This is a genomic window from Natronomonas aquatica (assembly GCF_024449025.1).
Classification (GTDB): Archaea; Halobacteriota; Halobacteria; order Halobacteriales; family Haloarculaceae; genus Natronomonas; species Natronomonas aquatica.
Genome location: NZ_JAHLKM010000007.1, coordinates 66,909 through 122,796, shown reverse-complemented (window position 1 = coordinate 122,796; position 55,888 = coordinate 66,909). Strand labels below are relative to the sequence as shown.

Annotated in this window: 57 protein-coding genes, 2 tRNA genes and 1 pseudogene (1 of these 60 running past the window's edge); 28 read left to right on the top strand and 32 right to left on the bottom strand. The window is 63.3% G+C overall.

Annotated features, from left to right (window positions below):
• Window positions 1–252: 252 nt before the first annotated feature.
• Window positions 253–327 (bottom strand) — tRNA-Val (locus tag KM295_RS08035).
• 43 nt (window positions 328–370) lie between these two features.
• A complete protein-coding gene (locus tag KM295_RS08030) occupies window positions 371–640 on the bottom strand; it encodes a DUF7553 family protein (RefSeq protein WP_256029430.1) in 270 nt (89 codons plus the stop codon).
• A gap of 152 nt (window positions 641–792) precedes the next feature.
• On the opposite strand from KM295_RS08030, the gene KM295_RS08025 reads away from it, so the two are divergent.
• Window positions 793–1,152, top strand: a complete 360-nt coding sequence (locus KM295_RS08025; RefSeq protein ID WP_256029429.1) for a HesB/IscA family protein — start codon at window positions 793–795, stop codon at window positions 1,150–1,152.
• Window positions 1,153–1,299: 147 nt separating this feature from the next.
• On the opposite strand, the gene KM295_RS08020 is transcribed toward KM295_RS08025, so the two are convergent.
• Together KM295_RS08020 and KM295_RS08015 are read right to left on the bottom strand one after the other, a co-directional pair.
• Window positions 1,300–3,741, bottom strand: a complete 2,442-nt coding sequence (locus KM295_RS08020; protein WP_256029428.1) for a heavy metal translocating P-type ATPase — start codon at window positions 3,739–3,741, stop codon at window positions 1,300–1,302.
• Window positions 3,742–3,827: 86 nt separating this feature from the next.
• The gene (locus tag KM295_RS08015; RefSeq protein ID WP_256029427.1) at window positions 3,828–4,028 is read right to left on the bottom strand and encodes a DUF8131 family protein; all 201 of its coding nucleotides are present in this window, start codon (window positions 4,026–4,028) and stop codon (window positions 3,828–3,830) included.
• A 102-nt stretch (window positions 4,029–4,130) separates the two neighbouring features.
• Between KM295_RS08015 and KM295_RS08010 the strand changes: the two genes are divergently transcribed.
• The 4 genes and pseudogenes from KM295_RS08010 to KM295_RS07995 all read left to right on the top strand — a co-directional run bounded on the left by KM295_RS08010 (window position 4,131) and on the right by KM295_RS07995 (window position 6,743).
• Window positions 4,131–4,295: a cytochrome oxidase gene (locus tag KM295_RS08010; protein ID WP_256029426.1), complete on the top strand. Its 165-nt coding sequence runs from the start codon at window positions 4,131–4,133 to the stop codon at window positions 4,293–4,295.
• Window positions 4,292–4,780, top strand: a pseudogene (locus KM295_RS08005) (cytochrome c oxidase subunit II); the annotation flags it as partial. The gene KM295_RS08010 and the pseudogene KM295_RS08005, both read left to right, overlap by 4 nt.
• A gap of 11 nt (window positions 4,781–4,791) precedes the next feature.
• On the top strand, window positions 4,792–6,543 hold the full coding sequence (locus tag KM295_RS08000) for a b(o/a)3-type cytochrome-c oxidase subunit 1 (protein WP_256029424.1): 1,752 nt from the start codon (window positions 4,792–4,794) through the stop codon (window positions 6,541–6,543).
• On the top strand, window positions 6,543–6,743 hold the full coding sequence (locus tag KM295_RS07995) for a hypothetical protein (protein WP_256029423.1): 201 nt from the start codon (window positions 6,543–6,545) through the stop codon (window positions 6,741–6,743). The genes KM295_RS08000 and KM295_RS07995 overlap by 1 nt, the downstream gene beginning before the upstream one ends.
• A gap of 17 nt (window positions 6,744–6,760) precedes the next feature.
• Here KM295_RS07995 and surE read toward each other — a convergent pair whose 3' ends face one another.
• Both surE and KM295_RS07985 read right to left on the bottom strand, forming a co-directional pair.
• Window positions 6,761–7,534 carry a 5'/3'-nucleotidase SurE gene (gene surE / locus KM295_RS07990; RefSeq protein WP_256029422.1) on the bottom strand — a complete coding sequence of 258 codons (774 nt, stop codon included), beginning with the start codon at window positions 7,532–7,534 and terminating at the stop codon, window positions 6,761–6,763.
• Between the two features lie 94 nt (window positions 7,535–7,628).
• The gene (locus KM295_RS07985) at window positions 7,629–8,297 is read right to left on the bottom strand and encodes a hypothetical protein (protein ID WP_256029421.1); all 669 of its coding nucleotides are present in this window, start codon (window positions 8,295–8,297) and stop codon (window positions 7,629–7,631) included.
• A gap of 148 nt (window positions 8,298–8,445) precedes the next feature.
• Between KM295_RS07985 and KM295_RS07980 the strand changes: the two genes are divergently transcribed.
• Both KM295_RS07980 and KM295_RS07975 read left to right on the top strand, forming a co-directional pair.
• Entirely contained in the window at window positions 8,446–9,102 is a 657-nt protein-coding gene (locus KM295_RS07980; RefSeq protein ID WP_418904766.1) for a twin-arginine translocation signal domain-containing protein, read from the top strand.
• A 91-nt stretch (window positions 9,103–9,193) separates the two neighbouring features.
• Complete coding sequence (locus KM295_RS07975; RefSeq protein ID WP_256029420.1) at window positions 9,194–9,892, top strand: VOC family protein; 699 nt, start codon at window positions 9,194–9,196, stop codon at window positions 9,890–9,892.
• Between the two features lie 5 nt (window positions 9,893–9,897).
• On the opposite strand, the gene KM295_RS07970 is transcribed toward KM295_RS07975, so the two are convergent.
• Complete coding sequence (locus KM295_RS07970) at window positions 9,898–10,188, bottom strand: DUF5779 family protein (protein ID WP_256029419.1); 291 nt, start codon at window positions 10,186–10,188, stop codon at window positions 9,898–9,900.
• Window positions 10,189–10,306: 118 nt separating this feature from the next.
• Between KM295_RS07970 and KM295_RS07965 the strand changes: the two genes are divergently transcribed.
• Window positions 10,307–12,187 (top strand): DEAD/DEAH box helicase, encoded by a 1,881-nt coding sequence (locus KM295_RS07965; protein WP_256029418.1) that lies wholly within the window; start codon window positions 10,307–10,309, stop codon window positions 12,185–12,187.
• A gap of 30 nt (window positions 12,188–12,217) precedes the next feature.
• Window positions 12,218–12,757: an acyltransferase gene (locus KM295_RS07960; protein WP_256029417.1), complete on the top strand. Its 540-nt coding sequence runs from the start codon at window positions 12,218–12,220 to the stop codon at window positions 12,755–12,757.
• Window positions 12,758–12,759: 2 nt separating this feature from the next.
• Here the strand turns inward: KM295_RS07960 and KM295_RS07955 are convergent, their stop codons facing one another.
• From KM295_RS07955 to dacZ, 3 genes are read right to left on the bottom strand one after another with little or no spacing between them, the layout of a single operon-like run.
• Complete coding sequence (locus KM295_RS07955; protein ID WP_256029416.1) at window positions 12,760–13,020, bottom strand: hypothetical protein; 261 nt, start codon at window positions 13,018–13,020, stop codon at window positions 12,760–12,762.
• A 28-nt stretch (window positions 13,021–13,048) separates the two neighbouring features.
• Window positions 13,049–13,849 carry a mechanosensitive ion channel domain-containing protein gene (locus KM295_RS07950; protein WP_256029415.1) on the bottom strand — a complete coding sequence of 267 codons (801 nt, stop codon included), beginning with the start codon at window positions 13,847–13,849 and terminating at the stop codon, window positions 13,049–13,051.
• Window positions 13,849–14,658 carry a diadenylate cyclase DacZ gene (dacZ, locus tag KM295_RS07945; RefSeq protein WP_256029414.1) on the bottom strand — a complete coding sequence of 270 codons (810 nt, stop codon included), beginning with the start codon at window positions 14,656–14,658 and terminating at the stop codon, window positions 13,849–13,851. Before dacZ ends, KM295_RS07950 begins: the two co-directional genes overlap by 1 nt.
• A 137-nt stretch (window positions 14,659–14,795) precedes the next feature.
• On the opposite strand from dacZ, the gene KM295_RS07940 reads away from it, so the two are divergent.
• Window positions 14,796–15,851, top strand: a complete 1,056-nt coding sequence (locus tag KM295_RS07940) for a sensor histidine kinase (RefSeq protein ID WP_256029413.1) — start codon at window positions 14,796–14,798, stop codon at window positions 15,849–15,851.
• 16 nt (window positions 15,852–15,867) lie between these two features.
• Here KM295_RS07940 and nth read toward each other — a convergent pair whose 3' ends face one another.
• The 6 genes from nth to KM295_RS07910 all read right to left on the bottom strand — a co-directional run bounded on the left by nth (window position 15,868) and on the right by KM295_RS07910 (window position 20,283).
• A complete protein-coding gene (nth, locus tag KM295_RS07935) occupies window positions 15,868–16,551 on the bottom strand; it encodes an endonuclease III (RefSeq protein WP_256029412.1) in 684 nt (227 codons plus the stop codon).
• Between the two features lie 47 nt (window positions 16,552–16,598).
• Complete coding sequence (locus tag KM295_RS07930; protein WP_256029411.1) at window positions 16,599–17,063, bottom strand: NUDIX hydrolase; 465 nt, start codon at window positions 17,061–17,063, stop codon at window positions 16,599–16,601.
• A 98-nt stretch (window positions 17,064–17,161) separates the two neighbouring features.
• Window positions 17,162–18,220, bottom strand: coding sequence for an NAD(P)-dependent glycerol-1-phosphate dehydrogenase (locus KM295_RS07925; RefSeq protein ID WP_256029410.1), 1,059 nt, complete (start codon window positions 18,218–18,220; stop codon window positions 17,162–17,164).
• A 73-nt stretch (window positions 18,221–18,293) separates the two neighbouring features.
• A complete protein-coding gene (locus KM295_RS07920; RefSeq protein WP_256029409.1) occupies window positions 18,294–19,286 on the bottom strand; it encodes an NAD-dependent epimerase/dehydratase family protein in 993 nt (330 codons plus the stop codon).
• Between the two features lie 57 nt (window positions 19,287–19,343).
• Entirely contained in the window at window positions 19,344–20,060 is a 717-nt protein-coding gene (locus KM295_RS07915) for an Nmad3 family putative nucleotide modification protein (RefSeq protein ID WP_256029408.1), read from the bottom strand.
• A gap of 4 nt (window positions 20,061–20,064) precedes the next feature.
• On the bottom strand, window positions 20,065–20,283 hold the full coding sequence (locus KM295_RS07910) for a hypothetical protein (RefSeq protein ID WP_256029407.1): 219 nt from the start codon (window positions 20,281–20,283) through the stop codon (window positions 20,065–20,067).
• Window positions 20,284–20,402: 119 nt separating this feature from the next.
• Between KM295_RS07910 and KM295_RS07905 the strand changes: the two genes are divergently transcribed.
• From KM295_RS07905 to KM295_RS07895, 3 genes are all read left to right on the top strand, one after another.
• Window positions 20,403–21,140, top strand: a complete 738-nt coding sequence (locus KM295_RS07905) for a hypothetical protein (protein WP_256029406.1) — start codon at window positions 20,403–20,405, stop codon at window positions 21,138–21,140.
• Between the two features lie 129 nt (window positions 21,141–21,269).
• Complete coding sequence (locus KM295_RS07900) at window positions 21,270–21,419, top strand: hypothetical protein (RefSeq protein WP_256029405.1); 150 nt, start codon at window positions 21,270–21,272, stop codon at window positions 21,417–21,419.
• Window positions 21,420–21,480: 61 nt separating this feature from the next.
• Window positions 21,481–21,565, top strand: a tRNA-Ser gene (locus tag KM295_RS07895).
• A gap of 64 nt (window positions 21,566–21,629) precedes the next feature.
• On the opposite strand, the gene KM295_RS07890 is transcribed toward KM295_RS07895, so the two are convergent.
• Together KM295_RS07890 and KM295_RS07885 are read right to left on the bottom strand one after the other, a co-directional pair.
• Complete coding sequence (locus tag KM295_RS07890) at window positions 21,630–22,613, bottom strand: D-2-hydroxyacid dehydrogenase (RefSeq protein ID WP_256029404.1); 984 nt, start codon at window positions 22,611–22,613, stop codon at window positions 21,630–21,632.
• 402 nt (window positions 22,614–23,015) lie between these two features.
• Entirely contained in the window at window positions 23,016–23,210 is a 195-nt protein-coding gene (locus KM295_RS07885; protein WP_256029403.1) for a universal stress protein, read from the bottom strand.
• Between the two features lie 185 nt (window positions 23,211–23,395).
• Between KM295_RS07885 and KM295_RS07880 the strand changes: the two genes are divergently transcribed.
• Complete coding sequence (locus tag KM295_RS07880; protein WP_256029402.1) at window positions 23,396–23,731, top strand: DUF7577 domain-containing protein; 336 nt, start codon at window positions 23,396–23,398, stop codon at window positions 23,729–23,731.
• A 23-nt stretch (window positions 23,732–23,754) separates the two neighbouring features.
• Here KM295_RS07880 and KM295_RS07875 read toward each other — a convergent pair whose 3' ends face one another.
• The 5 genes from KM295_RS07875 to KM295_RS07855 all read right to left on the bottom strand — a co-directional run bounded on the left by KM295_RS07875 (window position 23,755) and on the right by KM295_RS07855 (window position 27,854).
• Window positions 23,755–23,991 carry a hypothetical protein gene (locus tag KM295_RS07875; RefSeq protein ID WP_256029401.1) on the bottom strand — a complete coding sequence of 79 codons (237 nt, stop codon included), beginning with the start codon at window positions 23,989–23,991 and terminating at the stop codon, window positions 23,755–23,757.
• A complete protein-coding gene (locus KM295_RS07870; RefSeq protein ID WP_256029400.1) occupies window positions 23,991–24,113 on the bottom strand; it encodes a hypothetical protein in 123 nt (40 codons plus the stop codon). The genes KM295_RS07875 and KM295_RS07870 overlap by 1 nt, the downstream gene beginning before the upstream one ends.
• 55 nt (window positions 24,114–24,168) lie before the next feature.
• Window positions 24,169–25,563 (bottom strand): small ribosomal subunit Rsm22 family protein, encoded by a 1,395-nt coding sequence (locus KM295_RS07865; RefSeq protein ID WP_256029399.1) that lies wholly within the window; start codon window positions 25,561–25,563, stop codon window positions 24,169–24,171.
• Complete coding sequence (locus tag KM295_RS07860) at window positions 25,560–26,291, bottom strand: prephenate dehydrogenase/arogenate dehydrogenase family protein (protein ID WP_256029398.1); 732 nt, start codon at window positions 26,289–26,291, stop codon at window positions 25,560–25,562. Before KM295_RS07860 ends, KM295_RS07865 begins: the two co-directional genes overlap by 4 nt.
• 387 nt (window positions 26,292–26,678) lie before the next feature.
• Window positions 26,679–27,854 (bottom strand): M24 family metallopeptidase, encoded by a 1,176-nt coding sequence (locus KM295_RS07855; protein WP_256029397.1) that lies wholly within the window; start codon window positions 27,852–27,854, stop codon window positions 26,679–26,681.
• Window positions 27,855–27,950: 96 nt separating this feature from the next.
• Between KM295_RS07855 and aroA the strand changes: the two genes are divergently transcribed.
• On the top strand, window positions 27,951–29,264 hold the full coding sequence (gene aroA, locus KM295_RS07850) for a 3-phosphoshikimate 1-carboxyvinyltransferase (protein WP_256029396.1): 1,314 nt from the start codon (window positions 27,951–27,953) through the stop codon (window positions 29,262–29,264).
• Between the two features lie 215 nt (window positions 29,265–29,479).
• On the opposite strand, the gene KM295_RS07845 is transcribed toward aroA, so the two are convergent.
• Window positions 29,480–29,980: a helix-turn-helix transcriptional regulator gene (locus tag KM295_RS07845; RefSeq protein WP_256029395.1), complete on the bottom strand. Its 501-nt coding sequence runs from the start codon at window positions 29,978–29,980 to the stop codon at window positions 29,480–29,482.
• Window positions 29,981–30,173: 193 nt separating this feature from the next.
• The gene (locus tag KM295_RS07840) at window positions 30,174–31,037 is read right to left on the bottom strand and encodes an SDR family oxidoreductase (protein ID WP_256029394.1); all 864 of its coding nucleotides are present in this window, start codon (window positions 31,035–31,037) and stop codon (window positions 30,174–30,176) included.
• 266 nt (window positions 31,038–31,303) lie between these two features.
• Here KM295_RS07840 and KM295_RS07835 point away from each other — a divergent pair, with 266 nt between their 5' ends.
• On the top strand, window positions 31,304–31,660 hold the full coding sequence (locus KM295_RS07835) for a hypothetical protein (RefSeq protein WP_256029393.1): 357 nt from the start codon (window positions 31,304–31,306) through the stop codon (window positions 31,658–31,660).
• A 125-nt stretch (window positions 31,661–31,785) separates the two neighbouring features.
• On the top strand, window positions 31,786–32,934 hold the full coding sequence (locus tag KM295_RS07830; RefSeq protein WP_256029392.1) for an alpha/beta fold hydrolase: 1,149 nt from the start codon (window positions 31,786–31,788) through the stop codon (window positions 32,932–32,934).
• A 965-nt stretch (window positions 32,935–33,899) separates the two neighbouring features.
• Here KM295_RS07830 and aceB read toward each other — a convergent pair.
• The gene (gene aceB, locus KM295_RS07825) at window positions 33,900–35,210 is read right to left on the bottom strand and encodes a malate synthase AceB (RefSeq protein WP_272494346.1); all 1,311 of its coding nucleotides are present in this window, start codon (window positions 35,208–35,210) and stop codon (window positions 33,900–33,902) included.
• An 81-nt stretch (window positions 35,211–35,291) separates the two neighbouring features.
• On the bottom strand, window positions 35,292–36,224 hold the full coding sequence (gene ddh, locus KM295_RS07820) for a D-2-hydroxyacid dehydrogenase (protein ID WP_256029391.1): 933 nt from the start codon (window positions 36,222–36,224) through the stop codon (window positions 35,292–35,294).
• Window positions 36,225–36,360: 136 nt separating this feature from the next.
• On the opposite strand from ddh, the gene KM295_RS07815 reads away from it, so the two are divergent.
• The 6 genes from KM295_RS07815 (at window position 36,361) to KM295_RS07790 (ending at window position 45,657) form a co-directional block, all read left to right on the top strand.
• Complete coding sequence (locus KM295_RS07815; protein ID WP_256029390.1) at window positions 36,361–37,092, top strand: DUF7260 family protein; 732 nt, start codon at window positions 36,361–36,363, stop codon at window positions 37,090–37,092.
• A 531-nt stretch (window positions 37,093–37,623) separates the two neighbouring features.
• Window positions 37,624–38,757: a mandelate racemase/muconate lactonizing enzyme family protein gene (locus KM295_RS07810; RefSeq protein ID WP_256029389.1), complete on the top strand. Its 1,134-nt coding sequence runs from the start codon at window positions 37,624–37,626 to the stop codon at window positions 38,755–38,757.
• A gap of 256 nt (window positions 38,758–39,013) precedes the next feature.
• Window positions 39,014–40,159, top strand: coding sequence for a tripartite tricarboxylate transporter substrate-binding protein (locus KM295_RS07805; RefSeq protein WP_256029388.1), 1,146 nt, complete (start codon window positions 39,014–39,016; stop codon window positions 40,157–40,159).
• A gap of 172 nt (window positions 40,160–40,331) precedes the next feature.
• Window positions 40,332–41,882 (top strand): tripartite tricarboxylate transporter permease, encoded by a 1,551-nt coding sequence (locus KM295_RS07800; RefSeq protein ID WP_256029387.1) that lies wholly within the window; start codon window positions 40,332–40,334, stop codon window positions 41,880–41,882.
• Window positions 41,879–42,496 (top strand): tripartite tricarboxylate transporter TctB family protein, encoded by a 618-nt coding sequence (locus KM295_RS07795; RefSeq protein WP_256029386.1) that lies wholly within the window; start codon window positions 41,879–41,881, stop codon window positions 42,494–42,496. The genes KM295_RS07800 and KM295_RS07795 overlap by 4 nt, the downstream gene beginning before the upstream one ends.
• Before the next feature lie 179 nt (window positions 42,497–42,675).
• Window positions 42,676–45,657: an FAD-binding and (Fe-S)-binding domain-containing protein gene (locus KM295_RS07790; RefSeq protein WP_256029385.1), complete on the top strand. Its 2,982-nt coding sequence runs from the start codon at window positions 42,676–42,678 to the stop codon at window positions 45,655–45,657.
• A 61-nt stretch (window positions 45,658–45,718) separates the two neighbouring features.
• Here KM295_RS07790 and KM295_RS07785 read toward each other — a convergent pair whose 3' ends face one another.
• Window positions 45,719–46,147 (bottom strand): universal stress protein, encoded by a 429-nt coding sequence (locus KM295_RS07785; RefSeq protein ID WP_256029384.1) that lies wholly within the window; start codon window positions 46,145–46,147, stop codon window positions 45,719–45,721.
• Window positions 46,148–46,267: 120 nt separating this feature from the next.
• Window positions 46,268–47,878, bottom strand: coding sequence for a thiamine pyrophosphate-requiring protein (locus KM295_RS07780; protein WP_256029383.1), 1,611 nt, complete (start codon window positions 47,876–47,878; stop codon window positions 46,268–46,270).
• 255 nt (window positions 47,879–48,133) lie between these two features.
• Here KM295_RS07780 and KM295_RS07775 point away from each other — a divergent pair, with 255 nt between their 5' ends.
• Window positions 48,134–48,934: an enoyl-CoA hydratase/isomerase family protein gene (locus KM295_RS07775; RefSeq protein WP_256029382.1), complete on the top strand. Its 801-nt coding sequence runs from the start codon at window positions 48,134–48,136 to the stop codon at window positions 48,932–48,934.
• A 97-nt stretch (window positions 48,935–49,031) separates the two neighbouring features.
• Here the strand turns inward: KM295_RS07775 and KM295_RS07770 are convergent, their stop codons facing one another.
• Complete coding sequence (locus tag KM295_RS07770; RefSeq protein WP_256029381.1) at window positions 49,032–50,228, bottom strand: CaiB/BaiF CoA transferase family protein; 1,197 nt, start codon at window positions 50,226–50,228, stop codon at window positions 49,032–49,034.
• 133 nt (window positions 50,229–50,361) lie between these two features.
• Window positions 50,362–50,862 (bottom strand): gamma carbonic anhydrase family protein, encoded by a 501-nt coding sequence (locus tag KM295_RS07765; protein WP_256029380.1) that lies wholly within the window; start codon window positions 50,860–50,862, stop codon window positions 50,362–50,364.
• A 191-nt stretch (window positions 50,863–51,053) separates the two neighbouring features.
• Here KM295_RS07765 and KM295_RS07760 point away from each other — a divergent pair, with 191 nt between their 5' ends.
• From KM295_RS07760 to rdfA, 4 genes are all read left to right on the top strand, one after another.
• On the top strand, window positions 51,054–52,046 hold the full coding sequence (locus tag KM295_RS07760; protein ID WP_256029379.1) for an aldo/keto reductase: 993 nt from the start codon (window positions 51,054–51,056) through the stop codon (window positions 52,044–52,046).
• Window positions 52,047–52,115: 69 nt separating this feature from the next.
• Window positions 52,116–52,910 (top strand): IclR family transcriptional regulator, encoded by a 795-nt coding sequence (locus KM295_RS07755; protein WP_256029378.1) that lies wholly within the window; start codon window positions 52,116–52,118, stop codon window positions 52,908–52,910.
• A 103-nt stretch (window positions 52,911–53,013) separates the two neighbouring features.
• Window positions 53,014–54,105, top strand: coding sequence for an ADP-ribosylglycohydrolase family protein (locus KM295_RS07750; RefSeq protein ID WP_256029377.1), 1,092 nt, complete (start codon window positions 53,014–53,016; stop codon window positions 54,103–54,105).
• Window positions 54,106–54,360: 255 nt separating this feature from the next.
• On the top strand, window positions 54,361–55,122 hold the full coding sequence (gene rdfA / locus KM295_RS07745) for a rod-determining factor RdfA (protein ID WP_256029376.1): 762 nt from the start codon (window positions 54,361–54,363) through the stop codon (window positions 55,120–55,122).
• 74 nt (window positions 55,123–55,196) lie between these two features.
• On the opposite strand, the gene KM295_RS07740 is transcribed toward rdfA, so the two are convergent.
• Window positions 55,197–55,888, bottom strand: the 3' portion of a protein-coding gene (locus KM295_RS07740) for an AAA family ATPase (protein WP_256029375.1). It continues 1,675 nt past the right edge of the window; 692 of the gene's 2,367 nt are visible here — the last part of the coding sequence; its start codon lies beyond the right edge, outside the window; the stop codon is at window positions 55,197–55,199.

Sequence of the window (55,888 nt, the reverse complement as noted above, 5' to 3'; positions counted from 1 at the left end):
CGCTCAGATCTTCCGGCATCCGTTACGCTACTCTTAGTACAACGTTCAAATCTATCTGGCCTTCGCTACAATACGAGATCTACAAGCTTATCGCTTTGACCACAGCTTTATCAGACTATAGCGGCTACTGCATTATGAATCGCAAGACGTGAACGGTGGCGTGAATCCGCCGTTTCAATCCAATGAGACAATCGGAACATAATCGCATGACTACGCGGGCTTGGACTCCTGAAAAGACCCGAAGGGTCTTCATGGGTCGGGGCGGATTTGAACCGCCGACTTCCGCCGTGTGAAGGCGGTGTCATAACCGGCCTAGACCACCGACCCGCGGTTCGAGGGTATCGCCGCCCCGGACTTAACCCTTTTCAAGCTATTCGTCGGCCCGGTCGCTCCGGTAACGGTCGATCCGTTCGCGGGCGTCCGCAATCGCCTCGTGGGTCTCGCCTTCGGCTTTCTCCTGGAGTGTTTTGAGTTCCTCGCGGACCTCGTCGAACCGGCCGGGTTCGGGTTCCTCTTCCTCCCGGTCGATGAGATCGTCGACTCGCTCCCGAACGGGGGAAAGTTCCTCCGAAACCCCGGCCTTCGCCGTCTCTCCGGCACGTTTCAGGTAGTACTTGGCGTCCTCGAAGTGTTTGTTCATAAGTCAACCGTATATAGGTAAAGAACGGATAAAACGGTTGTGGCACCCCGATCCGCCCGGAACGGACGGAACGGAGGCAAAAACGGAGCGAGCGCGGACGGAACGGTTATGGAGGCGTCAGGGTTATTGAGATGGCCACGGTATAGGTGAGTATGAGCCAGAGCGTCGAAGCGTCCGACAAGCCGGTACAGGTGACCGAGGACGCCGCCGAGCAAGCCCTCTCGCTGATCGAAAACGAGGGATACGACACCGACGAGGCCGGACTCCGGCTGTTCGTCCAGCAGGGCGGCTGTGCCGGACTCTCGTATGGACTCCGGTTCGACGTCGAGCCCGAGGACGACGACGCCGTGACCGAACACCACGGGCTGCGAGTCTTCGTCGATCCGGCGAGCCAGAAATACATCAACGGTTCGGTGCTGCATTTCGAGGGAGGACTCCAGGGCAAGGGGTTCGACGTCGAGAACCCCAACGTCGAAAGCGAGTGCGGCTGTGGTGAGTCCTTCCGGACCTAACGTGCGGTAGACGCCGGTTCCTTCGTTACAACAGCGATCGGAAGCCGATGCACACTCGGTCGCGTGACTGCAGTCCGATCGATGTATAAACAGTTGCGATGGTTACGATAATCCGCCAGCGACGGTTTCGATCCCGGGGGCGCCGCACTATCTCTCGAACGGTCCGAGCGACCGCGCCGAGTTGGCGACGACGAGCGTACTCGAGGTCGCCATCGCGGCGGCGGCGAAAAGCGGGTTCAACAGGCCGGCCGCGGCGGTCGGGATCGCGATCGCGTTGTAGAGGAACGCCCACCCGAGGTTCTGTCGGATGCGGCCGTTGGTCCGATCGGCGATAGTGAACGTCTCGGGGACCGACCGGAGGTCGTCGTCGACGATCACGGCGTCAGCAGCGTCGCTGGCGAGTTGGGTACCGCTTCCGAGCGCGATCCCGAGATCCGCCGCCGCCAGCGCCGGCGCGTCGTTGCTCCCGTCTCCGACCATCGCGACAGCCCCGCGCGTTCGGAGCCGCCGGACCGTCTCTGCTTTCGCCTCCGGCGGAACACCGTCAAAGACCTCCGAGACGCCCTCGACCGACCGGAACCGGTCGGCGGCTGCCCCCTCGTCGCCGGTCAACACGACCACGGCGCGGTCCGCCGAGAGCGTCTCGACGGCGGCGCGCCACTCAGGGCGGGGCGTGTCCCCGACGGCGATGACTCCCTGAACCCGTCCGTCCCAGCCGACCGTGACCGGGACGTCCCCGTTCGCCCTGATTCGAGCGATACGGTTTCGATACCGGTCGTCGATCGCGAACCCCCGCTCCTCGAGCAGGTTCGGATGTCCGACCACTGTTTCCTGGCCGTCGACCGGCGCGCTGACACCCTGGGACGTCCGATCGAACTCCCCGGGATCAACCGGGGTCACGCCCCCGTCAGTCGCCGGCTCTTCGGGACGCGCTATCGAGTCCCGGTCCGCATACTCGACGATCGCGGCCGCGATCGGATGTTCCGAGAGCGATTCGACGGCGGCGGCCCGCCGAAGTACCTCTCCGGATCGGTCGGCGTGGACCGAGACGACGGACATCGAGCCCTCAGTCAGCGTCCCGGTCTTGTCGAGGACGACAGTTTCGATCTCCGGAGCGTCCTCGAAGACAGCCTCCGTCGTCACGATGATCCCGCGCTCGATCGCCGTCCGGATGCCGGCGGCGACCGCAAGCGGCGTCGCGAGCCCGAGCGCACACGGACAGGAGACGATGAGAACGGTCAGACCGATCAGCATGGCGGCCGTCGGGCTACCGCCCGTCAGGAGCGTCCAGCCGGCGACGACGGCCGCGAGGACGATCACGAGCGGGACGAACACCGTCGCCAGCCGGTCGGCGAGCCGCTGGACGCCCGGCGTCGAACTCTGTATCGACCACAGCAACTCGACGAGCCGATCGAGCGTACTCGTCGCCGTTTCGTCGACTTCGATCTCCAGCGGGGCGTCGGTGACGACGGTCCCGCCGGCGACGAGATCGCCCGGTCGCTTGCTCACGGGCGTGGATTCGCCGGTGACAAGTGACTCATCGACAGCTGCACTCCCCGATTGCACCGTTCCGTCGAGCGGGACCCGTTCGCCCGAACGGACGAGCAGTCTCTCGCCCGGCTCGACGGCGTCGACCGGGACGGTCTCGCCCGTCTCCGCGAGCCGGGCGTCCTCGATCCGGCTCTCGGTCAGCTCCGAGAGCCGGCCGACGGCGCGCTGTTTGATCTTGCTCTCGTAGTAGCCGCCGCCTGTTACGACGAGGATTATCGCGACAGTCACGTCGAAATAGAGGTCGGTCCGTCCGACGCCCATCGCCAGGGTGCTGTAGACGTACGCGCTGGTCGCCGCGAGCGCGACGAGTAAGTCCATGTTCGGGACCCCTGCCCGGAGGCTGACGTACGCCCCACGCAGGATCGGCCAGCCGGTGTAAAACAAAACGAAGGAGGTCATGACCCAGATGTTCGCGAAGACGTAGAGCCCGTCGAGTCCCCCGAAGTCCGCGACCGGTTCGTAGCCGAAGTAGGTCGGATACAGAAACAGCGCGTACCATACCATCACCATCATCCCGAAGAGTCCGCCGCCGACGAGGAACTTCGCGGTCTCGCTGGTGTCGCTTGCGGGGGAGCCGTCCGAGCGCCGGCTCGCGGTGTAGCCGTACCCCGAGAGCAACTCGGGGATCTCTCCCTCGTCGAGGCGGTCGGGGTCGTACCGGACGCGGACGGTGTCGGTCGCGTAACTCGCCTCGACGGCGTGGATCCCATCGTCGGTTTCGGCCCGCCCCTCGATGAACGCCTCACAGGTCGTACAGTGCATCCCGTCGACGGCGAAGAAGGCGGATTCGCCCTCGCGGTCGGATCCGTCAGAGCCGGCCGTCCGATCTGTCCCCTGTCCGTCGATCGCCTCCTTAACCGCCGCCGTTTCGCTTTCAGCCAGATCGCCGAGCGAACGCTGGACCTCGAGACAGCCGCGACAGCAAAACGTGCCGTCAACGTCCGGATCGGTGACCGGCGGCCGGGGTGTGGAGAGATCGCAGAGCCGACAGGTCGTCTCGGCGTCCGTCGGACCGTCGGCGTTCTCGGGGGTCGTCATCGGTTTCGGTTACGGTAAGTCGAAAGGCGGAGCCGACAGCCGGATCGGGGCTTTCGAACTGCGTCCGGTAGAACGGCCGCCATCAGTCAGGCCGACGCGGTGCCGTGACCCTCCGACCCTTCCGCCTCGCCCGTGAGCATAGCCATCGACGCGAGGATAATGAGAACGTTTACTGCCGAGACGGCCGCAGCGGTCCCGGAGCTCGCGATCCCGTACCACGCGACCGGGACGAACGCCAGGGCGCCGACCATCGCCGCCGCCCGCGGGGAGAGTGTATCGGATGTCATCACCCGGAGTTAGTCCCACGAAACAAAAAATCATCGCCCGAATCCCGTGGGGCAGGAACCGTAGGAAAAGTAGATAACTGGAGACACTCTACGGTCGTACATATGAGCTCAGAGCTAGAACGGGAGATCGGACACGACGAGTTCGATCCGGTCGGAACGCTCGGATTAATAACAATATACTTCCTGATACTTGTCGTCCTGTGGATATTCATGTACTTCGTCGAGTTCGCCGGCGGAGACCTGACCGTCGTCGGGGTGGTCGTATGAACATACACACCTACGAGAAGTTCTGGCTCGGCGCCTCGATGGTACTCATCGTCGGGTTCATCCTGACCATCACGTACGGATCGGTCGGGCTCGGGATCGCGATGGTGGACGATTCGGAACCCACGATCAATCCGGAAAACGTCGGCGATCACCCCGACTTCGGGGATCCTGGAGTCGAACAGGTCGGTGAAAACGAGTACGTGGTCCACGTGGTCGCGGTGCAGTTCGCGTACTTCCCGGGCGAGATCGAGGTGCCGGCCGACAGCACCGTGACGTTCAAACTCACGAGCGAGGACGTGATCCACAGCTTCAGCGTCGTCGGCACGAACGCGAACACGATGATCATTCCCGGCGAAATCGCGAGCGTGACCGTCGAGGCGGACGAACCGGGCGAATACGGGATCGTCTGCAGTGAGTACTGTGGGTCCGGACACCACGACATGGAGGGCAAACTCACCGTCGTGCCCCAAGACGAGTTCGAACTGGAGGGAGACGAATGAGCACTGAAAGCGGGACGTTCCTCGATCAGTTCCCGGCGGAAGCGAAGGTGGTCCGAACGGCGTTCTATAGCTCCTTCGTCGCGCTCTTTGTCGGCGCGCTGATGGGCATCCTGCAAGTGCTACATCGGACGGACGTCCTCCGGATCGTCGACTCGGCGGACTACTACTCGCTTCTGACACTCCATGCAGTACTGCTGGTGCTTTCGTTCTCCGTCTTTTTCCTCGTCGGTATATTCACCTGGGCCGTGACGACGAGCCTCGATCGTGGCCTCCAGGATCTCCGGTACACGTGGGCCTGGTACGGGCTGATGGCACTCGGCACGCTTTTGGCCGGCATCGCGGTCCTCGGGGCGTTCATCCCGGGACTCGATATGAGCGCGGCCGTTCTCTATACGTTCTACGCGCCGCTGCAGGCGCACCCGTTCTACTACCTCGGTCTCGCGCTCTTTATCGTCGGGACGTGGCTGGCCGGTCTCGATTGGTTCCGATCGTGGTGGGCCTGGAAGAAGGACAACCCCGACGAGCGGATCCCGCTGCCGACGTTCATGGCGCTGACGACGACGCTGTTTTGGATCCTGTCGAGCGCCGGCGTCGCCGTCTCGGTGCTCGCTTTCCTGTTGCCGTGGTCGCTCGGGATCATCGATCAGGTCAACGCGCTCTTGACCCGGACGCTGTTTTGGTACTTCGGCCACGCGGTCGTGTACTTCTGGCTGATGCCGGCGTACCTCCTGTGGTACACCATGCTTCCGAAGATTTCGGGCGGCAAGTTGTTCAGCGATCCGCTGGCGCGCGTCGTGTTCGTGCTGTTTTTGATCCTTTCGACGCCGACCGGGATCCACCACCAGTATCTCGACCCGGGGATCGCGGAGGGCTTTAAGTTCATCGCGATGGTGAACACGATGTTCCTGCTGTTACCGAGTCTGCTGACGGCCTTTACCGTCGTCGCCAGCATGGAACACGGCGCACGCCAGCGCGGCGGGAGCGGCCTGTTCGGATGGCTCAGAGCGCTCCCCTGGCGTGACCCGGTCTTCACCGGGATGGCGCTCGCGGGGCTGATGTTCGCGGCGGCCGGCTTCTCCGGTATGATCAACGCCGGCATGAACATCAACTACCTCGTGCACAACACGTGGTGGGTCGTCGGTCACTTCCATCTCACCGTCGGAACGGCGGTCGCGCTGACGTTCATGGCGGCCACCTACTGGTTCCTGCCGCAACTGACCGGCAAGGCGATCTGGAGCAAGTCGCTCGGGCTCGTTCAGGTGTTGGTGTGGTTCGTCGGGATGACGTTCATGAGTAACTCGATGCACCGCCAGGGCCTGATCGGCGTCCCGCGCCGGACCGCAGAACCACAGTACAGTGGTTTCGACTACGAGGTCGCCGTCGGCTCGATGGCCGAACTCAACATGCAGGTCATCATCGGCGGAACCCTGCTTTTCATCTCGACGCTCCTGTTCTTGACCGTCGTCGTGATGACCGTCATCGGAGACAAAGTCGACGGGCTTCCGGACAACGGCTACGCCGACACGCTTTCGGGTCCCGAGGACGCCCCGCTCGTCCTCGATAACCTGAAACTCTGGGCCGGTATCGCCGCCCTGCTCGTTATCCTGGCGTACTCGCTGCCGCTGGCGGCGATCATCACCCGTGGCGGTATCCTGGGTCCGGGCGGAAGCCCCTCGCCGCAGTTCGTCGATACGCTGCTGTTCGTCGGACGAGTGGCCGCCGACACCGTGGGCGGGGTGATCGCCTGATGCGGGTCAGCCGGGCAGGGCTCCTCGTGGCCATCGTGATCATGGTCCCGATCATCGTCGAACTCCGGACTGTGGTCGTCCATCTGGGCTTCGACGTCTCACTCGCGGAGACGGCACTTTTCGGCGCCATGATGATCGGCGCGCTCGTCCTGTGGGCGATGGCGCCCGACATTCGGGGTCGGGAACCGAACGGCGAATAAAACAGCGCAGCTGGTTTCTAGTACGCTTCGGCAAGCCCCGAAAGCGCCTCGTGTTCGGTCGTCGTGTGAGGTGCCGTAAGCGGCGAGACGCTGACGCGTCCCTCGAGTACGGCCCGTCGGTCGCTGCCCTCGGGGTCCGGCACGGAACCGCTCGCCATCAGTTCCCAGATCCGGTCGTGGATCGTGACTGTCCCGTTGCCGTCGTGTTCGGCGTCCATCTCGTAGACGTGCGAGGGCCGGGTGATCTCCATCGGCGCGGTTCCCTCCTCGGGCGGCAACGGCGCGTTGACGTTGAGGTAGTCAGCCGTCTCGAAGACGCCGACGTTCGAGGCGTGCTCGATGAGATACCGGACGGCGCGTGCGGCCTCCTCGAAGTGGACCGGATCCGGCGAGACGTTCTTGAAATCAATCCCGCCGACCGGGAAGTACACCGACGCGGCGATCGCCGGCACGTCGAAGAAGGCCGCCTCGACGGCCGCAGAGACGGTCCCGGACCGGCCGAGGACGTACGCCCCGAGGTTCGCCCCGTGGTTGCACCCCGAAACGACAAGGTCGGGGTCGATATCCAGCGCACCCAGTCCCGCGATAACGCAGTCGGCGGGCGTCCCCTCGACGGCGTACCCGAGTTCGTGTTCGGTCAACGCCACGTCGGTCGAGAGCTGTCTGCCGACGGCGCTTTGATCGTCCGCGGGGGCGACCGCGGTCACGTCGGCGATCGGCGAGAGGCGCTCGTAGAGCGTCCGCAGACCGACCTCGTCGATCCCGTCGTCGTTCGTGAGGAGAATTCGCATACGACGAGTGCGTTCGGCCGCCGCAAAAGCCCACCGCTATCTGGGCCGGGCACGGGGGTCCGGACACGAGTTCCGGAGGTGACCAAGACGGGGACTACCGGCTCCCGAGCAGTTCCTTGGCGTTCTTCAGATACATCGGGATCGCCGTTCGGCGGGCCCGGTCGATCGCCCCGCGTACGGCGGTTCCGACCGACTCGAAACAGCCCTCGCCGTGGCCGACGACCAGCCGGTCGGGGTCGTATACCCGGAGCTGTTTCGGGGGGAACGGACGCAACATGGGATGGACGCCGAGCGTCTCGTCGGGGGCACGGAAGTGTGGGGCGGTCCCGAGTGCCTCGGGGACAACGAGTGTTTCGCCGTCGAAGAGGACCGCCTCCTGCCAGAACGGGTTATCGAGCAAGCGGATCACCTCGAACCCCGCGAGCCGGTCGTCGAACCGCTCTATCGGCGCAGCGAGATCGCCGGCGACGCCGCTCATCCATTCGGGAACGTAGACCGGGACGTCGTGCCGTGTCGCGATCGCCGCCGCGTCGCGTTTGTGTCGATCGAGCAGGACGACGACGCCGGCGGGGTCGGCGTACTCCCCGAGCCGTTCGTCCAGTCCCTCGGCGTCGACCGGATCGAGGATCCAGAGCCCGTCGTCGCTCTCGATTGCGTGGGCAGTCCGTCGCATCGTCTCCTCGGGGTAGGCGATCCACCCGACGCCGCCGTCGAACCGATCGACGACGGTCAACTCGCCCGCCCCGGTGCCTTTCATCGGCATACGTTACGGTAGGGCAGAGAGACGTATAAGCGCGCGGCCCGCGGTAGCTTCGACCCGGTCGTCGGCCCGGGCCCTCCGTCCAGTAGGCCACCGTGGACGGTCACGAACGCGGCAAGAATTTTTTCTATCCCCGTCCGTTGAAACGACCGTGGATCCGCCTCGATTTCGAATGCTGACCCGGCGTCGATTCCTTTCCGGCCACGGAAGCGTCGCCGCGCTCGCCGTGGTGGCCGGCTGTACCGACAGCGGGACCGATACCCCGGACGGCACGGAGAGCGAAGAAACGGACGGCTCGGGGGATGTAGACGGCGATACCGACGACTCGAGTCCGGACACCGGAGGCGACGGTGAGGACGGCGATACCGAACCCGACGGAACGGGGACTGATGATGAAGACAGCGACACGGCGAACGAAAGCGGGAACCCGGACGACCCCGATCTCCGGGAGGCAAACGTCGTAGACGTCGCGTTCGAGGGGGGAGACGGGACCTACGAGTTCGAGGTGACACTGCATCACGACGACGACGGCGAGGACGGTTACGCGAACTGGTGGCAGATCGAACGGCTCGACGGAACACAGCTCGGTCGACGGGAGTTGTTGCACGCCCACTCGCGACAGCCGTTCACGCGGTCGGAAACGATCGAAATTCCCGACGGCGTCGACTGCGTCGTCGTGCGTGGACACGACGAGACCCACGGATACGGCGGGCTCGCCGCGACGGTGGATCTGGCGTCGGGGGCGACGCGGACGATCGCCCAGGGATCCGAAAAGCGCCCGTTCGGCGCTGACGAGTGCCCCGAATAGTTCCGTGCCACCGGCGTGTCACCGGCATTTCACCGGCCCCACCGCCGGTTTCCGCCTGTAGGTTTATTCCGGACCGCGCCGAACCGACAGTATGCTCGATTCGTGCCGCTGGCTCGCCCCGGAGGTCAAACGCCCCGACCGGATCGGTTCGTTCTACGAGGAGCATCTCTCGGTCCCCGTAGCCGCCGACTCGGACCGCGAGCGGGTCCTCGATGTCGGCGGCGGCTCCGAACTCCGGTTGCGCCGGCCCGACGGCGTCCCCCGCGGGGGACTCCATACACATTACGCGCTGTCGTGTCCGGCCGACGCCTACGAGCGGTGGTTCGAGCGGCTCTCGGCGGCGTTCGATCTACAGGAGGTCGACTTCGGGAGCATGCGCTCTCTGTACTTTTACGATCCGGCCGGCAACTGCGTCGAGATCGGCGGCACCGACGACGTGCAGGGCGGCGGGGAGCCGACGCTGTCGGGGCTCTTCGAGGTCGTACTCGAGGTGGAATCGCTGCCCGACGCCGAGGAGTTCTACGCCGATCTTGGCTTCGAGGTCGTCGACCGCGGGGAGAACCGCCGCCGGACGCGGCTCACGACGGGGGCGTTCGACATCGAGTTGTGGGAGCCACACCTCGGGCTGGCCGACGCCCGCGGCGGCGTCCACGTCGATATCGGGATCGGAACAGCCGACCCGGAAGCGGTCGCCGGCGCGGTCGCGGGACGGACCACGAAACGCGAGACGGTCGCCGATAGCGTCCGGATCCGGGACCCTGATGGGCATTACCTGACGCTTCTCGGGTAGGCGGCTCAACCGAGGCGATCCGAGTCGATCTCCCGTCCCGGCGGCGAGACGACGAGGAATCCACGGAAGTGCATCAACTCCCCGCCGAGATCGCGGACCTCGCGGGCGAACCCTGCCGCGAGTTCGTTCAACTCGCCCTCGATGTTCAACACGAGCACGTCGTCGTTTTCGACGTGTTCGATCCACGCCTCGGGATCGGTCGTCCCGTCGAGGACGCCGAGAACGACCTGTCCGCCCGGCTCCGGTTCGTCGAGTTCCCCTTCGGCCGTCTGGAGATCGAGGTCGAAATCGCTCATAACGGTCACTCGCTCCGGGGGAGAAAAAGCTTGCCGGCGTCGTTCGGCGTGCGGCGGGCTGTCGATCCCGGACCGTCGAGACGCGTCGCTTTTGTCCGTCGGAGACCAACCCCCGGAAGTGACGGACGATCCTGCGGATCCGAACGGGGACGCCTCCTCGATCGACGCCGGGGCGTTTTACGACCTCCTCGAGGCGCGGCGCCGGCCCGCCGTGACGACCGCCGAGGTCGCGGAATCGATCGGGTGTTCGATCGAAGCGGCGGCGGACGCGCTCGCGGAGCTGGTCGACGGAAGCGAGATCGGGCGGCTGGCGCCCGACGGCGACAACGTGTGGTTCCCCGATCGCGTGGGATCGGCCGAGGAACGTCTCACGGTGTTCGGATCGCGCCGGCGGATCGTCGCCGACCGCCCGGCCCAGTACACCAGGGCACTCCTTACGCAGTTCGCCCACCTCGAGGAGACCAACGGCGAGGGCGGCTACGTCTACACGGTCCGTGAGGAAGACATCTGGAACGCGCCCTACGAGACGCTCCCGGAGCTGACGGCGACGGTCCGGTCGGCACTGGGGGACCGATACGAGGCGCTGGAGGAATGGATCGAAGGACAGTGGGAGCGGGCCCACAAGTTCCGGCTGACGACTCACGAGGACGGTTACGTGGTCCTCGAGGCGAAAAGCGCCGACCTGCTGGGTAACGTCGCCGAACCGAAACTGGACGACGACGTGTTGCGGGCGAAGATCGGCGACACGACGGCCTGGGTCGCCGACGACCGCACCGCCGAACTCAAGCGGACGCTCTACGAGGCGGGCTACCCGGTCGAGGATCACCGGGATCTGGAGACCGGCGACGAGTTGGCCTTCGATCTCACCCTCGAGTTGCGACCCTATCAGGCCGATTGGATCGTTCGCTTTGCCGATGCCGGATCGGGCGTCCTCGTCGGCCCGCCCGGATCGGGAAAGACGGTCGCCGCCCTCGGTATCATGGCCGACGTCGGCGGCGAGACGCTCGTGTTGGTGCCCTCCCGGGAGCTGGCTACCCAGTGGCACGACGTCCTCCTCGAGGAGACGACCCTGTCGCCGGAGCAGATCGGCGAGTACCACGGCGGGCGAAAGGAGATCCGGCCCGTCACGATCGCCACCTACCGGACGGCCGGGATGGACCGTCACCGCCGGCTCTTCGACTCCCGGAAGTGGGGGTTGATCGTCTACGACGAGGTCCATCACATCCCGAGCCCGATCCACCGCCGGAGCGCCAGCCTCCAGACCAAACACCGGCTCGGACTGACCGCGACGCCGGTGCGGGAGACCGAAGACCAAGAGCAGATCTACACGCTCGTCGGCCGCCCGATCGGCACCGACTGGGAGGCGCTCTTCGATGCCGGCTACGTGGCCGAACCCGAGGTCGAGATCCGGTTTCTGCCGTGGGGGTCGGAGCTACACCGAAACGAGTACGACGCGGCCGTCGGCCACGAGAAACGACAGCTCGCGGCGACCAATCCGGCGAAAATCCGCGAGATCGCCGCGATCCTCCACGAACACCGCGGTTCGAAGGCGATCGTCTTCGTCGAGTTCCTCGAACAGGGCGAGGCGATCGCCGAGGAACTCTCCGCCCCCTTTATCAGCGGCGAGACGCCGCATGCACGCCGGAGTCGGCTGTTCGATCGGTTCCGGAGCGGTCGGCTGGATACGATCGTCGTCTCCCGGGTCGGCGACGAGGGGATCGATCTGCCGGACACGGAGGTCGCGATCGCGGCCTCGGGGCTCGGCGGCTCCAGACGGCAGGGCACCCAGCGGGCCGGCCGGACGATGCGTCCCGTCGGGAAGGCGCGGATGTACGTCCTGGCGACACGCGGGAGCCGGGAGGAAGACTTCGCCAGAAAGCGGACGAAACACCTGGCGGCCCGCGGCGTTCGGGTCCGGGAGGCCGAACCGGTCACGGCGGGACCGGAGGCGAGGACCGACCGATCCGGCGAGGGGACGACCCCGATCGGCGAGGAATGAATTAAGACGGCTCGCCGCGAGGGGGCGCACGTGACCAACGGGGACGGAGACAGCGGGGACGTCGGACGGCGCCACGAGCGATTGACCCGCCATCCGACGCCCGGCCCGCACAACTCGCTTTGGTCGTGGCCCGACGCCAAACACCCGCTCCGGGTCGTCTTCAACTACGTCTGTATCGTCCTCGCGCGGCACGCCCCGAGTCTCCGACTGAAGAACTGGCTTCTCAGGCGGATCGGCGTGACGGTCGGATCGGGCGTCTCATGGGGGCTGGAGTCGACGCCGGACGTGTTCTGGCCGGAACTCGTCACCGTCGACGACGACGCGATCATCGGCTACGACGCGACGCTTCTGTGCCACGAGTTCCTCCAGGGGGAATACCGAACGGGCGAGATCCGGGTCGGCGAGCGGGCGATGATCGGCGCCGGCGCCGTCGTCCTGCCAGGCGTCGAGATCGGGAGCGATGCCCAGATCGCCGCGAACTCGCTGATCGCCGAGGACGTCCCCGAAGACGAAACGTGGGCCGGAGTACCCGCCCGACCGGTCGATCGCGACGATCGCGACGATCGATAACCCTACTCGAAGACCGGGCCTTCCTGGAGCGATTCGATGTCCTCCAGTACCGTCTCGGCCTGTCGGGGATCGAGCGCGATCTGGACCTCGTTGCCCGAGCTGTCCGAGGCGACGACCTTGATCCGGCTCCCGCCAAAGGCACGGGCCTCGACCGATTCGACGTCGAAGAGCTTCGAGCTCGCCGCCTTGTTCGTCGGGCCGACGTTCTTGATACTGCCGTCTTTCAGCTCCATCGAAAACGACTCGAGGTTTAGGTTCAGCACGGCGACGGTTGGTCCTGGGGCCCCCTAACTATTCGCCCCGGATCCGGATCGCGCCCTCCCGGAACACCTTCCGGTTGGGGAGGATGTACTCCTCGCCGTCGCGTTCGATATGCGTCACGAAGACGCCCATCTCCTGGACGATGCCGCGGTGACCGTCGATCTCGATCTCGTCGCCGATCGCGTACGGCTCGCTCAACAGGAGATAGATCCCGGCAGCGGCCGACGAAAGGAGATCCTTGAACGCCAGCCCGCCCAGAAAGAAGACGCCGAAGGCGTAGGCGGCGAGCAGAATCAAAAGCGCCCCGGTCGCGACGCCGAGCTGTGACAGCGCGACGAGGGCGGCGACATAGAGGATCGAGACCTTGAGAAGCGTCGAGACGATCGTCACCTCGGGGAGCTTGATGCTCTTGAGCCGCTCGTCGACGACGAGTTCGGCCTTGTCGGCGACGACGAGGCCGATCAACACGATGAAGATGGCGACGAACAGCTGCGGGAGGAACCGGCCGACCGCCTCGACGAGCGCCTCCTCGGGGACGAGACCGATCGTCCGGGCGGCGTACAGCGCCGCGACGACGAACACGAAGAGCCCCGACAGCTGTGCGAGCAGCTGGACCGTCGAACTGCCGAGCTGTCTGGCGGTCCGTTCGAACGGCGTTCCCTCGACGGCCTCGTCGACGCCCGAGGCAAAGAGGATCCGGCGGACGAAAAACGCCGCGAGCGAACCGAGCAAAAGCCCGGCCAAGAGAACCGCGACGGCGATCAGAAGGTTCTGTTCCGGAGTCGAAAGGCTCTGGAACCAACCCCGGACGCCGAACTGACACGGATACATCAGTACTCCTCCGGATCGAGCTCCAGGATGATCTCACCGCCCGAAAAGGCCCGCACGAGCCCGTCGGATTCGGAGAGGACGACCGCGACAGCGTTGGTGTCTTTGGTGATCGCTCCCGCGGCCATGTGGCGCGCGCCGAGTCCCTTCGGGATATCGACGCCCTCGGCGGCCGGTTCGAGATAGCGGTAGGCGGAGACGATCTTCCCCGAGTCGGAGATGACGAAGGCGCCGTCGAGCCGGGAGAACTCCTTGAGCATCACGTCGACGATCGGATCGCCGACGTGGACGTGGCTCTTCTCGAAGGGGTTGTAGCTGAGCGGACGGGATTTGTTCATTACCTTGCCGGCGTCGCCGACGACGAACAGCGCGCCGACGCGTTTGCCCTTCTGGCCCTTCTTCCCGAGTTCGATAGCGACCTCGAGGACGTTCCGGATGACCTCCGGCTCGGCACGGCTGTCGACGAAAAGTCCGTACACCCCCGACCGGTCGAAATCGCCCGCACGGACCCGTGTGACCGTGTCGATGTCGTCGGCGAACAGCCGCAACGCGCAGGCGACCTGATCTCCCTCCTCGATGAATTCGTTTTCGAGTCCTCCCTCGATCCCGAACCGGATCCGCTCACGGACGTCCTCGAACTCGAGGGGGAGTTCGACGAACGCCTCGGCGTCGACGTCGTTTTCCGTCCCGACGACGACGACCGGTTCGTCGGCTTCCTGAAACCGCCCATAGAGCGACCCGCTCGGGGAGAACAGGAACGCACCGTCGACCTCCGACACGACGTCATCTAGCAGGTCACCGAGTTGACTCATCGTTTACCGTTCTGCTCCGACGGAAAAAAGCGTTGTGGGGCGACTGACGGGTGATCGGCGGGCGGAGACCGACAACCCGATGCGGCCTCCCGAACGGGAGGCGAATTTATACCAGGCGGGGACCATGATCCGACCCGATGCGTTACCTCCCGCATACGTCGACGGTACCCGGGGTCGCCTCGGCGGGACTCGTCAGTCTGATCGGTGTTCTGTTGTTCGTTCCGAACGCTCTGTGGCTCGCCTCGGGAAGTGGATCCACTCCGGGGACCGTCCTCGCGGCGGTCGGGACGCTGCTTTCGACCGTGCTGGTCCTCGGCGGATATCTGTTGCTCAGAGACGAGACGACCGCGACACACGTCCCCCGGATCGCCGGCTGGGCGGTGCTCGGAACGGTCCTCCTGGGGTTGATCGTCGTCTTGATCGACCTCACCGGCGTCGGGATCCCGCTTTTCGCCGGCGCGACGCTTCTGTCCGTCAGCACCTTCGCCCACGTCATCATCGGCGTCCGCGACGTCCAGCGAATCCGTGCCGAGGAACTGGCCCAACAGCGGGAGAAGCTGGCTGTCCTCAACCGGCTGGTGCGGCACAACCTCAGACACGAAGCCCAGTACCTGCTCGGGGCGAAAAGCATGCTCACGTCGGCAGATGCCCCCGACGAGCGCGAGACGATCTCGGCCGATGTCGGTGAGGTCGCCGAACAGCTGACCGAGATGCACGATACGCTCGAGCGGACCCAACAGATCATTCGGCGGGGTAGCCGATCGAACTCCGAGGTAGATCTCGGTGAGGCCGCCGCACGGGTCGTCTCGGAGTACCGGCAGGCCCATCCCGAGGCGACGATCACGGTCGACGTTCCCGGGGGTCTCACGGTCAGCGCCGGGCCGGAACTCGGGAACGTCATCGAGGAGTTACTCGAGAACGCCGTCGTATACACCGAAGGCTCGCCCGAAATCGGGGTGACCGCCGGTCGGACGAACGGCGGCGTCCGGCTGACCGTGACCGACAACGGTCCCGGAATCCCCGAACCGGACCGATCAGTCATCACCCGCGAGGCCGATATTGACCAGATGACCCACGCCCAGGGGCTCGGTCTGTGGTTCGTCCGGTGGGCGATGGACGCCTACGGCGGCGGGTTCAGTCTGGAGACGGGCGAAGACGGGACGATAGTCAGTCTCGAATTCGACCGGGCGTAACCGCTTGGGTGCGGTCCTACCACTCGCTCCCGTCGGCCAGATCGACGTCGCTATCGAGCTTCGAGGACGGACAGACGTCCTCGAGGACACACTCGGCACAGTCGGGATTTCTCGCCGTACAGGTGTCGCGGCCGTGGCTTATCAGCAGATGCGTGAACTCCTTCCAGTCCTCTTCGGGGACGATGTCCATGAGATCCGACTCGATCCGCGCCGGCGAATCCGCGTCGGTCAGCCCAAGCCGGCGCGAGAGCCGCTGGACGTGGGTATCGACGGCGATCCCTTCGATCACCTCGTGGCCGTGCTGGAGGACGACGTTGGCGGTCTTCCTGCCGACCCCGGCCAGCTCGGTCAGCTCCGACATCGTGTCGGGGACCTCGCCGTCGTGTTTCTCGAAGATGTCCCGACAGGCCGACTTGATGTAGCCGGCCTTGCTGTTGTAGTAGGTGATCGAGTCGATCGCTCCGGCGAGTTCCGCCTCGTCGGCCTCGGCGTACTCGCGGGGGCCCTCGTACGTCTCGAATAACTCCTCCGTGACGTTGTTTACGCGCTCGTCGGTACACTGGGCCGAAAGGACGACCGCGATGAGCAACTCGAGGCGGTTCGAGAACCGAAGCGATATTTCGGGCTCGGGATACTGTTCGTAAAGCCGATCGAGGACGACGACGACCTGTGACTCTCTGGAGGGACGCGGCGTGCCCATACTCAGAGAGCGGGCGGCCGACCCTTGGCGCTTCGGGTTCGCGCCATTCAGGCGAGCGAAAACGCCAGGGTCGGGGGCGCGATCGGTGGGTCACGCCAGACGGCGCCGCCGCTCGGATCGCCGCCGGTGGCCGTCGCGGCGAAAAGCGTAGACAGCGTCCAGACCTCGTCGTCGCGCCGCCCCCGAAGACAGACGGTCGAGACCCGATCGAGGCCGTCTATCGTACACCGAACCCCGGTCCGTCGTTCGAGGAGGCCGGCGACGGTTTCCGGAACGGGATCGGTATCGAGAACGCCGCCAGGGAGCGTCCAGTCGTCGCCGTCGGGCAACGCCAACACGCCCGCTTCACTTTCGATTCGGGCCCGGACCGCCACCCCGTGCCGACGGTCCTCCAGAGCCGCGAACTCCTCGGGGGTGACGCCGACGGTGGTCTGTCGAAAGTCGAACCGGTCGTACTCCTCATAGAGGACATCGAGATACCGGGACACCCCCTCGGAGAGCGAACAGCTCATGCCAGGCCGAAGGGACAACGGATGGATAAACCCACGGGATCGTCCGCCATCGCCGGCCGCGGTAACGACCGATTAAACGGAACGGATGGACGGACGGGTCAGAGGACGCCGGTCACTGTTGCGGCCTCGATAGCGGCCGGCTCCTCGATCCCGTCGCCGAGGATGGTATACCGGTCGCGGATCTCGTGGGCGGTCGTCATCGCCTCGATGAACTGCTCGTCGCCGATCCCGAGTCCCCCGGCGGTCGTCGGCGCGTCGATGCCGGCCAGAGCGTCCCGGACCCGCTTCCAGTCGCCACCCTCGCCGCTGTGGAGGTACTCGGTGACGATCGAGGCGACGCCGACCTGGTGGCCATGGAGCGCCGCGTCGGTGGCGATCCGATCGAGCTGGTGGGAGATGAGGTGTTCGGCGCCGGAGGCAGGCCGGGAAGAGCCCGCGATCGACATCGCCACACCCGAAGAGACCAACGCCTTGACGACGACCCACGCCGACTCCTCGAGGCCGCGTTTGATCGAGTCGGACCGATCGACGAGCATTTCGGCGGTCATCCGCGAAAGCGCGCCCGCGTACTCGCTGTACTCGACGTTCTTCAGCCGGTGGGCGAGCTGCCAGTCCTTGACGGCGGTGTAGTTCGAGATGATATCGGCACAGCCCGCGGTCGTCAGCCGCCACGGCGCGTTCGCGATGAGTTCGGTGTCGGCGATCACCGCGAGCGGCGGGTGGGCCGCCACCGAGTGGCGGCTGTCGCCGTCGGGAACCGATCCACGCCCGGAGACGATACCGTCGTGGCTCGCCGCCGTCGGGACCGACACGAAACCACAGCCGCGTTCGTCGGCGGCCATCTTTGCGATATCGATCGGCTTGCCGCCCCCGAGGCCGATGAGGTAGCCGGCGTCGATCTCTTCGGCGGCCGCCATGACCTCCTCGACGGCGCCGAAACTCGCCCGTTCGACGATCGTGACCGCGGGCTCGATACCGATCGACTCGAAGGCGGCCCGGAGCCGGTCGGCTGCGAGATCCGCAGGGGTCGGGCTCGTGACGACGAGCGGCTGCCCGTCCAGATAGAGTTCCTCGATCGCCTCGACGACCGAATCGAGGACGCCGTGGCCGACGACGACGTTCCGCGGGAGGCGGATCCACGTCGATTTCTCGAACATGGGCTCTCTACTCCGGCGAAACATTTAGAAGATGAGGGTCGACGTCAGATCAGACCGGAGGAACTGCACTAGGTCACTCGACCGTCCCGAGGACGTCTAGGAGTCGTTCCTCGGTCTCTCTGTCGGGGCCGTCCCGGCCGGTCCGTTCGGACTCGCGGTGTTCCTCGACGGTCGCCGCGAGCGCCTCTTCGTGGGATGTCGGCTCCCATCCGAGCGATCGGAGCCTGCTCGTCTCCAGCAGGTGCGGATAATCGCGATAGAGCGGGAAATCATCGAGCGAGCGCCCGACCGTCCCGAGTTCGCGTTCGCTCGCGAAGGTCGGCTCGACGTCGACCCCACAGGCGTCGGCGATCAACTCGACCCACTCGCCGAGGACGGGAACGTGGCCGTCACCGACGTTGTACGCCTCGCCGGCGGCCCCCTCCTCGGCGACCGTCCGGATCGCGCTCGCGACGTCCGCGACGTAGACCAGATGCCGGAGATTCGTCCCGTCGCCGGGGACGACGATCCGATCGTGGGTTTCGATCCGGTCGATCCAGTAGTCGAACCGTCCGGTGTAATCGTGGGGGCCGTAGACGACCGGCGGCCGGATCGACATCGCGTTGACACCCCGGTCGGCGGCCGCGAAAACTGCCCGATCGCCCTCTGCCTTCCGTTGTCCGTAGGTCTCTGGGGAATCGTCGGTCGCGGCCTCGACCGGACAGTCCTTCAGGGATGTCTCGCCCTCCCGTTTCGGGACCCGTTCGGCGCCGTAGGCGTCACCCGAAGAGATGTAGACGTACGCGTCGGCGTCCGCAAAAATGTCCGTCGCCGCGTGGACGTCCCGTGGCCGATAGGCGATACAGTCGACGACGACGTCCGGCGAGAGATCCAGCCCCGCCCGCCGGAGGTCGGCCTCGGTTTCCCGGTCGCCTTCGACGTGATCGACCCGGTCCTCGTCGGCGAAGGGGTTCTCGTGGTCTCCCCGGTTGAAAACCGTCACCGCGTAGCCGGCCTCGAGAAACTCCCGGACGGTGTGGCGGCCGATAAACCGGGTGCCGCCGATGACGAGTGCGTGTTCGGACATACCCGCCTTCGGAGGGGGACGGCGAAAAAGGATGTGGAGCAACGGGCCGATCCAAGGCTACCCGAAGGCCCGCGTCATCTCGCTGCCCTCCCGTATCCCCAACAGCGTTTCGGTCCCTTCCCGATCGAACCGCATCGGCCGGCGCCACCACGGTCCCTTTCCGGAGTCGCTCGACAGATCGGTGACGAGCCGGTTGGCTTCGGTGCCGGCGGTCGGTGACGAGAGCGGAACTGCGACGTCGTACAGCGCCGACCCCGAACGGGCTCCCTCCAGAAGCACCCGCGCGTCGAAGGGATCGCGCTTGAGGTGGGCGTTGCCCGCAAAGCGCGACCGCTCCCGCGCGGAGAGCCCCTCCGTCGCGTCGACTGGATCGGAGGCAAGCCGGAACTGCCCGATGACGTAGGCACCCCATTCGGGAGCGATCCACTCGGCGGGATCTCCCCCGACCGTCGATAGCGTCGCATAGAAGAAGACGTGATCGCCCGCATCGAGGTCGGAAAGCGGCCGGGCTTTGACGCCGTGTGGATCGCCGTAGGTATAGGACGTACAGCCGTGGACGCCCGCGAAGGTCGGGTCGAGATGGACCGGCGTGTCGGCGACCGATCCGACGTCGGTCTCGAGATCGAGGTCGGCGTAGGTCGGCATGGAAGCTTCCTCGCGGGTCGGCTCGGATTCGGGAATCGGGATGTATTCGAAGGAGCCGTCGGCGTAGATCGGTCCCCGGAACCCCGGCTCGTTCGTGTTCGCACCGACGTTGACGGCGACGCTGCGCATCCTCCTACCAGTACGACCGCGGGTTCTCGAGCCACCGCCTGCTCCGCGCGCCGACGCCGATCGCCACGACCAGCGCGAAAGCGAGGAACGCCACGGCCACGGCGGCGGGGACCACGTTCGGTCCGATCGAGAGCGTCGTCGCGATCAACTCGACGGTCGCCCCGGCGCTCCAGACGATGACGAGGAGCACGATCGCAACCGAGAGGAGTTTAGGCCAGTCCATACCCGGATGTCGTGCGGAAGCATATAAAACACACCGCATCGTGGGACGGGCCGACGGGGGTGTCGGCGACGCCGGTCGCTTCCGGAGGGCCAATAAACGACGGGAGCCAACGTCGGCGCATGACCACCGTCGTCGTCCTCGCCGATCCGCCCCGGCCGGTAACCGCCCTGTCGACGCTCGCCGAGACGACGCCGCTCTCGGCGAGCGAAGCGGCCGACCTCTATACGGCCCTCCTGAAAGATACGGTACTCGCTGCCGACCGGAGCGGCGGCGAGACGCTCGTGAACTACCGGCCGGCCGACGCCCTCGGGATCGACGCTGACGCGGAGGCCGAACTCCGGGAGCTGCTATCGGACGTCCTCGATCCCGAGTCGATCCGTTTCGAACCCCAGGTCGGCGAGACGTTCGCCGGTCGCGTCGGCAACACGGCGACCCACCTGCTGGAGACCGAGGGAGTCGGCTCGGTCGGCATCGCCCGCCCGGAGGCGGCCCTGCTCGCCCGCACCGACATCGACAGCGCGGCGATGAAGCTCCGAAGCGCCCCGGTCGTCCTCGGGTCGGCCCCCGGCGGCCGGGTCGGCTACGCAGCCTTCGGCGAGCCGATCGACTTCACGAACTGTTATGCGCCGCCGGCGATCGGGACGCTGACCGACCGGGCGGTCGATGCGGGGCTCGGTGTCGATTTCCTCGAGACCAAACCGTATCTGGAGACCGCCGCCGATCTGGCCGAGGTCGTCCTCGCGGTCCGGACGCGGCGGCGAGCCGACGCGATCGTGCCGCCGCACCTCGCGGCGTGGATCGACGGGAGCGATCTCGTCGTCTCGGCCGGCGACGGCGGACTGTCGATCGACCGGTAACGGAAGAATCGAACGGGTGGATCGATTTCGGATTCTGGGGAGTCACCGGCCACGGCGTACATGTTAGGAACTGTACTCAGCTCTGAGAACTGTATTTAATCTCCCACGTGACCGATCCACACGGGACTGATGTGGTTCGGCTACGAGTGTGGATCGACACTGTCCGAGCGAACGGTGCCGGGGAGTGAGATCAGTACGACCGTCCGATGCGAGGACTGCGAGCGGACCTACGCGGCGACGATCTCGAACGTGAGTACGTTTGAGGGCCGAACTGAGTAGCACATGCCGTCCAGCACCTAACCGACAGGTCTTATACGCGGCCGAAACTACGTACGACTGTGGTGGGATGGCAGAGCGGCCCATTGCGCCGGTCTTGAAAACCGGTCCCCGTGAGGGGTTCCTGGGTTCGAATCCCAGTCCCACCGTCACCGTCCGTTTCGAACGTCCGGACCGGATCCCGCGAAGACCCTCCTCATCCGTGAGACCACCCTACGTCCCCGGTGCCGAAACGAGATTTTCGAGGGACTCGAGGTCGTCCGTCTCCTCGAGGCGGCGGACGTTTTCGGCCACGATATCGGCGAGCCGGGGCCAGTGTTCGGGTGAGTGGCCGGCGTTATGCGGCGTGATGAAGACGTTCTCGAACGTCCAGAGCGGATGATCGGTCGGCAACGGCTCCGGGTCCGTGACGTCGAGCGCGGCGCCCCGGAGGAACTGTGATCTGATCGCGTCGACGAGCGCCTCCGTTTCGATCAGTCCGCCCCGAGCGATGTTGATGAGAAACGCGTCGGGTCCGAGGATCTCGAGCGCCGTCCCGTCGACGAGTCCGCGTGTCGTCTCGGTCAGCGGGCTCGCGAGGACGAGATAGTCCGTCTCGGCGAGCGCGGCGTGAAAGTCCTCCGGATCGAAGCCGATGACCCGGTCCGCCGGGCCGCCCTTCTCGGGGGTGTAGCGGACGCCGACCGTCTCCACCTCGAACCCCGCCAGCCGGGTGACGATCGCCTGGCCGATCGGCCCCTGACCGACGACCGTCACAGTGCTCCCTTTGAGTTCGTCCATCTGGAAGTGACGCCACTCCCGGCGCTGTTTTCGTTTCCAACCTTCGTGGATGCGCCGGGCAAACACCAGTATGTGGCCGAGGACCGTCTCCGCGATGTTCGGGGCGTGGACCCCCGAGGCGTTGGTGACGGCGACACCGGCCTGCTGTAGTTCCTCCATCGGGACGTGGCCGGTTCCAGCCCACGTGCAGGCAAAGAGCCGCAATCGCGATGCCTCCGCGATCAGTTCTTGCGGGATCGATACGCCGGTAACGACGTCGGCCGTTCGGATCAGCTCCCGTTCCTCGGCGGGCGTCGACGCCTTCCGGACCGAGTAGTTCGGCAGTCGATCGCGGAGCGCGTTCGCATACGTGTCCGTCGAGAGACCGTGTGCCCCTTTCTGACGGACCAAGACGTCGATAGACGCAGACTCGGACATGGGTAGATCGTGGCTACAGACAGAGAACTGATAACTGTTTATACGCTTTCACGGAGCCACCGGACCGCGGGGGTTCCGAAAGAGACCCCGGATCGGTTTTTGGGCTCGCCCCGTCGGGAGGCGCTCGCGAACGCAACCTAAAGCATGAGGCTCTGAATCCCGTATCGGCGTTATCTGACGACCGACAGCGGGACTGTCGCCCTCTCGATGGCGGCTTCGCGACACTCCCGACGGCGGGTTCACGATCCCCCGAGCGGCCGCGGTTGCCCGCGTAGATCCGGGTCACCTTCGTCGATTCGACGTGGTCCGTGATCGCCTCGGGCGGGTAGCCGGACAGGAGCTGCGGTTCGATCTCGATGTCGGCATCGTACACCCGGGCGATCTCGCGTGCGATCTCGTGGCTCAGTTCAGTGTCCGCTTTCCGCGTTGTATTGCTTTCTCTCCGCCGAGACGTTTGAGCCCGACGACCAACTCTGCATTCGGCGTCAGCACGTGGACGATCTCGAGGGGAGTACCCCGGACGCTCGGATCGCTTGCGGCGTGTTCGATCGCGAGTTCGCTGACCGCCGATCCGTCCGTCGCGACGAAGTATTCCATACCGGTCTCTAACCTCCGAAAGGGGGAAGCAAGGACCCGTTGATGTTCAAATATCGCTCGTGGTCGGCGCCACTCGCTGCCCGGGAGAACGCAGCCATCGACGGTCAAAACGGCAGCCGGACGGAACCTGCATCGGGGCACCGGCGGACATTTAAATATTATCGAATCATAGACTAATATTGGGCATGGAAGAACTCGTCACCGCTGGCGCCATCGCCGCCTTGCTCGTGGGGGTTCACGCGGTGTTCGCGGTGTATCTCTACCGGGTCCTGTCTGCCGAGCCGAAGAAGACGGAGTCGACGGCCGACGCGGTCGAGCGGATGGGATCGAAGGCATCCGACGAGACGACTACGATGGGGCCGGGGGGCGATACCGAACAGGGCGGAGACCGATCGACAATACCGTGTCCGGTCTGTGGCGTCCCGAACGATCCGTCGTTTCAGTTCTGCCGTCAGTGTGTCGCCGATCTCTCGGGGGGTTCCATGTCGGTAAACGGTGCAGCCGACGGATCCAGCGGGTGAGTCCCACCGGTCACCGTGTCACGTCACTCCCGGTACCGTCGTTCCGTCGCCGGCGCAATCGCGTCGGCGTCCGGAGCGAGATACCGGACGAGCGTGCCCCCGACGAGCAGGCCGGCCGCGACCGAGACGGCGATCATATCCGGTGAAGCCCCGCCCTGAACCGCGATGAGTCCAGCCGAGAGTCCCACGAGCAGGACAGCCCCGACTTTCACCCACCGGAGCGTCCGGGCACGATCTTCATCGGGGATGGGGTCGACCACTAGCCGCCCGCCTCCGGAACGGAGGCCTGCATGCCGAGGGGCCGCCACGGCGTCGCCGTCTGTTCGGAGAGATCGGTCCGGAACGTCCCGTAGTAGGACCGAACGGTCGACTCGGCGTCCATGCCTTCCGGTTCGAGCCGGGGGGTCTTACCGCTGCTGATAGCCCCGCCGTCGGTTTCAGGCGAGTCGGTCGACGACCGTTCCGTCGTCGACGACGAGGTTGTAGGCTTCCTCGTCGTCGTTCCAGAGGACCAGGACGTTCTCGAAGCGGAGCAACGCACCGTAGGGTGCCGCCTCGAGGTCCTCGTTCAGCGCCGACCGTCGCGTCAGGACGGCGTAGTGGTCCGTCCGCTCGGAGCCGTCGCTGATCTTGAAAAGCGGGTTGCCGTCCTCGGCCAGATCCGGCGACAGTTTCAGCGCGTCGAGGTCGATCCGTTCGGTGACGTGACGCTCCGTCTCGGCCATCTTCGCGACCCGATCGGGGTCCGGTTCGTACTCGATCGCCCGCCGGCCGTCCGTCCGCAAAAGCAGGTACGCGAACTGGACGGTCGTGTTGAGATAGGTTCCGTCGTCGGCCCCGGCGGCGTCGAACCGCTCTTGGAACGCCGGCGGCTCGGTGTCGGGTTTCCGGGTGAACGTCCAGCCGCGATCCCCCGGCGATTCGCCGGGCCACAGACGGATCGTCGGCGCGTAGACGGTCACGTCCGGGCGACGGTCGAGCACGGCCCGTTCGATCTCCCGGAGCCGGGTCGCGGTCCGCTCTTCGGCCGGCGACAGCGCGAGCAACGTCCCGTCCGGTTCCAGGGCCTTCAGGTACCGCGCGGCGACGTCGACCGGCGAATCGAGCTCCGAGAGGACGTTCGCGAAGACGACGAGGTCGTACTCGTTCTCGGGGATGAAGGACTCGGCCGTTTCGCGGCTGACCGTCGCGTCGAACCCGTTTCGGGTCGGTCCGAGCATCCACTCGAGGACGTCGGCGGCCGCGCTCGGCTCGACGGCGTCGTATTCGACGAGAGTCCCCTGAGGAAAGTACTCACAGGTTCCGAGCGCCGGCCCGCCGACCCCGGCACCGATCTCGAGGATCCGAAGCCGCCGGGAGAAGAGCCCCTGGCTCCCGAGTTCGTCGAGGGCGTACTGGATCGCCGCGTAGTAGTCCGGGAGGTGATACAGCGCGTACGCGAGAGCCGTCTCCTCGTCGTAGGTGATGGGCTCGTCGGCGAAATAAGCGGTCTTCAGTTCGTCGATCCGCGCTCGGAGCCGGTCGCCAGCCTCGCTCTCGGCCCAATCCGGGCCGTAGCGGTCGACGAGCAGTTCCTCCAAGCGCCGGGCGTAGGACTCCGGGAACCGCCCGATGCCGTCGAACGCCGGCGTGATCGACCCCTCCTCGACGGGGACGAACGTGCCGTCCTCGCGCTCGCGGAGCCCGATCTCGAATGCGTTCTCCCTGAGCGTCCGTCTGACCACCGCCGGGTGGGGCCGGCCCTCGACGTACTCGTAGATCTCTTCGGGGTCGATCGGCCGGACGCCCCGGAGATACCGGGCGGTGTCGATGATCCCTTCGGTGTCGGTCATTCCCCCGCCTCCTCGTAGAGTTCGACGAAGGTCTCGGCGTCAGCGGCGGCGATCTCGGCGGCGGCGTCGGCGACTGGGGTGCTGCCGTCGAAGCGCGCCTGGATCTCCGCGTACACCTCCGGCGTGTCGCCGGTGAGTCTCTCTACCAGCTCCGAGAGCGGCTCGGAAAACGCCGTCTGGAACCGCGGATCGATCTCCTCGGCAGCGAGCGCGTAGGCAAGGACGGCAGTGTGGGCCTTCGCCTGGACAGTCTCCATCGCCCGGTCGTGCTCCTCGACTGTCGTCTCGAACACCTCGTTGCCGGCCGCCTCGAGGGCCGAACGGAGTCGGCCGATCGCCGGACCGTCGCGGACGACCACGCTCGGCACGTTTCCCGGCGCGTTCGACGCCGAAAACAGCGGGTGAAAGCTCGCACACGCTCGACTCTCGGCGTGGCTCTCCAGCGCCGCAACCGAGTCACGCATCTCTCCGGCGACGTCGACGACCGCCCCGGTCGCCTTTCCGGCGTGCGCCTCGATCGCCGCCGGGGTCGAGGACATAGGCACGGCGTGACAGACGACGTCAAAGGTCTCGTCGGTATCCAGCGGCACGGCCCGAGACCCCGCGATCGCCGCGGCCGCCTCCCGCGCGGTCTCCGGGTCGCGGTCGGCGAAGGCAACCGTACCGGCGCCGCTCTCGCGGGCGAACCACCGGCCCATCTCTCCCGCCCCGACGACCAGCAGTTGCATACCTCCGGTTGCCCCGCGGCGTTCAAAAGAGGTTCGTCTCTTGACAGCACTTTTTATTCGAAGACGCTGGGTCCACCGTACGATGATCGCACTACGCGCAGCCTTTCGGATCGATCCGGAGAGCCGCGGGGGAGGCGCTCGATCTCGTCGGACACTCGTCGAGAAGTCGAACGGAGAGGACGGGATGGTTGGTACCGGGCGGCGACAGATGTCCTGGAGGGGAACACGATTCGATGTTTCGAACAGTATGAAGACGCCGAGGCCTTCGAATCCCACACCTAAACCGACCGTTTCCGGGAATTCGAGGCCGCCTTACCCGATCTCCTCGCCGGCGAGCCCGAAGTCCTCCGGTCCGACATCGAGGAGGCGACCGAACCGGACCTCCGATCACCGATCCGGGTCGACGGGTAGCTCCTTTTCGTAGCTCGTGAGGTTCTCGTGGCCGTCCTCGGTGACGACGACCAGATCCTCGATACGGACGCCGCCGACGGTCGGATCGTACAGCCCCGGCTCGACCGTCACGACGTTGCCGGCTTCGAGTTCGATCTCCTGTTCGGAGAGGCGGGGGTACTCGTGGATATCGAGGCCGATCCCGTGGCCGGTCGTGTGGATGAACCCGGTCTCGGCGTCCCCGTCTGCGCGTAGCGTCGGGAGTCCGGCATCCTCGTAGATGTCACAGACGGCGTCGTGGACCTCGCTCCCGGAAACGCCCGCTTCGATCACCTCGAGGGCGGCCCGCTGGGCTTCGAGGGTGAGATCGTACCACGACTGGACCGTCTCGGAGGGCTCGCCGACACAGAACGTCCGGGTGAGATCGCCGTAATAGCCAGTCTCCTTCGATCTGGGAAAGATATCGACGATGATCGGCTCGCCGGCTTCGAGCGGTCCGGACCCCCGGTCGTGGGGATCGGCCGCGTCGGCGCCGCAGGCGACGATCGTCTCGTCGAGCGCGTAGCCGTTCCGCAACAGGTCGATCTCGATGGCCTCCTTGAGCCGTTCGGAGGTCAGCGGTTCGCCCTCGTAGACGAGCCGCCCGCCGTCGACCGACGCGGCCCCGAGCAGTTCCTCGGCGCGGGCCATCGCGGCCTCGTTTGCGCTCTGGGCCGCCCGGATGTGGTCGATCTCGCGGTCAGTCTTCGTCGCCCGGATCGATTCGACGATGGCGTCAGTATCGGTCTGTACCGCCACGCCGAGTTCCCGGAGGCCGTCGGCGGTCCCGATCGGGAAGTCCTCCGGGACGGCGACGCGTTCGACATCGTGGGCGTCGAGAAACGCCGCGATCGTCCGGTGTTTGCCTTCGGTCGGGCCGTACTCGGCGACGAACGCCTTGTGATCGAACTCGGCGTGGCGCTCGACGCCGTCGGCGCGGGCGGTCCGTTTCGCGCGGCCGTACTCCAACGCCGAGGTCAAAAGCCGTGTCTCGCCGGTGTACAGCGTCACGAACGGGTCGGGGGCGGTAAAGCCCGAGAGGTACCGCTGGGAGGGATCCTCGCCGTCGGCCTCGATCAGGTAGCCGTCGAGGTCGGTCCGATCGAGGAACGAATCGAGTTCGGAGAGATCCATACCGGCATACAGGACGGGGGACACATAGCCCTTACCGCCTGCGACCGTCGGGCTTCGAGCCGGCAGGCATTTGCCGACGGCCCGCGAGCGGCCGGTATGGACGTTCGGATTTCACCGTCCCGCGTCGGCGGTACCGCACGGGCGCCCCCCTCGAAGAGCTATACCCACCGCGCGATCCTCGCGGCCGGTTACGCCGACGGCGCGACTGTTCGGAACCCGCTTTTCAGTGCCGACACCGCGGCGACCGCACGGGCGGTGGAGTCCTACGGCGGCAGGACGGAACGGGTCGGCGACGACCTCGAGGTGACGGGATTTGACGGCGATCCGGGGACGCCAGCCGACGTCATCGACTGTGCCAACAGCGGAACGACGATGCGGCTGACGACCGCGACGGCGGGGCTAGTCGAGGGACTCGCCGTTCTCACCGGCGATTCGTCGCTCCGGTCGCGACCGCAGGGTCCGCTCCTGGACGCCCTCGAAGGGCTTGGCGTTCGGGCCGAATCGACACGGGGGAACGGACAGGCGCCGCTCGTCGTCGGCGGCGGCACCGAGGGTGGAACGACGGCCATCAGGGGCGATGTCTCCTCGCAGTACATCACGGGTCTCCTGATGGCCGGCGCCGTCACCGACAGGGGGATCGAGATCGAACTCACGACCGAACTCAAGTCCGCGCCGTACGTCGATATCACTCTCGAGGTGCTGGAGGCGTTCGGCGTGGAGGCGTCGGTGGTCGGCGGCGACGACACGGCGGTTCGGTCGGCCGGTGCCGAGGGGTTCGCCGTCGACGGCGCCCAGCAGTACGACCCGGCGGACGAGGAGTACCGCGTACCCGGCGATTTCTCCTCGATGTCGTATCTCCTGGCAGCCGGGGCGCTCGCCGCCGACAGGGAACTCGTCGTCGCGGGGGCCCGACCGAGCGCACAGGGCGACGCCGCGATCGTGTCGATCCTCGAATCGATGGGGGCCAACATCGAGTGGGATCGGGAGGCAGGACGGATCGCGGTCGGACGGGCACCGCTTTCGGGTATCGAGGTCGGTGTCGCGGACACGCCGGATCTACTGCCGACGATCGCGGTACTCGGCGCCGCAGCCGAGGGGAGGACCCGGATCACCGATTGCGCACACGTCCGGCTGAAAGAGACCGATCGCGTCGCGGCGATGGCGTCGGAACTCCGAAAGATGGGCGTCGACATCGAGGAGCAAGAAGACGAACTCCGTGTCCACGGCGGCGACCTCGAAGGGGCGACCGTCGCGGGCCACGACGACCACCGGATCATCATGGCGCTTTCCGTCGCCGCCCTCCTCGCGGAGGGCGAGACGACGATCGAGGGCGCCGAGGACGTCGACGTGTCGTTTCCGTCGTTTTTCGAGGTGTTCTCAGATCTCGGTGTCGAACTCGAAAGGCGCTAATCGACCTGAGTCACTACCGCTCGGGAAACCCATCTGGCAGGGACGCGAAAGCCCGGATTACGGCGGTCGGTTTCGATCGTAGCGTCGGGAGACGAGGGTATCGCCGTCGATTCAGAGACGGAGACGGAGACGGAGACGGCAATCGCGATCTCGAGATATTCGTGGCTCGCGCGATAGCTGCACGAAATCATAGCCGACAGAATAGCCCGATCGAGTTACTCGAAGTCGCCCTCTTCGAGGGCGGCCCGGAACACCATCCCGAGCGCGAGGTGCTGGCGGGCCGCGGCCGCGATCTCCGAGCGGGCGTCGTCGGCGTCGTCGAGGATGTACTCTTTCGTCTTGACCAGTTCGCGCTGGTCCAAGACCCCCTCGTCACAGAGTTCGTGTAGGCGCGGGTAGACCGTACCGGGGCTGAGCATGGTGTCGAACTCCTCGCCGAGATCGTCCAGCAGTTGCTTGCCGTGGGTGTCGGAATCCCGAAGCGCGACCAGCGCGACCAGGAGTTCGTCCAGCGATGACTTGATGTGGGCCTCGTCGTAGGAGAACGCCTCCTCGCCGAAAAGCGAGGCCTCGACCTCTGCCACGGTTTCGGAGACGACCGTTCCGGACGCGTCGGACCGTCCCGTCCCCTCCAGTTCCTCGCGGAGCCGCTCGATGGAAATCGACTCACTGCTCGTTTCGGTGCCGATCTCGGTCGGAGACTTCATTTGCTTCATATCTCCCCCAAGGACCCCGTAGAGTATAATAAAGGTTCAGCGGTTTCAGAACGCGAATCGGCTGTTCAGAACGTGAATATCGGCCAGTAAATTTATATAGTATGAACTGACCACGAGACAGTCTTTGAACAGAGACAACCCGATACGGGACGATCAGATACCTACGTTCGGATCGTCTCCGTCGGTTGTATCGTCACTCATAAGTCGTGGTGTATCCGCCGTCCCACAGCAGATCGCCACCGTTGAGGTGTTTGCCGTGCCTGGAGAAGCCGAACACGAAGAGGTTCGCGACCTCGGCGGGCGTCATCATCTCCTTGGTTCGGGCCTGGCCCAGCATCACGTCCTCGACGACCTCGCGTTCGGAGATCCCGCGTTCGGCGGCGGTGTCTTCGATCTGATTCACCATCAGCGGCGTCAGGACGTAGCCGACGCTGACCGAAAAGCCCCGCAGCGTTCCCTCCCCCTCGGCGGCGATCGACCGGGTGAGTCCCGCGAGTCCGTGTTTCGCCGTGATGTAGGCCGGCTTGTCCTGGGTCGCGTAGTGGCCGTGAACCGAAGACATGTTGCCGATAGCGCCGACCCCGTCGTCGGTCGCACGGATGTGGGGCATCGCGAACTTGGCGACGAGAAACGGCGCCCGCAGCATGACGTCCAGGAGAAGGTCGTACTTTTCGGTCGGGAATTCGGGGAGCGAGGCGATGTGCTGCATGCCTGCGATGTTCGCGACATAGCGGAGCTCGCCCGCCTCGGCGGCGGCCTCGATCATCGCCTCGACGTCCCCATCGTCGGTGAGGTCGGTCGGAACCGGCCGAACGTCGCCGGAAGCGTCGACGGCCCCCGCGAGGTCGACCGTCTTCTCGAGGCCCTCCTCGTCGATATCGGCCCCGACGACGGTGAGGCCGTTGGCTGCCAGCGCGATGGCGGTCGCCTGTCCGATCCCTGATGCGGCCCCGGTGACGACGGCGACGCTGTCCGGTTCGAAGTGGGGATCGTCGAGCACGAGCAGGTCCTCGGCTGTCAGCTCCGGTTCAGCGAGATCGAAGGATTCGGAAGACATCGTACTGAACGGAGTGTGCCGGCGAAAGAATAAAAGAGTGTACCCGATGTGTACCTCAGAGACAACCGAAGACACCTGGGGAACGCACACTCCCCTCGATCGGTTCGATATACGACTGCGCGGGCGCGGTACGTTTTTATCCGGTTTGACGGCAGTGGCGGACCCGGTGACCGGGTAGAGTTTGTATATAAACCTTCGCCGTGAGCGCACCCTTACTACACGTCAGCAAACGCGGTATGACCCCGGCTATCCTACGGAGCGACGTAATGGCGAAAGCAGCAGTTGTTATCCTCGCAGGAACCGACGGGCACGAAAACCTCGGCCGGCTCGTGAACGGACTCGAGACCGCAAGGGAGTTCGCCGAAACCGACGGCGACGAGATCGAGTTGATCTTCGACGGGGCCGGAACACAGTGGGTCCCCGAACTCGAAGACGAGGACAGCGACCATCACGAACTCTATCGGACGGTCCGGGAGGACACGTCCGTCTGTGACTACTGTTCGGGGGCGTTCGGAGTCGAGGACGCGGTCGCCGACGCCGGCGTGAGGGTTCTGGACGACCACGATGGACACCCGAGTATCCGCTCGCTAGTCGACGACGGTTACGAGGTCATCACGTTCTAGAGCATCGACCACGTGTCGAGACACGACGGGTCGAGACCGGAGCGGGCGGACTCCTATACCGGGAAGAGTGGGAGACGAACGGAAGGGGCCGAAGGCTTATTGGGTGACTTCCGGTAGGGTGTGTCATGAAACCAGATGCCGGGTACGGAACGGATACGCTGTCGACAGAAATCAGAGCGCGGTTCGTGCCCGACGTGAACGGGTTGCGGATGCACGTCCTGGAAGCGGGGGCTGATCCGGACAGACCATGCGTGGTACTCCTGCATGGGTTCCCGGAGATGGCCTATAGCTGGCGGAAAGTCATCGTACCGTTAGCGGAGGCCGGCTACCACGTCGTTGCCCCGGATCAACGCGGGTTCGGTCGCACGACCGGATGGGACGGATCCTACGATGGGGATCTCGCCTCGTTCCGGATGATGAATCGGGTCCGGGATGTCCTCGGACTCGTCGATGCCCTGGGGCGGGACTCCGTCGCCGCCGTGATCGGCCACGATTCGGGATCTCCCGTTGCCGCCTGGTGTTCGTTGCTCCGGCCCGACGTGTTTCGGGCAGCAGCACTCATGAGCGCGCCGTTCGGCGGCCCCCCCGAGCTGTCGTCCGAGACCGAAACAGATATCGAGAAAATAAACAAGGATCTCGGGCGGCTCTCACGGCCCCGCAAGCACTATCAGTGGTATTACTCGACGCGCACGGCCAACCACGACATGTTGAACTGCCCTCAGGGCGTTCACGATTTCCTGCGGGCGTACTATCATTACAAAAGCGCCGACTGGGAAGGGAACGACCCACGACCGCTAGACGGCTGGAGTGCCGACCAGCTGGCGAACCTGCCGACGTATTACGTCATGGATCGGCACAAAGGGATGGCAGAGACCGTGGCTCCGTATATGCCCTCCGAGGAGCAGATCCAATCGTGTCAGTGGCTCACCGAGGAAGAACTCGGCGTATATAGCACCGAATACAAACGGACGGGCTTTCAGGGCGGACTTCAGTGGTATCGGTGCATGACGAATCCGCGGTATCAACGCGATCTCCAGGTGTTCGCCGATCGGACCCTCGACGTGCCGTCGGTGTTTATCGCGGGCCGAAACGACTGGGGCGTCTATCAGAACCCCGGTGTCTTCGAACGGATGCAAGAGACGGTCTGTACCGACATGCGTCGCTGTATTCTCGTCGAAGGTGCCGGCCACTGGGTACAACAGGAAGCACCGGAACGCGTCCTCGAGCTTCTCCGTGAGTTCCTAGACGACGTCGACGGATCTACGCGGACTTAAGTCACTTGAGACGTTTCTCCCGACTCCCAGGAGAGCGTGCTGATCCCAGATAGATAACTCGGTTCCTTTTGAGTGTTTTATGTTCGAAAGCGACTGCCTCGACGGAAGACGGGAAGTGAGGAGGGGGTCAGAGGTTCCGGTAGGAGTGACATCCGAGCCGAGGACGAATCTCAATATTCAATATCAGATTCGTATAATTACCAATTTTATATAATTTATATATTTTTATAATATATGTATTTATCTAAGTGATATAGTATAACTCCAGTCACGACGCGAACTATCAACGCCGGGCTCGTAACTGACCGCGGTGTGACGAAACAGGAGCGATTCCGGATAACCGTTCCACGAATCCCGTCTCAAGTCTAGACACATCTATAGAAGCCCGAGCACCCAAGCTATCCGAGGATCATCAAATAATTCTCCAATATTTTTGATTTAGCGCCAAATAATATCAACTCTATTTCTCTAAATAAGTATTTACGAACATCTTCTTGAAGAATTTTCCTTTCGGGGAGACGAAACAAGTGCAAACAGCGGGAAGGTGTATCTAGAACAGTGCTGCAGCCCATTATACGTCTGCTAGATACATTTACGCGACACATAGCCGCCGAGAACAGGCCCTATCGTAACCGGTACTCCACCGCTCGGGACGCCACACCGCCATCGGACGACGCCCGACTATCCGAGGAACCGTCGGTCCGTTACCGTTCACGACACCAAGGGTGTCACGACGGTTCTAGCTGTCTAATATATTAATTATATGACTATGTTATAAATTCTATATTATTAGGAAATAACAGAGTATTGATATAACTGCTACCCGTGACATCGTGTTTAGGGCCGGGCGACCGGCGAGTACCGGACTCCCTGAGTCGAGGATAGCAACTACCGGGGAAGATCGGTATCCCTGTCAGCAAGGATTCTCGACCCGCCGCGCGAGAAGAACAGGCGCCGACGGTCTATCAGTTGCCGACGTCCATCGCGCGTTCGAGAACGTTCTCGCCGTACAGGTCCGCGAGGTCGTCGTGTTGATCGGGACGGTTCCCGTAGACGTCCTGGAAAAGCGTGATCGGCGTCTGTAGCGCCTGATACGTCGCCTCGTCCCACATCCGATCGCGGCTGACGTCGACCTCGACGCCGTCGATCGCGACGGTCGCCGATTGGGTCATCGCGATCGCCCCTCGGCCGGCTTCCTTGGCCGCCTCGAACTCCTCCATCGAGTCGACGATGTCGTCGAGGCTCGGCACGTAATCGAGCAGATCAAGCAATTCGTCCTCGAGTTCTGCCTCGTCGACGGCGAGTTCGTCGTTGCCGACCGACAGCACGTACCCGTCGGCGGTCGCCTCGATCGAGACCCGGTCCCCCTCGTAGACCTCGACGCCGTCCTCGTGGTCGAGTTCGACCTCGCGGCCGTCGGCATCGAGAAGCCAGTAGCCCTCCCGGGGCGGAAGCGGGGCCTTGTTCGCCTCGACGACTTGACCGGGAGTCAGAGACCAGATGCCGAGCATTCCCTTCGATCGGTTGTCGGTCATCCGCTCGTGGTAGCCCTCGACGTCCCGGATGTCGTCGTAGGGGCCGTCGACCGCGATGAGGCCGTTGGCGCTGGCCGCCCGGGACGTGTTGTGCCGCAGTTCCGCCCACTCTGGGAGCCCGCCGGTCGGCGTGATCGCGCGCATGTCTTTCGTGTAATCGACCTCGCCGTCGACGAGCAGGAACATCCGCTGGAGGTTGTTGGTCGGTTTGCCCATCTCATCGCGGAGCTTCCCCATCGCGAGTTCGGAAGCGCCGCTCTCGACGATGACCGACATCTTGAGGCTCCCCTCCTCGAGGCCGTGTTCGTGCTCGATGATAGTGAAGAACTCGTCGGCCTTCTTCCAGTCGTCGATGTCGCCCACCTCGGGGATAACGAAGCCATCGAGGTGCTCGACCGCGCCGTTGTCGGGATCGGTGATCTCGAGCATGCGCTGGAAACCCTGATACCGTGTCGAAGGGCTATCGCGGTGCCAGACGACGCGGGGGTGGATCTCGCCGGGGAACTCGGCCCCGTGTTCGGAGACGACGTCGATGATGTTTCGCGCACCCTCCTCGCGCATGTTCGGTGCGGTCGCGTCCTCGTTGTCCGGAACCCAGACGTCCGGGGCCTTCATTCCCCGGAGCCCGGCGGCGCTTTTGAGCATCTTCGCCGAGTCGTCTTCACCCTCGACGGCCGTGGGGGTGGTAAAGAACGTCCGAACGAACTTCCGGTCGTGTGTCCGTTTGTCGATTGCGGTCATCTCGGTCGTCCCTAAACACTCTGCGTGGATGCTTAAATGTGGCTCATCTCGGATATCCGACCCCGTACCCTCGAAGGGCGCTTAGGCGACACGGTTCGTGAGGCTCTCTCCGTGTTTGATCTTCTCGATGTTCTCTTTCACTACCTCGGCGATGTCGAGATGGTAGCGGTTCGTCGCCGATCCCTTGTGTGGGGAGATGATGACGTCCTCGAAGTCCCACAGCGGCGACTCAGCCGGCAACGGTTCCTCCTCGAAAACATCGAGTGCGGCCCCCGCGATGTTTTCCGATCGGAGGGCCTCAACGAGCGCGGCCTCGTCGACGACCGGCCCCCGACCGACGTTGATGAGGTATGCGTCGTCACGCATCGTCTCGAACTCCCCGTCGCTTATCATGCTCTCCGTTTCCGGTGTGTGCGGAACGGTGAGCGCGACGAAGCGAGCCTCCGCGATGGCGTCCCCGAGTTTGTCCGGCGGATACACTTCCGGGACGCCGGGGACCGCCTCCTGTCTCCGACGAACGCCGACTACGTCCATCCCCAGCGCGTCGGCGCGTTTGGCGATTCCAGTACCGAGCGTCCCTAGACCGACGACACAGAGCTGTTCGTTCTCGACGGTGAAGGGACGTTCGTACTCGGGGGAATACCAGTCGTCTTCGTTTTGGTGATCGCGGTACACGTGGACGAGTCGGGAGAGAGAGAGCATATAGCCGATAGCGAGTTCACCGACCGTCGCCCCGTGGATACCACTGGTATTCGTGAGCGGTACCCCCCTATTCTCGTAGTCCCGGGTGTCGAACGCGTCGTGTCCGGCCCGGATGCAGTGGATCCAGCTGGCATCGAGAAATTCCGGACGGGGGACGTACGTCGCCACGGCGTCGCCGTCCTCGTACGTTTCGCCGTCGCCGACGAGTTCGTTTGGTATCTCGAGGTCGTCGAAGGCGGCGAGAAAATCTTCCGGGGGAACGACGTTCTCGACCGATTCGTGTATATATAACCGCTCGATGTCCGAAACCATGTCCTTGCTGATTGGCGAGCGGGAATTGAATCTTACGACTCGTGTGTTTCCGTGGATCAGCCAATTTCATGAGTAATGTTAAGCAGTAGCACATATAACGTACACGGGAAGCAGCGCCAGCGGTAAGCATCTAGCTATGACCATAGAAACGGAGATCATCGAGAAGGCCATCAGGCGAGTGGAACGCGAGCGTTCGTTACTCTCCGCCGAGCAGTGTCGTTTCCGGACGTTCCGTACGGCAGTCAGTCGTGCGACGGCAGACGAGGCCGACACGCCATCGGGAACCGCCACAGATCTCGTCGACATCTACCGCGAGACGGTGATGGAGACGCCGGATTTCGAAACGGCGTACGACGAGACACTCAAAGAGAGCCTCGAAGAGGAGCTATCCCCATCGTTGGCGGAGACACTGTTGTCTAACGCTCCCCTGACGCAGAAACGGAAACGTGACCTTCTGATAGCGACGAACGCGGCTATCGAACGACGGGAGCGGTTCCGCTCGGAACTGGATCAGGAACAGGAATCCCTCGAGACGATGTTGAGTGAACTGATGGATATCCGCTCGAAGATCCGGGAACTGCCGGCGTGTTCCCCGAGACAACACACCATCGAGGACGTACTCGACATCTGGGAAGCGTACGATACACTAGAACAGCGGTGTAACGACCTCCTCGAAGAGCGCCAACGGCACATCCATCGGGTGAAACGGGAGGCCCGGGAGGACGACCGAGGATACATACTCAACGAATACCTCTATCACGATCTCGAAACAGCGTATCCGGTTCTCTCCGCTATCGCAAAGACGTGTGAAACGATCGACTCACGGAAGAGCGGGAGCACGTTCGATCGCACAGCGTCCGTGGCTTGAGATGCGGGCCGATCGGGTTTCGAATTCTCGCGGAGGTCTGTGGCTCCCGAAGGGCGGTTCTCGACGTCCCCGTAATAAGCCCCGTGACCTCGTTCCGTCCGCGTCGGTATCGTGCTGGAACCGTAACGAAAGAGCCGAAGCCGGGAGACGGGGAAAGCGGACCGTGGATATAGAGTTCCCCTCCCGGCTTCGAGAGCAGGGTCGGAGCCGAAAAGCGGCAACGGTGGCAACGTTGGTTGTCTGGAGTTTGGCGCGGCACCCAGTGACGAAGTACTTCTCGGCTCCACTAGAGGTGTCGACTCGCTACTCACTCAAACTTTGTGGTGACCCGGGTACGGTCGTGCTCGCCCGCATGGGGGGTGGACCGGATCATCGAATCTACCTAAAAGGGGAACGTTCGCAGGTTCGCCTTACAGCCGGGGAAGGGCCGCGTCGCGGATCGACTCAGTCCGGTTGCGCTGTGGAAAGCGGTAGTGCGACAACGCACTAATCCACACAATTTTTATAAATGATATACACGCGTTGTAAGATATGAGGATAACAGGAGTCGAGGCTATCCCCCTAGAGAGCCCCGTCGATACGATCCAGATGAAAACGGGGAAGAAAGAACAATCGGTCGCCGTGCTGCCGGTGCTCGTGAAAGTACATACGGACGCGGGGATCACCGGTTTGGGTGAGACACTCACGTACGATCCCTCCGGGAGGGAGGCGAAGTTCGCCGCACAGGGGGTCCGATCGCTCGAACGGCATCTCCTCGAGGAGGATCCACTCGACGTGAAGCAACGCTGGGACGACCTCTATCAGCATGTGAAACGTTCCGGGGCGTTCAAACCGCTGTCGGCTATCGACGAGGCCCTCTGGGACATCGTCGGAAAGAACGCGGAGAGACCGCTGTATGAACTGCTCGGCGGGGCCACGAACGACGTGGCCGCGTACGCGACGTTCCCACACCGGAAGCCGGTCGAGGAACTCGTCGAGGACGGCGCGTGGCTCGCCGAATCCGGGTTCGATTCGATGAAGATCACCGTCGGTGCCGGCGTCGAGACCGACCGGGAACGGATCCGGACGGTCGGAGAATCGCTCCCGTCGGGGTTCGGCTTGGCGATGGACGCGAACACGTCCTACAGCTTTTCACAGGCGCTTCGACTGGCACGGACCGCCGACGAACTCGAAATGGAGTGGTTCGAGGAACCGATCTCACACACCGATATCGACGGGCAAGCCGAACTCAACCGTCGAGTCGACGTTCCGATCGCGGCGTATCAATCCCATTATCCCCACTACCCGGCTGTCGATCATCTCCGGGCGGACGCGCTTGAGGTGTATCAACCCGCGCTCTATCTCTGCGGTGGCGTAACGGCCGGTAGTCGGGTGGCCACGCTGGCGGAAGCGTTCGACAAACGCTTCGTCCCGCACGCGTTCGGGCCGCTCGTCAATTACGCCGCGAGCCTTCACGTCTGTGTCGCCAGTTCCGCCTGTGATCTCATCGAGTTCGCCGTCTACGACGACGAGGTCGACGACCCGGGCGAGTACATGGCGAGTCCGTACGTCGCGAACCAAGACGAGTTCAGCCTCGATGATGACGGCACCATTTCACCGCCCGACACACCAGGGCTCGGGATCGAACTCGACGAGAGCGTCGTCGAAGAACTCCGGCTCGATTGAACACACGGTCGTTTGGGAGTCATCGAACCGAGACGTAACCGATCCACACTGTCGTCGTCCGATTGACGATATACGGTTCCGGACGCCGAAAGCGGCTCATTTTTAACCCAGCATCGTGTTCGGCTTCCGTCCGAAAGCCCCGATACAAACCCACAAACGCTCGACGGTTTCAGTGTATCACTATATTAATACGCTTCGTTAAATACTGACCAAAAATATTATAATGATTGACCATTGATAGAGCTATGTGTCACCCATGAGCAAGGATGATCGCATTGATAGACGGAAGTTCATCGCACTGACCGGAGCAACCAGCGTCGCGGCACTCGCCGGATGTAGCGGTAACGGTGACGGTAACGGCGGCAACGGCGGTGGTAACGGGGACGGCAACGGCGGCGGTAGCGACGGTAGTGACGGTAGTGACGGTAGTGACGGCAGCGACGGTAGCGATGGCGGCGACGACGGTGACGACGGCGAGTGGGTTCCCGAACGGAACCTCCGGGTCATCGTCCCGTGGGGGGCCGGTGGCGGTACGGACACGGCGACCCGCGGTGTCGCCCAGCCGGCCGAACAGATCCTACAGGAGGACAGAGGGCTCGACATCAGCATCAACGTCGAGAACATCACCGGCGCCAACGGCATGAACGCGGCCCGGGAAGTGCTCGACCAGCCCGCCGACGGGTACACGCTGTTGGCGAACACGAACGTCATCGTCCCGAACATCGTCTCGGGGCGGGCGGACTTTTCGGTCGAGGACTGGGCCGGTGTCTGTCGGGTCCAACACGACACGAGCTGGCTTGTCGGGACCGGTGACGAGAGTCTCGACACCTACTTCGAGGACGCCGAGGCAATGGCCGAATTCGGACAAGACAACACCATCCTCGCCGGTTTAACCGGCGGCGTCGCGAGTGCGGTGTTCATCTATCAGTGCGCCACGGCTGGCGGTTTCTGGGAGAACACTCAGCTCGTCTCCTACGACGACGCCGGGCAGATGTGGAACGACACGGCGACCGGCGAGATCCACTTCGGGTTCGGCGAGATCCACGAGTTCGTCGAGCGCTACGAGGCCGGCGATCTCAGTGGGCTGGCGATCGGCAAGGAAGGCCGCCTCGACGAGCCCTACGATGACATTCCGACGACGGTTGAACTAGGATGGGAGGACGCGACGTGGGGCGTGACGCGTGGCATCAACGCCAAGGGTGGGACGCCCGAGGAGGCGCTCACCTACTGGCAGGACCTGTGGCAGGAAGCGATGCAGTCCGAGTCCTACCAGGAACTCGCTGCCGAGACGATGGTCGATCTCCGCCCCGGCTTTGCCCCGGCGGACGAGTGGCTGGAGGGTCTCCAGAACGAACGGTCGCTGTTCGTGACCGTTCGGGACGCGCTCGAAGAGAGAAACTGACGGACCCCGTCGACGGTTTCTCCGGTATCGGCTCATCACCACTATTATTATCCTCACCCAGTATGTCACAAGCAGTATGGTTGCACTACACACACGCGTTATCGGCGCGAGGCAAAGTATCGGACCACGTTCAGCGAACCGAGAGCGAAACGGACGATATCAGATCTGAACGATGGTCGTAGAACAACTCGTAGGAGGATTCGCCAACATCCTCACCAACCCGCTCAATCTCTTCGTTTTCGCCGTCGCCCTGACACTCGGACTTTTCAGCGGCGCGATCCCGGGCATGAACGGGACGATGACGGTTGTATTGATGATCCCAATCACGTTCAGCATGGATCCGGTCACTGCGATCATGATGCTGTCGGTCATCTACGCCGCGGCGGTGTACGCCGGATCGATCAGCGCCATCATGTTCAAAGTCCCCGGCGCTCCGGAAGCGATCATGACGACGCTGGACGGCTATCCGATGAACCAGAGGGGGGAACTCAAAAGGGCCATACGGACGGCGGTGTTCTCCTCGGCCTTCGGCGGCGTTGTCGGCACCATCATCCTCATCTTCTTTTCGCCGGTTCTGTCCGACTTGGCGACCCAGTTATCGGACCCGGAGTACTTCGCGGTCATCGTACTCGGCCTGGCACTGATCTCGACGATCGGTTCCGGGAACGTGGTCAAATCGACCATGACGCTGTCGATCGGGCTGTTCTTGGGGACAGTCGGCCTCGATCCCCTCCAGTCGATGCAGCGGTTCACGTTCGGGTTCGAGTTGCTGCAAAGCGGCGTCTCGCTCATCCCGGTCATTCTTGGGCTCTTCGCCGTCACCGAGGTACTCAAACAGGTCTACACCGGCGGCCACATGCTCGGCGAGTCGGATGAAGACACTGGCGGATTCCAGCTCAGGGATCTCGTGCCGCCGTTTCGGTATATCAAACGGTTTCCCAAGCTCTTGAGTGTCAACTCCGTGCTCGGGACGATGATCGGCATCCTGCCGGGGGCTGGGGCGACGACCGGCGCGCTGTTCGGATACACGTTCGGCCAGCGGATCGTCCCGAAGAGCGTCAGAGAGAAGTTCGGGACCGGTGTTCAGGAAGGCATCGTCGCGCCGGAGTCCGCGAACAACGCCGCCGCGAGCGGGGCGTTCGTGCCGCTTTTGACGCTCGGGATCCCCGGCAGCGCGACGACCGCGGTCATTCTGGCTGCGTTCATCCTCCATGGGATCCGTCCCGGCCCCGAGTTGCTCACGACACAGGGGACGTTGGTCTATACGATCTTCGCCGCACTCCTCTTGGCTAATGTCACGATGCTTCTGGCGAACCAGCCGTTCGTGAGCATCTTCACGAAGATCCGACACCTGCCACGGCCGATCCTGCTGATGTTGATCATGGCGTTCACGATCATCGGCTCGTACGCGACCCGGAACATCATGTTCGATCTCTGGCTCATGTTGCTCTTCGGGCTGGTCGGGTTCCTCTTCGAGCGGTACAACTACTCGATCGCGCCGTTGATCATCGGCCTGGTGCTCGGGCCGTTGGCCGAACCCGCCCTGCGGCGGGGACTGATCAAGGCCCAGGGAGAGTATATTGTCTTCCTCCAGCGACCGATCTCCGCCGTGTTGATCATCGCGGCCGTTCTCGTGTTCTTCATCCCGCTGATCCAAGACTCCGGGATCGTCGGAAAGATCGTCGACAGGCTCTTCCGGGATGGGGGTGAGGTGAAGCCATGAGCGAGGAAGCCCCCATCGAAACGGAGGATCCGCAGGACCTGACCGAGGAACTCGAAGCCGACGAGGTGCCGAGCCTCCAACTTGACGGGGCGATTACCCTCGTCATTCTGCTCGGATCGCTGGGGCTGCTCGCACACTCGCTTCGCGTCGATACGGTCATGCTCGGCAACAGCGCCGATCCCGGACCGCGGTTCTGGCCCCACCTGATACTCGGCGTCATCGCGGTCTCCGCCGTGCTCAATCTCGGGATAATATACAAGCGGTACGGACAGGAATCGGTGCTGCTGGTCCCCACGAAGTCGGTTATTACCGAAGGGTTCAATCGACGGTTCCGCGACCTCTCGACCGAAGAGTGGGAGTTCTACGGGATCATCGTGGCAACGGCTGTCTACCTGATCTTCCTCAGCAGGGTCGGGTACCTGCTCACCACGCCGCTCTATCTGTTCGCTTTCGGCTGGATACTCAAATACCGGCGCCCGCTCGTACTCGGGGTCACGAGCCTCATCGTCTCGACGGGGATATTCGTCGCCTTCCGGATCTACATGAACATCGCGCTCCCGTACGGCGACGGCATTTTCCGATCGTTCCATCTCGCCGTCGAGGCGCTGTTCTGATCCACCGTTCGAATCTATCGTTTCTCGTCCGATCTCCATTTTGTCGCTGTGTTCGTGTCCGTCACCTCCCGGTGTGGTTTCGACGCCGTGACCGCTCGGCAAGCGGATGACACGGATGTGGCCCGGGGATCACGAGCAGAAGAGTTTTTTCCGTGCGCAGCAACCATACTGTACACATTATGGCTTCGGGAGACTATCCGGTCCGGCCGGATCCAGCGAACGACAACAGGTCGGCGTACGATTACCGGGGGAACACCGTCGAAGATCCCTCGTTACGCGACGATCTGGCCGAACGTATCGAGGGCGAGGTCCGGTTCGACGAGTACTCCCGAGAGATGTATGCGACCGACGCCAGCGCCTACGAGGTCACCCCGATCGGTGTCGTGTACCCGACGTCGACGGCCGACGTCAGCGCGATCGTGGAATACTGTGCGGACAACGAGATCCCCGTGCTTCCGCGTGGCGGCGGGACGTCACTCGCGGGACAGACCGTAAACGAGGCCGTCGTCCTCGATTTCACCCGGGATCTGGGTGACATCCTCGGGATCGATCCCGACCGGGGTCGCACGCGTGTCCAGTCCGGAACGGTGCTCGCCGAGTTGAACGAGGCGCTGAAACCGCACGGACTGAAGTTCGCGCCGGATCCCTCGACCGCAAACCGGAGCGCGATCGGCGGAGCAGTCGGAAACAACACGACCGGTGCCCATTCGCTGAAGTACGGCAAAACCGACGCCTACGTCGAAGAACTCGAAGTGGTCCTCGCGGACGGGACGGTCACGACGCTCGGTGAGGTCCCGATCGGTGAGGTCCGGGATCGCGCCGATTCCGAGGGCAGCCTCGAAGAGCGACTGTACGCGGCGGTCGTTCGGATCATCGACGAAGAAAGCGAACACGTAGAGGACGCCTACCCCAGTATCAAGCGCAACGTCTCCGGGTACAACCTCGACGTGATCGTCGAGCAGGCTCGGGCGATCGAGGCAGGAGAACGCGAGACGGTGAACCTCGCAAAGCTTGTCGTCGGCAGCGAGGGCACCCTCGCGATCGTCACCGAAGCCGAACTCTCTCTCGAACCGCTCCCCGAAACCAAGGCGATCGGGCTTTTGACCTACGACAGCCTCATCGACGCGATGGAGGACGTGAGTTCGATACTCGCCCACGACCCGGCTGCCGTCGAGGTCCTCGACGGCGTGCTTTTGGACCTGGCTCGCGACCTCGAGGAGTTCAAAGACGTCGTCGGTATCCTCCCCGAACGGACGGATACGTTCCTGCTGGTGGAATTTTACGCCCGAAACGAGACGGAGGCCGAAGAGAAGGTCGAAGCGCTCCTCGAGGACCGCGTCGGCGAGATCGCCTTCGACGGGCTGACGGCGTACGAAGAGGCCGAACAAAAGCAGTTCTGGCAGATGCGGAAGGCCTCGACGCCGATCCTCCTCTCGCGGACCACGGACGAAAAGCACATCGCCTTCATCGAGGACGTCGCGGTCCCGCCCGAACACCTCCCCGAGTACATCGCCGACTTCCAGCAGATCTTCGAGGACCACGATACGTTCGGCTCGTTTTACGCACACGCCGGCCCGGGCTGTATCCACGTGCGTCCGCTGATCAACACGAAGAAAACCGACGGCATCGAGCGGATGGAATCGATCGCCGACGCCGCAACGGATCTCGCCGTCAAGTACGGCGGGAGCGTCTCGGGCGAACACGGCGACGGACGGGCTCGAACCCAGTGGAACCGAAAGCTGTACGGAGAGCATCTCTGGCAGGTGTTCCGTGACCTCAAGACGGCCGTCGACCCGGACTGGCTGCTCAACCCCGGAACGGTGTGTGGCGATGTCGACATGACGGAGAACCTCCGGTTCGATGCGGAGTACGAGTTCGACGCCGACTTCGACCCGGCGCTGAACTGGGGAAACGACAACGGGTTCCAGGGAATGGTCGAACTCTGTCACGGCTGTGGCGGCTGTCGAGGGAGCCAGGAGACCACGGGGAACGTGATGTGTCCAACCTATCGGGCCGCCCAAGAGGAAATCACGTCGACGCGCGGGCGGGCGAACATGCTTCGACAGGCGATGAGCGGCGACCTCTCGGAGGAGCAGTTCGACGTCGAGTTCATGACTGAAGTACTCGATCTGTGTGTCGGCTGCAAGGGGTGTGCGAGGGACTGTCCCAGCGAGGTCGACATGGCGAAGATGAAAGTCGAGGTGGAAAACGAGTACTACGACCGCCACGGGACCCCGCTTCGGGCACGGCTGTTCGCGGAAATCGATCGGCTGTCACGGGTCGGGAGCGCGCTGGCGCCGCTCTCGAACTGGGCCTCCCGGGTTCCCGGGGGGCGATACCTCATGGAGCAGATCGGCGGGATCGCCCGCGAACGGTCGCTGCCGACGTTCCACCGCGAAACGCTGGTCGATTGGTTCGAAGCCCGGGGGCCGAACGTTTCCGAATCGGACGCACACAGAAAGGTAGTACTCTTTCCGGACACCTATACCAACTACAACCGGCCGGCCGCCGGAAAAGCCGCGGTCCGGCTCCTGGAAGCGGCCGGCGTCCACGTGGCCGTTCACGGATCGGGCCGCGATAGCGGCCGCCCGGCCTTCTCGAAGGGACTCCTCGATCGGGCACGGGAGCGTGCCGAGGCCAACGTCGCGGCGCTCGCACCGATGGTCCGTGACGGGTGGGACATCGTCGTCGTCGAACCGTCGGACGCGGTAATGCTGCAATCCGACTACCGTGATCTGTTGTCCGGTGAGGGCGTCGAAACCGTCGCGAACGCGAGCTACGGTGTCTGTGAGTATCTCGACGTCCACCGACTCGACGAGGAGCTCGCTTTCGGCGATCCGGACACCCACCTCACCTACCACGGGCACTGCCACCAGAAGGCGACGAAAAAGGACCACCACGCCGTCGGCGTCCTCCGAAGAGCCGGCTACCGCGTCGATCCGCTCGATTCCGGGTGTTGCGGGATGGCCGGCTCGTTCGGCTACGAGGCCGAACACTACTCGATGAGTCGCGCGATCGGCCGGATTCTCTTCGATCAGATCGAGGACAGCGACGGCGACGCCGTCGTCGCCCCCGGTGCCTCCTGTCGGACACAGATCGGCGACGAGTACGGTGAGAAACCCCCACATCCGGTAGAGCGACTGCACGAAGCGCTCGAGTGAGAGCCCGCTGTGAAACGAAATCGGATATTTCGTTCCGAAACGTTCCCGAACGTAGCCGGAATCAGGACCGGAGCGTGGCAACGACCGGACAGTCCGCCTCCAGGAGTATCGACTGCGTCGTACTCCCGAAGATAGCCTTCCCCACGGGGGTCAGCTTTCGGCCGCCGACGACGATGTACTCCGCGTCGTGGTCGCTCGCATAGTCCGTGACCTCCTCCGCCGCTTCCCCGACGAGACCGACAGCGGTCGCGTCGGGTGCGATATCCGCGGCGCTCTCCCGGGCGATCTCTCTCGCCACCTCTTTTATTCGCTCCATCTCGACGGCCTCCCCCGACGTTTCGAACGACGCGCGCTCGATATCGCGGAGTTCACCCCGGCTCAACACGTGTACGACGTGTAACTCACCGGTGAACGCCTCCGCCAGCTTCCGTCCCTGTGTAACGATCCGGTCCGTGCTTTCCGATCTGTCTACCGCCGCGACAATGACCATACCCGGGATTCGGGGGACTCCCGATTAAATTTTGTGCCATCCCGTCGAACAAATACGACAGAGAACGGAGAAGAAGGCTGCTCGCCCGGTCGGAGGTTCAAACTCCGGACCCGGGACGTCTCACTCGAGATCCGGACGCGAGAGGTCGGTCTCCTTTGCCGTCATGAACTCCAACAGCGTGGGGGTCCCCTCCCGGGTCTTTTCGATACCGCGTTTCAGCGCCGGCGCGACGTCGTCGGGATCCTCGATTCGTTCGCCGTACCCGCCGAGCGCCTCGGCGACCTCCGCGAAGTCGCCGTAGAAAGGGGTATCGTAGGACGCCATCTCCCGGTTGTTCAAGTAAATCGAGAGGATCGGGATGTCCTCCCGGGTCGCGGTCTCGAAATCCAGCCCGGTCATCCCGATAGCGCCGTCGCCCCAGACGTTGATACAGAGCTTCTCCGGGTGGAGCAGTTTGGCTCCCATGATGAGGCCGAGTCCGTACCCGAGCTGGGTCGTTTTCCCCCACCCGATGTACGACAGCGGCTCCGTCACCTCGAAGAAGGGAGCGAGAAAGTCACGCGGGTTACCGGCATCGTGGGTGACGATACAGTCCTCCTTGTCGACGATACCGTCGAGTTCGTGGATGATCCGATAGGGATTGATCGGTTCCTCCTCGGAGGTAAGTTTCGGACGCCACTCCGCGAGCCAGTCTTCGCGTACCTCGTCTATTTCGGCGGCCACATCGTCGAAGCGCCCGGGGGAATCCCCGTCGAGACGCGTTTCTATCTCGTCGACAAGCGACTCGAGTACCAGCCGGGCATCGCCGACGACCGAGTGATCCGCCTCGACGTCCTTGTCGATATCGACGGGGTCGAGCGTCGAGTGGATGACCGTATTGTCGTCGGGAACCGTGATCCCGTATGCGGTCTGGGTGAAACTGCATCCGACGCCGAAGATGACGTCGGCCTCCCGGAGGAAATGCGCTAGCTGTCCGGGTTCGCTCTTGCTCCCGGCGCCCAGCGATAGCGGGTGGTCCTCCGGAAACGCGCTCTTGCCGTTGAGACTCGTCCCGACCGGAACCTCGAGCGTCTCGGCCAACTCTAAGAGCGCATCCCAGCCCTGGGCGTAATGGACGCCCTGTCCCGCGAAGACGACCGGCCGGTCGGCCTCGAGCAGTATCTCGGCTGCTTCGCTGATGTCGGCCGGATCCGGACCGGGCGTGCTCGTGGTAGCCGGTTTGTAGTCGAACTCCTCGACGTCCTGGTGGAAGACGTCCTTCGGGACCTCCACGAGCGCCGGGCCCGGCCGACCGTTTTTCCCGTTGCTGAACGCACGCCGCATCGTCTCGTCCACCGCGTCGGTGTCCGTCAGTTGCTCCGCCGACTGGGTGACGTGCTGGTAGTTGAGCAGCGAGTTGAACTTCGGTTCGACGTCGGTTTTCCGTTCGTCGTAGCCCGCCGGAATCGCGACGAGTGGCGCGGATTCCCCGTAGGCCTGCGCCACAGCCCCGATGGCGTTCTCGGTCCCGGGACCGTGCTGGCAGGCGAAGGCCGCGATCCCCTCACCGGAGGTCAGACGACCGATCGCATCTACCATGTGAACGCCGGTTCGCTCCTGCCGGACGACGATCTGCCGGATGCCGACCGCCTCCGCAGCGTCCTGATCGAAAAGCGGGTTGCTCGGGAACCCGATGAGGTATTCGACGCCCTCCGCTTTCAGTGCCTGGGCTATCGTTTCTGTGACATCCATATAGAGACTCGATTCTTCACAGAAGCATATAATATGATTGGTTCTTTCGTCCGTCTGCGGCCTCAGAGAAAGGTTGCTGGCCGTCCCAGGCCGACACCTCGTTCCGGGCTTCGAACCCGGCCCTGGTCCTGATTCTGACCCCACCCCGGTGTCCGATCGCTTTCCCGACCGTCGGGGATCCCCGGCGGTTCCCCGCGGGTTTAAATGGCCGAATTTCCTGCGGTTTTAAATAGTCGAAACGCGACAGATACGCGTATGGCTGGAGAGGTACACGTAGACGTCGACGATCGGGTAGCGACACTCACGATCGACAACACCGAGAAGCGAAACGCGCTCGGGCCGCCGCTCCTCGCGAAGATAACCGATGCCGTCCGCGAACTGGAGGAACGCGACGACGTCCGCTGTCTGGTCATCACCGGCGCAGGCGAGAAAGCGTTCAGTTCGGGGTTCGATATCTCGTATCACCAGCGCAATTACGAGGGAGGTGTGGAGGGACCGGACGTGGAAGGTGAAGAGGTGGGCTTCGACGAGATGGTCGATCGGGTCAAGCACTTCGATTACCCGGTCATCGCGAGGATCAACGGCGGGACGTTCGGCGGTTCGATGCATCTGATCGCGGCCTGTGATTTCCGGATCGCCGTCGAGGACGCGCAGTTCGGGATCACGCCGGCCAAACTCGGGATGATCTACGGCGGGGAGGCTATCGGGGAGATCATGGCCCACGTCGGGCCATCGAACGTCAAGGAGTTGCTGTTCACCGCGGAGTTTATCGACGCCGATCGGGCCTACGACATGGGCCTGCTCAACGACGTCGTTCCGCGGGAAGAGCTCGATTCGCGAACGTACGGTATGGCCGAGACGATCGCGAGCAACGCGCCGCTTTCGCTCACCGGGATGAAAGAGATCATCCGTGCACTCATGGACAAAGACAGCCTGACGGACGCCGAAAAGGTCTGGGCCGAAACGCTCGAACAGGAGGCCGAGGACAGCCGGGATCACCAGGAAGGTGTCGAGGCGTTCATGGAAGGCCGCGAACCGGAGTTCGAAGGCTACTGACGGCGTCGCCCCCTCTTTTTCCCCGGTATTCTGAGGCAGTTATCCAGAAACGGTCCTTCGTAGTCCCCGGATGGGGCGATACTGTGGTGTCCGCGCGTCAGATATCACCGGCGATCGCGTCCTCTTCGAGCAGCGTCTGTAGTTCGTCGTCTGAGAGCCCGAGTTTATCACGCAGAACGGAGCCGGTGTGTTCACCGAGAAGCGGCGGCCCCGAACGGATGCTCTTGGGCGTCTCGGAGAGATGGAAGGGATGGCCGTGCATCATCACCTCACCGATGTTCGGGTCGTCGTACTCGAAGACGTACCCGCGCTCTTTCGCCTGTGGGTGCTCGACGACGTCGCTTACCTCGTTGAGCGGCCCGTTCGGACACCCGATCTCATCGAGGACCTCACGCCACTCATCGGTCGTCCGCTCTTTGAGTGTGGGCCGGAGGACCGTCATGATCTCCTCGTAGTTCTCCTGGCGTTTCTGTTGTGTATCGTACTCCGCGAGATCTGGCGCCTCGAGTACGTCCGTAGCGAACTCCTGCCAGCGCCGAGCCGGTACGTTGATGACCATCTGTCCGTCGGCGGTCTCGAATAGTTCGTACGGGACGCCGGTTTGATGGCGGGTTCCGCGCGGGTAGGGGTTCTCGCCGTTGATACCGTACATCGTAAGGTACTCTTCCATGAACGAGACGATCGTCCCGAAGAGGCTCGTTTCGACCTTCTGTCCCTCGCCCGTTCGTTCGCGGTGGTTCAGCGCGGCGAGGATGCCGATGGTCGTGAACAGGCCGGCACCGATATCGCCGATCGCCTGTCCGACCTTGACGACTTCACCGTCCTCGGTTCCGGTTACACTCATCAGTCCCCCTTCCGCCTGCATGACTAGATCGACGCCCTTCCGGTCCTTGTAGGGGCCTTTCTCCCCGTATCCCTTGACCGACGCGTAGATGAGCCCCGGATTGACCTCCTCGGAGAGGTATTCGTATCCGAGCCCCAGACGTTCGAGGACACCGAGGCTGAAGTTCTCGACGAGGACATCCGCTTCGGCGATCAGATCCTCGACGAGTTGTCGTCCCTCGTCGGTTTTCATGTCGATCGTGACGCTCTTTTTGTTTCGGTTTCTGGGGATGAAGCTGACCCCCATCCCTCCCTGTTCGGGGAAGCTGTGACGTTCCGCGTCGCCGACGCCCGGTCGCTCGACTTTGATTACCTCGGCACCGAGCTCACCGAGGATGTTCGTACACCAGGGGCCTGCACGAAACCGAGAGAAGTCGATAACGGTGACATGCTCGAGTGATCCTTGTGTCATATACGTTCCTGTCTGTGAGCCCCCGTATAAAGAAGATTTGCCTTCGTGGTTTCTGATCGGTAGTCTAAACCGGAGCGTATTGCTCGTGTCGGGTCTTAGGTAATAAAACCGGGAATAGAGGGTTAGGAACCGGCTATTCGAGCGTCCCCGCTTCCCTGTACTCCGCACCCAACTCGACGTAATGTTCCTGTATCCGTTCGATTTCTTCCCGGTGTTCGTCGGTCAGCGGCTTCGTTTCGGCGGGCACACCGTATGCCATGTGCCCTTCCGGGATCGTCTGATCGTGGTTGACGAGACAACCTGACGCGACGAGACAGTTCGGCTCGACTGTCGCCCCCTCGAGGACGGCGCTGTGGATCCCGACGAGGGAATCGTGTCCGATCTCGGCGTAATCGACCACGACGTTGTGACCGACCGTGACGTTTTCGCCGAGCGTCGCGCCGTGGATCATCGAGAACTCCTGTACGTTCGTTCCCTTGCCGACCTTGACACCACCTCCATCGCCGCGTAAACAGACGAACGGCCACACGCTCGCGTCCTCCTCGACGGTGACGTCGCCGACGAGATACGACATCTCCGAGACGAACGCCGAATCCGCCGATACCGGTCTCGCATTTCTGATGGATCGTTCCATACCACCGTGAGCCACTCCCAAGAACTTATAACCACCTGTCGATCGGGCGGGCGACGGCCCCGTCCCGTATCCGAATCGGGAGACACGAGAACCCGACGACCGCCCACGCATCGAAGTCGGCTCCGTTCGAAGCACTCCCGGAGGGATCGCTGAGCAAACGTATTAATATCCGCCCGTTCGATCGGGCCGGTATGGAGTATACGACACTCGGCGATACCGGGATGGAAGTCAGCCGTATCTGTCTCGGCTGTATGAGCTTCGGATCGAGCGACTGGCGGGACTGGGTACTGGACGAAGAGGAGAGTTTTCCGATCATCGAACGGGCGATCGATCTGGGTATCAACTTCTTCGATACCGCGAACATGTACTCGGAGGGCGAATCCGAACGTGTACTGGGAACCGCCCTCGAGGGGTACGACCGCGACGAATTGGTCGTGGCGACGAAGGTGTACAACCCCGTCTCGTCGGATCCCCATCCCAACGAGACAGGGCTCTCGCGCAAGACGGTCGATCAGGAACTCCGGAACAGCCTCGGCCGTCTCGGTATGGAAACAGTCGATCTCTACCAGACCCACCGGTGGGATTACGGGACGCCGATCGAGGAGACGCTTCGCGCGCTGAACGACGCCGTACGTCGGAACGATGTGCGATACATCGGAACGTCGTCCCAGTGGGCACATCAGTTCGCCAGCGCGCTCCACGCCAGCGACCGGCTCGGACTCGAACGGTTCGTCTCGATGCAGAACCACTATAATCTCGTCTACCGCGAAGAGGAACGGGAGATGATCCCGCTCTGTAACCGGGAGGGGATCGGCGTTATCCCGTGGAGTCCCCTGGCCCGCGGGTATCTCACCCGACCACACGAGCAGTTCATCGAAACCACCCGCGGCAAATACATGGACAACACCCGCTTTGCCGACCGGATCGATACGTACCGTGCGAACGGCGGCGACACGATCAACGAACGTGTCGAGGAGATCGCGACCCGAAAGGACGCGACGATGGCACAGATCTCCCTCGCGTGGCTCTTACACCAGGACGCCGTCGACGCGCCGATCATCGGAACGACCAGCGTCGAGCATCTCGAAGAGGCAGTCGCGGCGCTGGAGATCGATCTCTCCGATAGCGACATCGAGTATCTCGAGGAGCCGTACGGTCCCGTAGGGATCGACGGACACGAGTAGTAGCCCCGGAAAGATATCAACAGTATAGAACACAGTAGCTTGATTACGGAGGAGGTACAACCGTCAAGCATGGGCAGTGATAACACATCGAAAAAGAAGATCAAATCGACACAGAAGGCGTTCGACATTATTGACGCGATAGCGGAGAGCGAGAAGCCGAGCGTTACCGACATCGCAAACGAGGTCGAGTACTCCCGGAGTACTGTCCACTATCACTTACAGACGTTACAGCAGGGACGATACGTGATCCGCGACGAGGAGGGGCTACGTCTCGGCCTCCGGATGGCGCGCTTCGGTGACCTCGCACTCCGGAAACATCGGCTCAGCGGTATCGTTGAGGAGCCAGCCGACGAACTCACAGAGGAGATCGGCGGCGTCGCCCATGCTGCGGTCAAACAGGGGAACAAACTCGTCTGGCTATACCGCTCGGAAGGTTCACAGATCGGGAGTCTATCGACGGCCCTCGGCAAGCAGGCTGAATTACACTGTACAGCGTACGGGCAGGCTATTCTCGCCTATCTGTCCGAGGGGACGCTCGATACCGTTATCTCTGAATCCGGCCTCCCCGCACGTACCGAAAGTACCATTACCACCAGGGAAGCCCTCGAGGATCGACTATCCGCGGTTCGGCAGGTCGGGTTCGCGTATAGCTCTGAGGAATTCGAGGAGGGCATCGCGAGTATCGCGAGTCCGATCATCGATACATCTGATGGCGTCGTCGGGGCGATCGGTATCACTAATGTTGACAGTCAGATCGAGGATCCGTACATGCACGCCAAGGCCCGACGGCATTCCGACGAGATCGCGAGCAGGGTCAGGGACACGGCCCGGGTTGTAAGCGATAATCTGAACGAGACCGATTGAAGCATCCCGAATCTGTTCGATATCGTTGAACACGATGCGAACGCACCGCCTTTCTGCCCCGGTCGGCGTAACGACTATGTGAACACACTGTATGGTCGTTCGTATGACACACACTCTCGGTGACGCGGTCTACGGCTGTCTCATCGGCGGAGCAGTAGGAGACGCCCTGGGGGCGCCAGTCGAGGGGTGGACACACGAGCGCATCGAGGAGGAGTACGGGACGCTCGAGGAGTTCAAGCAGTACTACATGCCCTACTCGAAGACAGATCCGGGTTCGATCACGAGCGATACCGCACTGCGTCACTATCTCTGTTTGGCCGTCGTAGAGGCCGAGGGACGCGTGTATCCCCCAGACTTCGCCGAAGTGTTACGACAGCATCTCAATCCGGACAGAGTGTGGATCAACGAGGAGATCGTGGTCAAAAAGATAAGCGCCGGGGTCAACCCGTGGGATACCGGCCGTGGCACCATCCCGGACAACAAGATGACCGGAGCCGTTACACCGATCGGGATCGTCAACGCCGCCAACCCCGAGCAGGCCTACCAGGACGGACTGACGATCGCATCGATGATGCAGGAGAGTCCCCATCGCCACGCGTCAGCGGCAGTGGCGGCCGGTATCGCCGAGGCGGTTACGCCGGAGGCCACGATCGGATCTGTCGTCGGGACGATGATGGAACAGTCGACAGGTATCATCGAACGCGGGATGGATATAGCGCTCGGATTCGCCGAAACGTCCCAGTCGGTCGACGAGCTGGTCGAAACGTTGTACGATCAGTTTCTCGATTGGCAGTGGCCGGGCGTGCAGTGGGATCGCGAGAGATACGGTGCAGGCGAGCTATTCAGCGCCAGCCCGATCGAGACCGTCCCGACCGCCGTTGCGATACTTGCCCTCTGTGACGGGGACGTCAACCGTTCGATCATCGAGGGGGTAAACTACGGCCGTGACAGCGACGCCGTCGCGACGGTTACAGGAAGCATCGCTGGCGCCCTCCACGGCGCTTCCGAGATCAGAACTGGCTGGAAAACGCAGTGTGAAGAGAGCAACCGGGACTTTTTCGAGGAACTGGAGGACGATCCCGACGCGGATTTCGAGACCATGGCCGATCGGCTGAAAGATTCGATCGAAAGCGAATACCGAAAGGCCGCGACCCGGCGTGGGGAACTCGAACGATTACTCGGCGATACTGACTGAGCGGTACCTCGGTCTCCCGATCGGGAGGAGGGAGCCGACAGTTCGGTTCGAAAATGTCCCATTAGAGGCCACAGTTAAGTTTTAACAACCATAGTTGTTAAAGTTGCTATGCCGCCACCCCAAACCATTCCCTTCCCTGTAGTCGTCAATTGGTTTCGAACTGTTTAGCCTCCCTAGAATCGTCCGTAACGGTATTGAATTTCTCCCGATCGACCGAACAGTACTTTAACAAATCCAGCTTCCGTAGACAGGCGTATGGCCGGTGAAAAAGTCAGTGAACTTCTCTCGGAATACGGTCTCGGGGACTACGGAGAAGAACTCGAACGGCGCTGGACACACCCAGATCCTGCCAGGCGAAAGTCCGTGCGTGAACTCACTTCCGAGCTCAACGCGAAGATCGTCGAACGAACGATCGAACGGAGAACGGACGGGTACCTCCCGGTCACCCAATCACCGGAGAAGATCGCACAGATCCTCAAGACCGGTGTGTCCGATGCGACCGAGCACGACCGTGTGAACGCCACCGACGTCGTCGAGTTCCAAAATTGGCTGAGCGAGAGCGATATCGACCCCGAGAGGCTGAGGAAGGATCTCGTGAGTTATGTCACACTCCATTCATACCTGAAGGAACAACGTGAGGCCGAGTCACCACGCGAACGGCCGGATCTAACGGCGGAACAAGCCCGGGCGAAAAAAACCGAGACGATCCGGGAGATGCGGGACAAGTACGCTCGCTACCTCCAGGACCGGTTCGAACCGCTCCGGAACCGAAATCTCTTGCCGGAATCTACCCCCGAAATCTTCGTCGAGTTCAACGTCTCCTGTCCGAAATGCGGCGCCCGACACTCCGCGATCGAATACATCGACAACCAGGGCTGTACCGAATGCGACGAGCACACTCGCGATCTCCCGACCGATGGGAATCGCGAGACGCTCGATACGGACGAATCCGAATCCGAAACGACGTCCGGAAACGGACCAACAGCGGAATCATCCTCTCGGTCACGACACTCGTGACACCGAAAGTCGGCGATTCGGACTACTACCGGCCGATATCATAGACGGGACGTGTATTGGATTCCGGCCTGTCGTTACCGGATCGTGACCTCGCCCTGACTGGTAAACTCCTGTACGTCCTCGGCGAGAACATCCGTGCTATCGGTTACGTATTCGGGGAGCAACGCGACGAGGTTCCACCGGCTTTCGACCAGGTCCTCGAGTACCGAGAGAAAGGCGGTCACCCGCTCCGCATCGATCATTTCGATACTGTCGAGAACCACCACCGGACACACGTCAGCCACATCGTGTACCAGGTATCCGGTCAACGCGAGGATCAGCCCGATCACCGTCCGTTCGCTCTCCGAGAGATGCTGTAGCTTACACTCGTATGTGGCCCCGGATTCGCGTTTCCGGACGATATGCAACTCGAACCGACCTGTTTTATCGAGGCTCGTCCCGTTCCTCGCGGTACTCTCTATGTGTTCGATCCAGACGCGTTCTACGTTCGAGAACCCGAGCCGATCGACGACCAGTTCCATATGGTCGTTAAACCGTTCTGTCAGTGCGTGTTCTTTCTCGCTTACGATCCCCAATAGATCGTCCAACTCCCGCTCTACCTGCTCTAGCTCGGTTTCGATGCGTTCTTTTCGATCGATCCGGGATCGCAGCTCGTCGCACTCTGATTCGAGGGTTTCGAGTTCCGCCTCCACGTTGTTTATTTCGCTCTTTTTTTCGCCGAGTTGCTCGTTGCACGCGCTTATCTGTTCCTGCAGTGATTCGATCT

Coding starts and splice junctions, on each gene's coding strand:
- KM295_RS08030 (WP_256029430.1), bottom strand. CDS start 640: ATGAACAAACACTTCGAGGACGCCAAGTACTACCTGAAACGTGCCGGA.
- KM295_RS08025 (WP_256029429.1), top strand. CDS start 793: ATGAGCCAGAGCGTCGAAGCGTCCGACAAGCCGGTACAGGTGACCGAG.
- KM295_RS08020 (WP_256029428.1), bottom strand. CDS start 3,741: ATGACGACCCCCGAGAACGCCGACGGTCCGACGGACGCCGAGACGACC.
- KM295_RS08015 (WP_256029427.1), bottom strand. CDS start 4,028: ATGACATCCGATACACTCTCCCCGCGGGCGGCGGCGATGGTCGGCGCC.
- KM295_RS08010 (WP_256029426.1), top strand. CDS start 4,131: ATGAGCTCAGAGCTAGAACGGGAGATCGGACACGACGAGTTCGATCCG.
- KM295_RS08000 (WP_256029424.1), top strand. CDS start 4,792: ATGAGCACTGAAAGCGGGACGTTCCTCGATCAGTTCCCGGCGGAAGCG.
- KM295_RS07995 (WP_256029423.1), top strand. CDS start 6,543: ATGCGGGTCAGCCGGGCAGGGCTCCTCGTGGCCATCGTGATCATGGTC.
- surE (WP_256029422.1), bottom strand. CDS start 7,534: ATGCGAATTCTCCTCACGAACGACGACGGGATCGACGAGGTCGGTCTG.
- KM295_RS07985 (WP_256029421.1), bottom strand. CDS start 8,297: ATGCCGATGAAAGGCACCGGGGCGGGCGAGTTGACCGTCGTCGATCGG.
- KM295_RS07975 (WP_256029420.1), top strand. CDS start 9,194: ATGCTCGATTCGTGCCGCTGGCTCGCCCCGGAGGTCAAACGCCCCGAC.
- KM295_RS07970 (WP_256029419.1), bottom strand. CDS start 10,188: ATGAGCGATTTCGACCTCGATCTCCAGACGGCCGAAGGGGAACTCGAC.
- KM295_RS07950 (WP_256029415.1), bottom strand. CDS start 13,849: ATGTATCCGTGTCAGTTCGGCGTCCGGGGTTGGTTCCAGAGCCTTTCG.
- dacZ (WP_256029414.1), bottom strand. CDS start 14,658: ATGAGTCAACTCGGTGACCTGCTAGATGACGTCGTGTCGGAGGTCGAC.
- KM295_RS07940 (WP_256029413.1), top strand. CDS start 14,796: ATGCGTTACCTCCCGCATACGTCGACGGTACCCGGGGTCGCCTCGGCG.
- nth (WP_256029412.1), bottom strand. CDS start 16,551: ATGGGCACGCCGCGTCCCTCCAGAGAGTCACAGGTCGTCGTCGTCCTC.
- KM295_RS07930 (WP_256029411.1), bottom strand. CDS start 17,063: ATGAGCTGTTCGCTCTCCGAGGGGGTGTCCCGGTATCTCGATGTCCTC.
- KM295_RS07925 (WP_256029410.1), bottom strand. CDS start 18,220: ATGTTCGAGAAATCGACGTGGATCCGCCTCCCGCGGAACGTCGTCGTC.
- KM295_RS07920 (WP_256029409.1), bottom strand. CDS start 19,286: ATGTCCGAACACGCACTCGTCATCGGCGGCACCCGGTTTATCGGCCGC.
- KM295_RS07915 (WP_256029408.1), bottom strand. CDS start 20,060: ATGCGCAGCGTCGCCGTCAACGTCGGTGCGAACACGAACGAGCCGGGG.
- KM295_RS07910 (WP_256029407.1), bottom strand. CDS start 20,283: ATGGACTGGCCTAAACTCCTCTCGGTTGCGATCGTGCTCCTCGTCATC.
- KM295_RS07905 (WP_256029406.1), top strand. CDS start 20,403: ATGACCACCGTCGTCGTCCTCGCCGATCCGCCCCGGCCGGTAACCGCC.
- KM295_RS07900 (WP_256029405.1), top strand. CDS start 21,270: ATGTGGTTCGGCTACGAGTGTGGATCGACACTGTCCGAGCGAACGGTG.
- KM295_RS07890 (WP_256029404.1), bottom strand. CDS start 22,613: ATGTCCGAGTCTGCGTCTATCGACGTCTTGGTCCGTCAGAAAGGGGCA.
- KM295_RS07885 (WP_256029403.1), bottom strand. CDS start 23,210: ATGGAATACTTCGTCGCGACGGACGGATCGGCGGTCAGCGAACTCGCG.
- KM295_RS07880 (WP_256029402.1), top strand. CDS start 23,396: ATGGAAGAACTCGTCACCGCTGGCGCCATCGCCGCCTTGCTCGTGGGG.
- KM295_RS07870 (WP_256029400.1), bottom strand. CDS start 24,113: ATGGACGCCGAGTCGACCGTTCGGTCCTACTACGGGACGTTCCGGACC.
- KM295_RS07865 (WP_256029399.1), bottom strand. CDS start 25,563: ATGACCGACACCGAAGGGATCATCGACACCGCCCGGTATCTCCGGGGC.
- KM295_RS07860 (WP_256029398.1), bottom strand. CDS start 26,291: ATGCAACTGCTGGTCGTCGGGGCGGGAGAGATGGGCCGGTGGTTCGCC.
- KM295_RS07855 (WP_256029397.1), bottom strand. CDS start 27,854: ATGGATCTCTCCGAACTCGATTCGTTCCTCGATCGGACCGACCTCGAC.
- aroA (WP_256029396.1), top strand. CDS start 27,951: ATGGACGTTCGGATTTCACCGTCCCGCGTCGGCGGTACCGCACGGGCG.
- KM295_RS07845 (WP_256029395.1), bottom strand. CDS start 29,980: ATGAAGCAAATGAAGTCTCCGACCGAGATCGGCACCGAAACGAGCAGT.
- KM295_RS07840 (WP_256029394.1), bottom strand. CDS start 31,037: ATGTCTTCCGAATCCTTCGATCTCGCTGAACCGGAGCTGACAGCCGAG.
- KM295_RS07835 (WP_256029393.1), top strand. CDS start 31,304: ATGGCGAAAGCAGCAGTTGTTATCCTCGCAGGAACCGACGGGCACGAA.
- KM295_RS07830 (WP_256029392.1), top strand. CDS start 31,786: ATGAAACCAGATGCCGGGTACGGAACGGATACGCTGTCGACAGAAATC.
- aceB (WP_272494346.1), bottom strand. CDS start 35,210: ATGACCGCAATCGACAAACGGACACACGACCGGAAGTTCGTTCGGACG.
- ddh (WP_256029391.1), bottom strand. CDS start 36,224: ATGGTTTCGGACATCGAGCGGTTATATATACACGAATCGGTCGAGAAC.
- KM295_RS07815 (WP_256029390.1), top strand. CDS start 36,361: ATGACCATAGAAACGGAGATCATCGAGAAGGCCATCAGGCGAGTGGAA.
- KM295_RS07810 (WP_256029389.1), top strand. CDS start 37,624: ATGAGGATAACAGGAGTCGAGGCTATCCCCCTAGAGAGCCCCGTCGAT.
- KM295_RS07805 (WP_256029388.1), top strand. CDS start 39,014: ATGAGCAAGGATGATCGCATTGATAGACGGAAGTTCATCGCACTGACC.
- KM295_RS07800 (WP_256029387.1), top strand. CDS start 40,332: ATGGTCGTAGAACAACTCGTAGGAGGATTCGCCAACATCCTCACCAAC.
- KM295_RS07795 (WP_256029386.1), top strand. CDS start 41,879: ATGAGCGAGGAAGCCCCCATCGAAACGGAGGATCCGCAGGACCTGACC.
- KM295_RS07790 (WP_256029385.1), top strand. CDS start 42,676: ATGGCTTCGGGAGACTATCCGGTCCGGCCGGATCCAGCGAACGACAAC.
- KM295_RS07785 (WP_256029384.1), bottom strand. CDS start 46,147: ATGGTCATTGTCGCGGCGGTAGACAGATCGGAAAGCACGGACCGGATC.
- KM295_RS07780 (WP_256029383.1), bottom strand. CDS start 47,878: ATGGATGTCACAGAAACGATAGCCCAGGCACTGAAAGCGGAGGGCGTC.
- KM295_RS07775 (WP_256029382.1), top strand. CDS start 48,134: ATGGCTGGAGAGGTACACGTAGACGTCGACGATCGGGTAGCGACACTC.
- KM295_RS07770 (WP_256029381.1), bottom strand. CDS start 50,228: ATGACACAAGGATCACTCGAGCATGTCACCGTTATCGACTTCTCTCGG.
- KM295_RS07765 (WP_256029380.1), bottom strand. CDS start 50,862: ATGGAACGATCCATCAGAAATGCGAGACCGGTATCGGCGGATTCGGCG.
- KM295_RS07760 (WP_256029379.1), top strand. CDS start 51,054: ATGGAGTATACGACACTCGGCGATACCGGGATGGAAGTCAGCCGTATC.
- KM295_RS07755 (WP_256029378.1), top strand. CDS start 52,116: ATGGGCAGTGATAACACATCGAAAAAGAAGATCAAATCGACACAGAAG.
- KM295_RS07750 (WP_256029377.1), top strand. CDS start 53,014: ATGACACACACTCTCGGTGACGCGGTCTACGGCTGTCTCATCGGCGGA.
- rdfA (WP_256029376.1), top strand. CDS start 54,361: ATGGCCGGTGAAAAAGTCAGTGAACTTCTCTCGGAATACGGTCTCGGG.